Annotated in this window: 51 protein-coding genes and 2 pseudogenes (1 of these 53 only partly in view); 19 read left to right on the top strand and 34 right to left on the bottom strand. The window is 39.5% G+C overall.

The window, feature by feature from the left end:
* Both dndD and dndE read left to right on the top strand, forming a co-directional pair.
* Positions 1-776, top strand: partial view of a DNA sulfur modification protein DndD gene (gene dndD, locus E2I05_RS14595; RefSeq protein ID WP_121851613.1) — the end only. Its footprint begins 1198 nt before the window's first position; the window shows 776 of its 1974 coding nt (coding positions 1199-1974); its start codon lies beyond the left edge, outside the window; its stop codon occupies positions 774-776.
* The gene (dndE, locus tag E2I05_RS14600) at positions 773-1141 is read left to right on the top strand and encodes a DNA sulfur modification protein DndE (protein ID WP_121851612.1); all 369 of its coding nucleotides are present in this window, start codon (positions 773-775) and stop codon (positions 1139-1141) included. The genes dndD and dndE overlap by 4 nt, the downstream gene beginning before the upstream one ends.
* Here dndE and E2I05_RS14605 read toward each other — a convergent pair.
* Genes E2I05_RS14605 through dptF form a run of 5 tightly spaced genes read right to left on the bottom strand, consistent with a single transcriptional unit; the run spans position 1136 to position 11339 of the window.
* On the bottom strand, positions 1136-1591 hold the full coding sequence (locus E2I05_RS14605) for a hypothetical protein (RefSeq protein ID WP_133309715.1): 456 nt from the start codon (positions 1589-1591) through the stop codon (positions 1136-1138). The genes dndE and E2I05_RS14605 overlap by 6 nt on opposite strands.
* Positions 1592-1599: 8 nt before the next feature.
* Positions 1600-3261, bottom strand: coding sequence for an ATP-binding protein (locus E2I05_RS14610; protein ID WP_121851610.1), 1662 nt, complete (start codon positions 3259-3261; stop codon positions 1600-1602).
* A 20-nt stretch (positions 3262-3281) separates the two neighbouring features.
* Positions 3282-8426 (bottom strand): DNA phosphorothioation-dependent restriction protein DptH, encoded by a 5145-nt coding sequence (gene dptH, locus E2I05_RS14615; protein WP_121851609.1) that lies wholly within the window; start codon positions 8424-8426, stop codon positions 3282-3284.
* Positions 8407-9738 carry a DNA phosphorothioation-dependent restriction protein DptG gene (gene dptG / locus E2I05_RS14620; protein WP_121851608.1) on the bottom strand — a complete coding sequence of 444 codons (1332 nt, stop codon included), beginning with the start codon at positions 9736-9738 and terminating at the stop codon, positions 8407-8409. The genes dptH and dptG overlap by 20 nt, the downstream gene beginning before the upstream one ends.
* Positions 9735-11339: a DNA phosphorothioation-dependent restriction protein DptF gene (gene dptF / locus E2I05_RS14625; protein ID WP_121851607.1), complete on the bottom strand. Its 1605-nt coding sequence runs from the start codon at positions 11337-11339 to the stop codon at positions 9735-9737. The genes dptG and dptF overlap by 4 nt, the downstream gene beginning before the upstream one ends.
* Before the next feature lie 328 nt (positions 11340-11667).
* Here dptF and E2I05_RS14630 point away from each other — a divergent pair, with 328 nt between their 5' ends.
* Positions 11668-12540, top strand: a complete 873-nt coding sequence (locus E2I05_RS14630; RefSeq protein WP_121851606.1) for a hypothetical protein — start codon at positions 11668-11670, stop codon at positions 12538-12540.
* Positions 12541-12681: 141 nt separating this feature from the next.
* Here the strand turns inward: E2I05_RS14630 and E2I05_RS14635 are convergent, their stop codons facing one another.
* The 17 genes from E2I05_RS14635 to E2I05_RS14715 all read right to left on the bottom strand — a co-directional run bounded on the left by E2I05_RS14635 (position 12682) and on the right by E2I05_RS14715 (position 29290).
* Entirely contained in the window at positions 12682-14289 is a 1608-nt protein-coding gene (locus E2I05_RS14635) for an IS66 family transposase (protein ID WP_133309619.1), read from the bottom strand.
* 90 nt (positions 14290-14379) lie between these two features.
* Positions 14380-14712 (bottom strand): IS66 family insertion sequence element accessory protein TnpB, encoded by a 333-nt coding sequence (gene tnpB / locus E2I05_RS14640; protein WP_133309535.1) that lies wholly within the window; start codon positions 14710-14712, stop codon positions 14380-14382.
* Complete coding sequence (locus E2I05_RS14645) at positions 14709-15080, bottom strand: hypothetical protein (RefSeq protein ID WP_133309716.1); 372 nt, start codon at positions 15078-15080, stop codon at positions 14709-14711. The genes tnpB (E2I05_RS14640) and E2I05_RS14645 overlap by 4 nt, the downstream gene beginning before the upstream one ends.
* 276 nt (positions 15081-15356) lie before the next feature.
* Positions 15357-16370, bottom strand: a complete 1014-nt coding sequence (locus E2I05_RS14650) for an ArdC family protein (protein WP_121854522.1) — start codon at positions 16368-16370, stop codon at positions 15357-15359.
* Positions 16371-16373: 3 nt separating this feature from the next.
* The gene (locus E2I05_RS14655) at positions 16374-16562 is read right to left on the bottom strand and encodes a conjugal transfer protein TraD (protein WP_121854523.1); all 189 of its coding nucleotides are present in this window, start codon (positions 16560-16562) and stop codon (positions 16374-16376) included.
* Positions 16540-18357: an LPD7 domain-containing protein gene (locus E2I05_RS14660; protein WP_121854524.1), complete on the bottom strand. Its 1818-nt coding sequence runs from the start codon at positions 18355-18357 to the stop codon at positions 16540-16542. The genes E2I05_RS14655 and E2I05_RS14660 overlap by 23 nt, the downstream gene beginning before the upstream one ends.
* Positions 18354-20078 carry a type IV secretory system conjugative DNA transfer family protein gene (locus E2I05_RS14665; protein ID WP_243641124.1) on the bottom strand — a complete coding sequence of 575 codons (1725 nt, stop codon included), beginning with the start codon at positions 20076-20078 and terminating at the stop codon, positions 18354-18356. The genes E2I05_RS14660 and E2I05_RS14665 overlap by 4 nt, the downstream gene beginning before the upstream one ends.
* A gap of 154 nt (positions 20079-20232) precedes the next feature.
* Positions 20233-21261 (bottom strand): P-type DNA transfer ATPase VirB11, encoded by a 1029-nt coding sequence (gene virB11 / locus E2I05_RS14670; RefSeq protein ID WP_121854526.1) that lies wholly within the window; start codon positions 21259-21261, stop codon positions 20233-20235.
* Positions 21239-22384, bottom strand: a complete 1146-nt coding sequence (gene virB10, locus E2I05_RS14675; protein WP_121854527.1) for a type IV secretion system protein VirB10 — start codon at positions 22382-22384, stop codon at positions 21239-21241. The genes virB11 and virB10 overlap by 23 nt, the downstream gene beginning before the upstream one ends.
* Complete coding sequence (gene virB9, locus E2I05_RS14680; protein WP_179952724.1) at positions 22384-23301, bottom strand: P-type conjugative transfer protein VirB9; 918 nt, start codon at positions 23299-23301, stop codon at positions 22384-22386. The genes virB10 and virB9 overlap by 1 nt, the downstream gene beginning before the upstream one ends.
* The gene (locus E2I05_RS14685) at positions 23302-24015 is read right to left on the bottom strand and encodes a VirB8 family type IV secretion system protein (protein WP_121854528.1); all 714 of its coding nucleotides are present in this window, start codon (positions 24013-24015) and stop codon (positions 23302-23304) included.
* Between the two features lie 183 nt (positions 24016-24198).
* The gene (locus tag E2I05_RS14690) at positions 24199-25215 is read right to left on the bottom strand and encodes a TrbL/VirB6 family protein (protein ID WP_121854530.1); all 1017 of its coding nucleotides are present in this window, start codon (positions 25213-25215) and stop codon (positions 24199-24201) included.
* Complete coding sequence (locus tag E2I05_RS14695) at positions 25215-25484, bottom strand: EexN family lipoprotein (RefSeq protein ID WP_121854531.1); 270 nt, start codon at positions 25482-25484, stop codon at positions 25215-25217. The genes E2I05_RS14690 and E2I05_RS14695 overlap by 1 nt, the downstream gene beginning before the upstream one ends.
* Positions 25485-25541: 57 nt before the next feature.
* Positions 25542-26162 carry a type IV secretion system protein gene (locus E2I05_RS14700; RefSeq protein WP_121854532.1) on the bottom strand — a complete coding sequence of 207 codons (621 nt, stop codon included), beginning with the start codon at positions 26160-26162 and terminating at the stop codon, positions 25542-25544.
* Positions 26159-28621, bottom strand: a complete 2463-nt coding sequence (locus E2I05_RS14705; RefSeq protein WP_121854533.1) for a VirB4 family type IV secretion/conjugal transfer ATPase — start codon at positions 28619-28621, stop codon at positions 26159-26161. The genes E2I05_RS14700 and E2I05_RS14705 overlap by 4 nt, the downstream gene beginning before the upstream one ends.
* Positions 28618-28941, bottom strand: a complete 324-nt coding sequence (locus E2I05_RS14710) for a VirB3 family type IV secretion system protein (protein ID WP_121854534.1) — start codon at positions 28939-28941, stop codon at positions 28618-28620. Before E2I05_RS14710 ends, E2I05_RS14705 begins: the two co-directional genes overlap by 4 nt.
* 10 nt (positions 28942-28951) lie before the next feature.
* A complete protein-coding gene (locus E2I05_RS14715; RefSeq protein WP_121854535.1) occupies positions 28952-29290 on the bottom strand; it encodes a TrbC/VirB2 family protein in 339 nt (112 codons plus the stop codon).
* A 280-nt stretch (positions 29291-29570) separates the two neighbouring features.
* Here E2I05_RS14715 and E2I05_RS14720 point away from each other — a divergent pair, with 280 nt between their 5' ends.
* Positions 29571-30209 (top strand): hypothetical protein, encoded by a 639-nt coding sequence (locus E2I05_RS14720; protein WP_121854536.1) that lies wholly within the window; start codon positions 29571-29573, stop codon positions 30207-30209.
* 17 nt (positions 30210-30226) lie between these two features.
* Here E2I05_RS14720 and E2I05_RS14725 read toward each other — a convergent pair whose 3' ends face one another.
* Positions 30227-30499, bottom strand: a complete 273-nt coding sequence (locus tag E2I05_RS14725; RefSeq protein ID WP_121854537.1) for a type II toxin-antitoxin system RelE family toxin — start codon at positions 30497-30499, stop codon at positions 30227-30229.
* A gap of 1 nt (position 30500) precedes the next feature.
* Entirely contained in the window at positions 30501-30713 is a 213-nt protein-coding gene (relB, locus tag E2I05_RS14730) for a type II toxin-antitoxin system RelB family antitoxin (protein WP_121854538.1), read from the bottom strand.
* Between the two features lie 339 nt (positions 30714-31052).
* Between relB and E2I05_RS14735 the strand changes: the two genes are divergently transcribed.
* Positions 31053-32558, top strand: a complete 1506-nt coding sequence (locus E2I05_RS14735; RefSeq protein WP_133309665.1) for a transposase — start codon at positions 31053-31055, stop codon at positions 32556-32558.
* 272 nt (positions 32559-32830) lie between these two features.
* Here the strand turns inward: E2I05_RS14735 and E2I05_RS14740 are convergent, their stop codons facing one another.
* A complete protein-coding gene (locus tag E2I05_RS14740; RefSeq protein ID WP_121855320.1) occupies positions 32831-33466 on the bottom strand; it encodes a DUF6058 family natural product biosynthesis protein in 636 nt (211 codons plus the stop codon).
* A gap of 1442 nt (positions 33467-34908) precedes the next feature.
* On the opposite strand from E2I05_RS14740, the gene E2I05_RS14755 reads away from it, so the two are divergent.
* The 5 genes from E2I05_RS14755 (at position 34909) to E2I05_RS14775 (ending at position 42012) form a co-directional block, all read left to right on the top strand.
* Complete coding sequence (locus E2I05_RS14755; RefSeq protein WP_121855300.1) at positions 34909-35931, top strand: hypothetical protein; 1023 nt, start codon at positions 34909-34911, stop codon at positions 35929-35931.
* Positions 35932-35989: 58 nt separating this feature from the next.
* A complete protein-coding gene (locus tag E2I05_RS14760; protein WP_133309717.1) occupies positions 35990-36361 on the top strand; it encodes a hypothetical protein in 372 nt (123 codons plus the stop codon).
* Complete coding sequence (gene tnpB / locus E2I05_RS14765; RefSeq protein WP_133309503.1) at positions 36358-36690, top strand: IS66 family insertion sequence element accessory protein TnpB; 333 nt, start codon at positions 36358-36360, stop codon at positions 36688-36690. Before E2I05_RS14760 ends, tnpB (E2I05_RS14765) begins: the two co-directional genes overlap by 4 nt.
* 90 nt (positions 36691-36780) lie before the next feature.
* Positions 36781-38388, top strand: a complete 1608-nt coding sequence (locus E2I05_RS14770; protein ID WP_133309718.1) for an IS66 family transposase — start codon at positions 36781-36783, stop codon at positions 38386-38388.
* A gap of 381 nt (positions 38389-38769) precedes the next feature.
* Positions 38770-42012 (top strand): pentatricopeptide repeat-containing protein, encoded by a 3243-nt coding sequence (locus E2I05_RS14775; protein WP_121854952.1) that lies wholly within the window; start codon positions 38770-38772, stop codon positions 42010-42012.
* Between the two features lie 291 nt (positions 42013-42303).
* Here E2I05_RS14775 and E2I05_RS14780 read toward each other — a convergent pair whose 3' ends face one another.
* From E2I05_RS14780 to E2I05_RS14790, 3 genes are all read right to left on the bottom strand, one after another.
* Complete coding sequence (locus tag E2I05_RS14780; protein ID WP_121854951.1) at positions 42304-43104, bottom strand: hypothetical protein; 801 nt, start codon at positions 43102-43104, stop codon at positions 42304-42306.
* Between the two features lie 432 nt (positions 43105-43536).
* On the bottom strand, positions 43537-44310 hold the full coding sequence (locus E2I05_RS14785) for a hypothetical protein (protein ID WP_121854950.1): 774 nt from the start codon (positions 44308-44310) through the stop codon (positions 43537-43539).
* A 594-nt stretch (positions 44311-44904) separates the two neighbouring features.
* Complete coding sequence (locus E2I05_RS14790; protein WP_121854949.1) at positions 44905-45795, bottom strand: protein kinase domain-containing protein; 891 nt, start codon at positions 45793-45795, stop codon at positions 44905-44907.
* Between the two features lie 485 nt (positions 45796-46280).
* Here E2I05_RS14790 and E2I05_RS14795 point away from each other — a divergent pair, with 485 nt between their 5' ends.
* The 6 genes and pseudogenes from E2I05_RS14795 (at position 46281) to E2I05_RS14825 (ending at position 51153) form a co-directional block, all read left to right on the top strand.
* Entirely contained in the window at positions 46281-46721 is a 441-nt protein-coding gene (locus E2I05_RS14795) for a hypothetical protein (protein WP_121854948.1), read from the top strand.
* A gap of 220 nt (positions 46722-46941) precedes the next feature.
* Positions 46942-47363, top strand: a pseudogene (locus tag E2I05_RS14800) (IS1 family transposase); the annotation flags it as partial.
* Positions 47364-47453: 90 nt separating this feature from the next.
* A complete protein-coding gene (locus E2I05_RS14810) occupies positions 47454-48581 on the top strand; it encodes an IS4 family transposase (protein WP_133309719.1) in 1128 nt (375 codons plus the stop codon).
* Between the two features lie 55 nt (positions 48582-48636).
* Positions 48637-48822, top strand: a complete 186-nt coding sequence (locus E2I05_RS14815) for a hypothetical protein (protein ID WP_133309406.1) — start codon at positions 48637-48639, stop codon at positions 48820-48822.
* A 375-nt stretch (positions 48823-49197) separates the two neighbouring features.
* The gene (locus E2I05_RS14820) at positions 49198-49653 is read left to right on the top strand and encodes a hypothetical protein (protein WP_121855213.1); all 456 of its coding nucleotides are present in this window, start codon (positions 49198-49200) and stop codon (positions 49651-49653) included.
* Between the two features lie 237 nt (positions 49654-49890).
* Positions 49891-51153 carry a DNA adenine methylase gene (locus E2I05_RS14825; protein WP_121855212.1) on the top strand — a complete coding sequence of 421 codons (1263 nt, stop codon included), beginning with the start codon at positions 49891-49893 and terminating at the stop codon, positions 51151-51153.
* A gap of 192 nt (positions 51154-51345) precedes the next feature.
* On the opposite strand, the gene E2I05_RS14830 is transcribed toward E2I05_RS14825, so the two are convergent.
* Entirely contained in the window at positions 51346-51666 is a 321-nt protein-coding gene (locus tag E2I05_RS14830; protein WP_121855211.1) for an outer membrane beta-barrel protein, read from the bottom strand.
* Between the two features lie 398 nt (positions 51667-52064).
* The gene (locus E2I05_RS14835; protein ID WP_121855210.1) at positions 52065-52394 is read right to left on the bottom strand and encodes a Rap1a/Tai family immunity protein; all 330 of its coding nucleotides are present in this window, start codon (positions 52392-52394) and stop codon (positions 52065-52067) included.
* A gap of 286 nt (positions 52395-52680) precedes the next feature.
* Here E2I05_RS14835 and E2I05_RS14840 point away from each other — a divergent pair, with 286 nt between their 5' ends.
* From E2I05_RS14840 to E2I05_RS22610, 3 genes and pseudogenes are all read left to right on the top strand, one after another.
* A complete protein-coding gene (locus tag E2I05_RS14840; RefSeq protein WP_133309441.1) occupies positions 52681-53808 on the top strand; it encodes an IS4 family transposase in 1128 nt (375 codons plus the stop codon).
* 55 nt (positions 53809-53863) lie between these two features.
* Positions 53864-54049, top strand: coding sequence for a hypothetical protein (locus tag E2I05_RS14845; RefSeq protein ID WP_133309406.1), 186 nt, complete (start codon positions 53864-53866; stop codon positions 54047-54049).
* 22 nt (positions 54050-54071) lie between these two features.
* Positions 54072-54422 (top strand): annotated as a pseudogene (locus tag E2I05_RS22610) (IS1 family transposase); the annotation flags it as partial.
* Positions 54423-54526: 104 nt separating this feature from the next.
* Here E2I05_RS22610 and E2I05_RS14855 read toward each other — a convergent pair.
* The 4 genes from E2I05_RS14855 to E2I05_RS14875 all read right to left on the bottom strand — a co-directional run bounded on the left by E2I05_RS14855 (position 54527) and on the right by E2I05_RS14875 (position 57497).
* Positions 54527-54949 (bottom strand): YeeE/YedE family protein, encoded by a 423-nt coding sequence (locus E2I05_RS14855; RefSeq protein ID WP_121855230.1) that lies wholly within the window; start codon positions 54947-54949, stop codon positions 54527-54529.
* 15 nt (positions 54950-54964) lie between these two features.
* Positions 54965-55435: a YeeE/YedE family protein gene (locus E2I05_RS14860; protein WP_244935392.1), complete on the bottom strand. Its 471-nt coding sequence runs from the start codon at positions 55433-55435 to the stop codon at positions 54965-54967.
* A gap of 1179 nt (positions 55436-56614) precedes the next feature.
* Positions 56615-56992, bottom strand: a complete 378-nt coding sequence (locus tag E2I05_RS14870; RefSeq protein WP_121855228.1) for a hypothetical protein — start codon at positions 56990-56992, stop codon at positions 56615-56617.
* Positions 56993-57050: 58 nt separating this feature from the next.
* Complete coding sequence (locus E2I05_RS14875; protein WP_121855227.1) at positions 57051-57497, bottom strand: hypothetical protein; 447 nt, start codon at positions 57495-57497, stop codon at positions 57051-57053.
* Positions 57498-57671: the final 174 nt, after the last annotated feature.

Genomic DNA, 57671 nt, shown 5'->3' on the forward strand with positions numbered 1-57671 from the left:
AAAAGCTTAAAGAGCAGCTTGCACTTGCAGATAAAAAATTTGATGCAATCCCTGATGCCGACTCAGTTAAAGAGCACGTTACTGAAAAGCACAAATTGGAGCTCAGAATAGATCAAAAAAGAACACATCTTGAATCTAACATTGAAGAAATTAATCACTGTAAAAAAATGATGAATGATGTAGATGCACGACTAGACGCTACTCTGTTACAGCAAAACATTGAAACATTCGAGCAGGAGCGCAATCAAAGTGTTGCTGAACATTTGTCTGAAATGCAGCAGATTATTGAAAGCTTCAAAGATGATTTAATTAACGAAAATATTCATAAACTTGAAACCAAAATCAAAAGTAAATTTGGCCAACTTGAAAGAAAGAGTAACTTAATATCAAAAGTAGAGATTAACCCGAAAAGCTTCCACCTTACTCTCATTGGTTCCGATGATAAGTTAATCGAGCCTAAGCGTTTATCAGCTGGTGAGAGGCAACTATTATCAGTAGCTATTCTGTGGGCACTAGCTGACGAGTCTGGCAAAGAAATCCCTACCATCATTGATACACCAATGGGTCGCCTTGATGGTGAGCATAGAACGAAGCTTGTAGAAAACTACTTCCCTCAAGCTGCAAATCAAGTGATTTTACTCTCAACTGACGAAGAGATTTCTGGCCAATATTATCAAAACATAAAACCTTATGTGGCCAGCGAATACCATATTCAATACCAAGAAAACCTTAAAACATCCACCATCACGAACGGCTACTTCGGAGAGCGCAAATGAGTATCGAAACCGTTAAGCTTTCTGAAAAAGCAAAAAATCAATTAGTTACCATAAAGCGACACACTAAAATAGAAAATTGGAACGTTTTATGCCGTTGGGCACTTATGCTTTCACTCCAAGAGAAAAGTGTTCCGCCACACGAAGAAGTCCATACAAACAGTAATATAGAAATGACGTGGAAGGTCTTTGGCGGTGAGTTCGCTGATATATACATGGCTATGCTTAAACAGCGTATATATCAAGATGAAGGTCAATTAGATAAAGACAAACTTTCTTATTTCTTTAAGCTCCACCTTCATCGTGGCATTTCATATCTTTTTTATAAAACTAAGAATATTGACGAAATGATAAAGCTGGCTCTATAGAGCCAGCTCTTTTTTCAAACTCGCTAATAAATCTTTAGCTATTATATCTATTTCAGGCCAATGATAAAAATGTCGCGGCGCAGTCTTCGTTGTTTCTGAAATTATTTTTTTATCACTTCCAAAAGGCTTCTCTAATATCATCAGTTCATGAAGCTTATGTTCTAATGCCTGAGTGGGAATCCTAAAACCACAATAATCTGATTGAATTCCTTTTAACTCATTAGCACAAGGAAATGAACAAAACGAAAGCGACTTCATATAGCTATAACAACTAGTTCCGCCTAGAAACTTGTCAAGATTTTTAGAAAAACTACCTGATTTACCAATATGTGAATGCCATCTAGAGAAAGGTAATTTTTGTGTTTCGCCTATATAAATTACATCTTTAGATAGAATTATATAAATATGGGGGCAATGTAAGCTCCCCCCTAAAATTGTCCATTTATTCATATTAAATATTAATCAAAAAGATCTTGATTATGTGCAGTCCAGTTTTGTAAATTCCAAGAAGTCACAGTTTCAAATCGTGATAATGTTTTTTCAATATCATCAAAATCAACTCCTTTCAGATTTTCTTTAGTTTTAATCTCACCTACAGCAACGCAATAAATGAAACACTCGATTGCTTGTCTTTTAGGATCAGCAGCTTTTAAATTTTGTAGAACTAATTGATAAAATTGATGACTCTTATTTATTGAGACAATGGTTCCATAGTCTGGATCAAGCGATGATTGCCATAAATTAGGTGTTTTCAGAGTATCTTGATACCTGATTTTATGGTGAGAGCTCTCTGAAGCACTGTCATCTATAATTTGCTCTGTATCTTGTGAAGATATTATACTTTCTCTTCTTTTAGTTTTTTGTTCTGGATCTGTTGGTTCAATTTGAGTTACAGGATCTTCCTCTACAATATCCAAAACTGATTCACTTGATTGCTCTCCTTCCCTGTCTCCATCATGATCCAACATTAAAGCACATTGCTTGAACGCTTTTTCTGCATCAGATTTAGGAATTCGACATATTAATGACAACTCATCTAAAAATTCATCTGGAAAAACGAGATTTTGTTTTGAAACATCGACATTCAATACTTCATCGTGCTCACTAGTAATGTCAATACGAGCCCTGAAAGTTCGTAAATCTCTTGTAATTATACTTAAGTTATCACCCCAGCATATTAAACGATCATTTCTGAAAATAAAAAAACCAGATGTAGCAGAAGAAACTCCATAAGATTTTATCTTCTCTCTTTCGTCTGACGTAAAGCCAGCAAAAGTACTCATTTTCGCTTGAGGAAAGATAGTTGCATTAATCGTAATAGGAGAGATATTTTCGTCGGCATAACTTAACTTCAATTTTTTATCTGTTATAACTTTACATGGTGTTTTACAATCGTAGTTATACTCATCATATGAAGCTAAGCTTTCTTCTCTACGTAAAATATCCTGAGGAACTACTCTTAACGGTTTTCCGTTCAAAATAATCTCAATTTCTAAATTATTCTCTTTTCTAGTTAAAAATTCATAGTAAATAACACCAAGACGAGAAACTAATTTATTTTTCAAGCTATTAGCCGTATCATGTATAACGATACTAGAAATAGAAACAACAGTTCCCATATCCATATTCGACAGATAGACTCGATGTGAGTCACTTACTTCATCGACTAATACACCATATGCTTTATTCTCTTCAATTGTAGGAACATCTAAACAAAGTAAGTTTGTGAAGCCATGTTCTTGTCTTTTACTAAAAACACTAATATTTTGACCCAAAGATAGTCCAGCACTCTTTAAGCCAAAGCCATATTTAGATAAACTATTTTTATCATAGGAAACCTCTGAACCAATATCTAAAGCCGTTCTTATTGTTCCATTGCTCATCCCTTTACCGTTATCGATAATAACAAGCTTTTCAATATTATTTTTTTCAGTTAACGTACATCCGTCTTTAATATCAATTACAATTGTGACTTTTGTCGCATCTGCAGAAACTGAATTATCAATAATATCTTCAATAGCAGCGTATGGTTTATACCCAATATTAGCTAAACCAAAAATCAATCTAGAGGCATTTACATTTCTTGCTTCGAATTTTGTCTCGAATATTGCTTCGTTCATTTCTATGTTCTCAATTATTTTTAAAAATGGTACTCTTCTAACAACTCCCAAAATGCTTTATCACGCATTTTGACAGTCTGTTTTGCGCCATCAATATATAAGCTGTAATGCTTTTCGAGCTTACTGATGGTTTCCATTAACCGTTCTTGTTCTGCCTTTTCATTAATACTGAAAATGGCTTTGATGTCTTGCGGTTTAATTTTGGCAACTCGATGCACAATCCAAGTAAGCACATAGCTTGAATAATCATTTTCACCTGTTTGGAAGTGAGTAATATCTTGGGTTGACAAGATCACCCCTACCCCGTATTCACGGCCTTCTTTAAGAATTTTGCGTAAACTAGGGAAGTTTTGTGACATGAAGTTATCGGCCTCATCAACCAAAATCATTTTGGTTACTTGCCTAAAATCACCTTGAACTTCTGGCTTGCCTTTCTTTTGCATTTGCGAATAGAAAAGGTCTAGCGTGAGTGCGACCACTAAACTTTGAATTTGCGGTGGGTATTCAGCCAATTTGATAACGGTAATACCATCAATTAACTCGTATAGGCTTTTGCATTGAGTATGTTGATCTTCAAAAACTTCCAGCTCAGCTAGGCTTTCAAGTGCGGCGAATAGTGAATCTTCGTCTGGCTCAGAATCTAAAAATAGTGTCCAAACATCTTCTATGGTTGGTGCGGGTTTAGTCCATGTTGTTGGATCGGATTTTTTAATACCTGCCAATTCATACACTTCACCGACCAGCCTGCGTAATTTAAGCTGCTGCTTTTGCCCTAGCCCAAATGCTTTACCCATGGTTTCAGAGAAGCCTCGTGCCGTATGCACTGGCAGCATTGGCGTATCACCAAACAGGCTTAATGGGTTATAAGGCAATTTATGCAAATGATACTGTTTGCCATTGGTTGCATTTAAGAATTTGTCATCAACATAGTCAGACTTGTAATCAAAAATCAACATTCCAATTGGTGCTGAATTTACATTATCCGCATGATTTTGATAAAGCTGAGTAATAACTGATTTAGTAAATTGAGTTTTACCCGTACCCATAGTGCCAATAATACCGGTATTAGTATTCATGAACTTGGCAGTATTAGTAGGCTCCCAATTCAATGGGGCTTTAGTTACAGCGTTATGGCCAAATAACACATTCAAGTGATGACCTGATGGTGAAAAATATGGCGCTACAGGCGCAGGCTCTGCTACTTTAGTTGATTGTTCTGGTGCTATTGGTATTACGTTGCTTGGGCTGCTGTTAGCCTCATTTGTATTCTCAAGCTGTTCATCATTGATGACATCATCATTCCATGTTGTTTTTTCCGCTTCTAATAACTCGGTTTGTGCGCCTTTTGATAATTTATATTCTTCAGGCACCACACAAATTTTGGCTATCTCAACATCATTCAACACACTTTGAAGTGGTGTTTCTACCAACATTTTTAATAGTGAAATAGGTAGCTCAACTCTGAGTACGCCGTCAATGAGTTTGTAGTCAGGGTCATGACATGAAGCGCTATCAAGATGACTTATCACCAAACCTTCTGGATAATCTGTTAATCTTGCGAGTGAATAATTACCCTGAAGCCACAGCTCTTTTTCATCAAGCAATGATTCAAAATATTCGCAATCAAATACTTTATAAAGCTTATATTTATCAATCTGCATCAACACTTGTCGAATAAACAGACCACGGTAGAGCTTGCTGGTAAGGTTATCTTTTCCGAGTATATTTTCGCTTAGATAACGTAAAAGCTCTTTGGCTTGCTCAACCGCTTTTACATAATTTGGTGTTGCCCCTGTTTTCACTTCAACAGGTAGTAAGTACATTTGTTGATTTTTAAAACCAACAAAGAGTACATCGTCAGAAATTGCACCTTTTTTGTAACCTTGCACGTTACGTGAAAATTCACTGTCTGACATTTTTAAACCAATGTTGCCTGAAACCCGAATCATCTCGGCTACTGACAACGGCACCCAAGTGATATCAGAGTCATTAACTAAACTGGTTACAAACTTATAGGCACCTATTACACCTTTTCGCTCTTTATTTATGGTTTCGTGGGCTGTCATCATTTTAAGCAGCCAATCACCATTAAACGCATTGAATTCGTTGATGTTGCCACCATCGCCTTGCTGCAGAACTTTTTCAAATAAGTCCCGCTGTGCGGTTACAGTAATGGCATCGTAACTTGATGAGCTTGTGTACTGATCTGAATAATGAATTAGCACCACATCTTGGTTCGAGTGAAAGAAATCTAAAGTTACTTTAGGATCAATAATTGTTGTCCAGATTGAACTTTCGTATGAGCGATGCAGAAGCTGTTTAAAGTCTTCACTCACTGCTAATGCCAGAGCATTTGAGCCATTATATTTTGTATTAGGCTTAGATGCAGGCTGTAGCAAGAGGCCGTAATACTTAGCCATTTTGAGGTGTGCAATATCATCATATTCCACATTATGAAGACCAAAACCAGTGAAGTAGGCACCATGATCATGTGTTGATGCCTCACCCGTTAAAAGCCCATCACAAGCTACGCCTGAATCCATATGATCAATGGCGATATCAGCACAATCAACTTTATTGTTATTTCTGAAAAAAGTTAAATGAGCATAGGCTTGACCATCTGTACCAGAGTCTCTGTTGGTAAATTTACTGTAGGTAAGCCGAGTTCGAAGTAAATCGATAATCGTATCGGCATATTCTCGCACTTTGCCTTTATCCAGCTCTAGCCATTGTTTGATTTCAGAATAGCTTGAGGTTTCAGCAAACTTATCGAAAGCATTAAATACAAAGCTTTCATCGTATAAATTGACGTGAATTGATGCTGAGCTGTCTAAGTTGGTTTTCACATAGTCAACTAAACCTAAAAACAGTTCTTCTGATAACTCTTGATTAACGGCATTAATGATAATTGATTTTTTCGATTCATTTGCAAACAGCTTTGCGAACGCAGACTGAAATTCATCAATCTTTTCTTTCACCAATTTACGAACAAAACTTAAGCAGCTTTTTTCCTGCGGTACGCTTTTAAGCCAAAACGCATTTTCAGGAATCTGCTGGGTATAGGCAAAACCATGCTCTGAATGATAAGTGTAAGGTATCAAACCTTTGGGTGTTAACCGCTGAATTGTTATATCGGCTAACTGGTTAAAACTATCGGTATCATCTTGTTTGATGGATTGGCGTAACTGTAGAAAATAGGACAAGATCAACGGGTGAAATGGCGAGTAAAACTCTTCTCCGTCTCGTTTGACTAAACCAATTTTTAAGGCTTGTTTTTGTTTTGGCTTAAGCACATTTCCGGTTTCAATACTCGCTAAATAGCTGAGGTAGCATTCAACTATGTCTTCAACTAAGTCGGTATATTCTTCACCCCAAGAAACTAATGATGGTGTTGTGCGTTTAACGGCAAGGTACTTAAATAGCGATTGATAGCTTTGATGGATATCATCATCAATTGTCTTTAACTGCTCTAATTCAAACGGCTCACCATCGATTAAAGCAACACTTTGTGTGTTGATAAACTCTTCTTCTAATCTAAGTAATTTAAGCCTTAAGCCGGGAACAATAAACTCACTGTTATCTATGCCTACTTTGCCCTTCTTCGAATAAAATTCGCCAAAATATTCATCACTAAACAGTTTGAAGTAGCGACCTTTATTCAGTAGTAATGGTAAGCTTAATGAGTCGGTAGCGATTGCGCCTTCAATGTTTATCGCAAGCTTGTTATCGCCAGACTTAATAAAGAATTCAATTTCATCGGATTCGTTGGCCAGATTTTCAAAATCCGCAACTGAGAATGAACTGTTATCAATGACTTGCTTAGTGTCTGTTAAGTGGAATGTATGACCGTTATTTTCACTCAGCTCCAATTTATTATCTTCAGTATTTAGTGTGATACGCTGCTTTGAATGTTCAATAATGAACATATTCTTTAACGGCTCAAGATAAAACTCCCCTTTGCGCACAACCAAACATCTGAATTTGTGATTTTCAGATGTTACATCTCGCTTAAGCGTTAAATTAAAGAATAAAGGCTCATTCTGATAAGCGCCTTTTAGCGTAGCCGAGGCACTTTTTAAAGAATTACGAGTGATTACGTCAGCCGCTTTTATGGGGGATTGTTTAGGTTGAATACTAAATTGTGATTTATCGAGATTTCCAGCACCTTGAAAGTTAAGTTTTATTTCGAATTCATTTACGTCTTCATCCAACTCGATGATAATTTGTCTGTCTCGTTGTCCTGCTTTCGATTCTGCTCTGTTTCTGGCCGTGATTGTCGTGCCTTCTGTAATTTGTTCTTCAACAAGTACCAGTTGTTGTTTGAGATTTCGTTTTTTCTCTTGTTCATAAACTTCAAAATCAAGGTCTTTCCAAGCATCATCGGTGAAATGCTTGTCTACAAACTTCTCACTGAATGCTTTTAGCTGCTCAGGTAATCGGCCAGCAAAATGTTCAACATTAAAGGAGATTTGGTCGTGTAACTCTCTGTTTGCTTCTAATCGTTTTTTAATTTGCTTTTTATTTCCACTCATCTCGATAATAAGTGGATCGTTAAACATACCTAATTCATTAAAACGGAGATCGCCATCTTGAACGGCTTTGTATAACGACTCAAAACCAAACATGGTAGCACCGTCCTCAAGGATGGTTTCGAATTGATCGGCCAGTAAACATTCGGATACATCTTTAGCTTTATCTGTATGATCAATCAAACCTTTTAGCGCATCATGAATTCGCTTAGGGCTCCAAACTTGATCTTGAATACCTAAATCAGTAGCAGAATTGATAAGCGTATCTAACAAGCTGTTGTGAATGATGAGTAAGGCGCTTCCACTCAAGTAGTCAGATGGAGAGGAAACGACATCTCTTAGATGTGAAATAAAGTTTTCAGTAAAGCCTTCTGACTCAGCTTCTTCATCTTTATGCAAAATCGGGATGATTTTACATTGCACACCGCTTGGGCTACTTACCTCTATGTAGGGAAGCGCAACGCCTTTTGGGGTTAATAAGGTGTCATTAGATTTCTCAACCAGCGCTGCATATAAGCGACGGCTGTTTTCAGCGTCGGGCGATTTAAACTGATAGCGTGAGTTTGGTTTGATATTGTTTGCGGCATCCGCTAAAAACAACTCAACTAAAAATTGCTCAAATTGTTTTACGGACATACACGGCGTCTCCACTGTCACTCATTCTTTCTATGTTGCCAATACGCTCATAGAATTTAATTAATTCTTGTTCTGTTTGTTTATCTACAAAAATCCCACGTTGCTGAAAACCTAAAAGCAATTCATGGAACCTAAGCTTATCTTCATGTGCGATCACTAAATTAGTAAGCAAAATCGTGTAATCTTGATTAAGCACTAACACCTTGCCAGAGCGTCCACGACTTTGGATAAAGCCATAAGCTAGATACTTTTCAATTTCACCTACATATTTTTTATTAATACTTGGTCGATCCGTTTTATCATCTCTAAATTGTGCTTCAGTAAGTTTTACAATATTGCCAAGCCAACCTATTGCCTGCTCACTGTCCTCAAGCTTTGTATCTAAATTTCTTTGCGAACGAAATGCGAGAGCAAAATTACGTAATTTATTCAAACAGTCATATTCAGATAGTTTGATCTTCTCAGCCATTTTCCAAAGTGGAACTTTAGCTTGCCCTTCTTTCTGAAGTTGCTCCAACATAGTTAGGATTGGAAATACTTTAAAAGAGGATTCGCTAAAGAGTTTGTACCCATGCAATTTAACGTGTGTTCGCTCGTTACTGGCTTTTTCATGATCCATGATGAAGTAAAGCGGTTTTGATTTTGGCTCTTCACAAGTTATCCAGTCTGATATGGCTAGACTTAACTGGGCTGCATAAGTGAAACCATAGAAAGACAAAAAGTGTTTAAATTCACTCAACAAATATTTTGGCTTGGACGATAAGAAACGTAAGTCGGCTTTAAAGGCATTGGTTAAATGCGGCAGATACGACTCTTCTTTTATTTTTACTTGTTTATCTTTGAGATGCGCCCTTAATACGCATAAAAACTCTTGCTCGATAAAGTTAAGCTTTTCATCAAATTGACTCACTCTTTCAGCTTGCATTAAATTGATGAATAAGGATGAAATTCGTTGATCGCTGGTATTGAACTCGTTTTTTTGGGCTCGGAACAAAAGTAGTTCAGGACTAATAGAGAATACATCTTTCTCATCGAAATACATTTGCTGCAGAACTTGCCAGAACTCTGACTCGCTTAATTTTTCTTCTAATGACTTTTTGCAGTCATGATTAAAGTCTTCATAACTGTATTTGGATTTCATTTCTTTACGAAGAAGGCTACTTAGCACTAACCCAATAACAGCATCCCATTCGAAATCATTACCCTTAGTTCGTAGCGGAAAATAGCTATTTAAGGCATTTTTATTTGGTACATCTTCTTTCGTTTGTGCAAGGTTTTCATTGAACGGCACAGAATATTGATCATTTATCATACGAGTCCACTTACCTCAAAATAGCTGTCGCCTTCATCTGTAACCTTGTAACGTCTGTCGTCTTTGATGATAGTTAACACATTTTTTCTATTAGCTTGATTGAGAAGCTGATCGATAGCTTCATCAAGAAGTAGCACTGCATTTTTGTCGTGCTTATTTGGTCTATAGCCTTGAGTTATTTTGATTAATAACTCCATCAATTTAATTGAGATAGGCATGGGAATGAGAGGCTGGTCATCTACTTGTATATGAGCTACAAAATAACCAATTCTGGCTGGGTTAGCGCTGTTTGCAGCAATTTCTACGAAGTTAGGTTTAACTTCTAATTCTGCTGCTATCTTAAAACCGTTATATTGTGCAACAAAAAAGGTATCTTTATCTAAAGTTGGCGCGTGTCTATTGCAATACTTATGGATAGAAGCGATAAGCACTTCTTTATAAAATAGATTTAGCTCTTTCTTTTGAGAGCCTGAACCATCAAAGTCCTTGTGTAAAACCCAATTATTAGCAAATCGAGCAACTAAGGTATTTTCAAAATCGCGTCTGAGGTCATTTAGGTATGCATTATCGAACTCAGCTTCATTTTTTACGATATAAGCTAACCGCAGGTATGATTGCGGATTATTGATTTCAAAAACCCCATACTCTCTTGCTTGTTTTTCCAGTAAGAGGAATTCTTCATCTTCAATACCTAAACTGAACTGTAAAATGAATTCATCAACCTTTCTGGTATGGATGTTACTTGGATCAAAACTACGAATATGGCTCAACAGATCATTATCACCACCTAGAAATAGGTTATCAAACAAGTAACTTTTACCCGTTATGATCTGATGAATGAAGTCTAACAATGTTCTAGCCGTTAGAAACTGATCTTTGATTAGACGTGCTTTAAGTAATAAATCAACGACTGTTTTACGGACTGACTCTAATCCTAACAATCCAAAATTAGCAGTTAGTCGGCTATGCCCTGTCTTCTGAATTTGATTTTGGTATAGCGCATAAAAGGGGTTTTCAAGAGATGTATTAGTTAGTTTATGAATCAAGCTATCGGCAAACTCTGAAGTACACTCTTCTTGTGACAACTTAAATTTTGGATAATGCTCGAAATCTAAGTATCTGTGATTTTCGGGGATATTTTGGCTGTTACTATCCAAAAATGCTTTTAAAGATGATTTTATATCGTCATGCGAAGTTGAACCTTCTTCAGCATAATTGCCTAACATGCCGATATTAACGCCTAAAACTAAAGGGCGTTGAGTTTGCTTAGTTTTTAAAAATCTATCATCTAATGCTTCTATGGCTGTTTGATCGGGGCTAAAACTGTGCGTTGCATCAAGATGGAAATCAATACGTGATTTAAACTGCTGGCTGTAACGTGTCAGGATTTCTGATTTACCATCGCCACTACTTCCACAGAGGAACAAAATATCACCTGAGTTCATTGAAGTAAGTGACTGAGCAAAATCTGCTTCAATCTCTGTTTCGATATAAATGTATTTTTTATATACAGCTAGTTTATCTTGTGAATTATCTAGCTCCGTGCTGACAGCATATGGAGAAGATTTTGAAAGGATCCCTAAAGCTTGTTCTAAATTCAATTTTCAATCCCGGAAAAAAGCTAACTCAATCATTTTTACATACTTTTATATAGAACTAAATACGATATTCTTTTTAGGATAATAAAAGTGGTGTAAAAATAGACAGTTAGCTCATAGATGCAATTTCAAGATTCTAATTGTAGAACTCAACCGATAGTTTGAGCTTCATCACATGAATCGAATTTAATGTTTAATGGGATTTAGTTTTTTAACGAGAGTATAAAAATTTAACAATTGCACTAATCAATTGAATATGGCAGATTAATTTACGAGTAGTTGTTTGTTTTTACTCTTAAAACTATCAACCGCGCTATTGAAAGGACTCAATATGAACTCAAAAATCCTCACTTTGTCTTGCCTTGTTTTACTTATTACCGCCTGCGGTCAAAAAGACCGTGCTTACTATGAAGCAAACCTTGATGATGCTAGAGAGAAAGCACAAGAATGCAATAAAGAAATGGTCGCAGCGCTAAAAGCTGAAGATCAATCTAAGCTTCAAAAAATATCTGATGATTCAGAATGTAAATTTGCCGCCGAAGTACATGCTATTCAAGAAAGAAAGATTGCTGATATAAAACGTGAAATTGAACGTAAGAAACGCAAAGAAGAGCACGAAAATCAAATAAAAGAGATGGCTGCCCAGCTCGAAAAGCAAAAAAAAGAGCGCGAGGCTGAGCAAGCTAGACGTCAAAAGGAAGAAGCTGAGCGTAAAAGAGCTTTTGAGGCCGAATATCAAAGAAGCGTGAACAGCCTGACAGCGATGAAATTTTCAGATTTCAGTAAACAGATGAAGGATTGTGGTTACAAAAGAAGCAGCGCTCAATGTAAAGCGGTTCATGAAATCAAAGATTCAAAACGTAAAGCTGAAATAGTGAACTTAATCAAGCTGTACCCTGAAGACAAGTTGAAAGACTTTAAATCAACTAAGTGTAAAGGCCTTGATATTAACCGGGAATATTGCAGCTTGGCAACAAAAGCGATTCGTAAACAAGACCGAGATAAAGTTGAATTTTATGTCTCAAATAAAGACAGTTTTAAAAAGGATTTTAATGAGTGTCATAAGGTATATATAGGATTGACTAAAGCAAAATATGGTCAAGAAAAACCATTCAGAGATAGACTTCAAACTTTTCAATGTCGTGTCGTGCGAGATGCGGCTATGAAATACAATATTTGGAATTTTAAGAAGCCAGTGGCTTAATTTATAAATTGAAAAATCTGCCTTGGTTTAACGACAAGGCAGAACATTTGTGAGCTTACGGCAGCATAGCGTGAAAAACTAAATTATTTCAGGTACAGCTAGACCTAGGCGATTAGCCCAAGTCCATTTTTTACAGCTATATTATTTTTCAATGACGACTGTTTCTCGATAATTCCACGGTAGGTATTCTTCAGGATTGGTTTTCACTTTATCCTTCTCTCTCTGTAAAAATGTGAAATACTCAAACACATTGATGCCAGCTTCACTTGCTGTTGCAATCATTGACGTGATGACATCACCAATCGTAGCGCCAAGTAACGTCTTATGGAACATCGCATTTTTTCGGTCACGAACGATGATTTTTAACATGGCTTCGATACGGTTATTATCGATGTATACACCTTCGTAGTGGCAAAAATAGCTCAAGCCAACATAATGTTTGACAAAATATCGCATCGCCTTACCTAAACCACTATTCTCTTCAACTGTTTCATCGTTAAGGTGTGTTGTACACCACTGCTTGATGGTTTTCATTACAGGCAACGAATGTTGCTGATGGTAACTCAGCCTTTCTGTTGCCGTAAACTTTTGCTCTTTAGTGTGCTGCTCGTAAGCCCAAATTTCACCATAACGTGTCAGTACGTGCTCGACTTCATCGGGGAAATGGTTAATGACATCAACAAATTGTCGTCTGGCATGACTGTTACACAATGACAGCAGACATTCTCTTACCGTAGGGCGATTACTGACCAGAGCGTCACTCATCATTATCGGCCTAGATTGATGAGTACCGCGTTTGTGCAACAGGCTATCGATGAATTCGCCAGCATGACCAATATTAGTTTCAAACAACACGATACTATCATTGGCTTGAGTGGTCGCAATAACACCTGATGTGTACACGCCGCTGCGCATTTGTGTCTTGTCACTGTTACGCACCGGTTTTTCTATTGGCGTAGCATCCAAAATTCGGTGAGTCGTGTCATCGAGATAATAATGCTTCGCATCGGCCGCGAGGTTAACCAACATTTGATAAACAGGGTAAATATCATTGGCCACATATTCAACTTGGTCAAACACAGTAGACGCAGTGATTTTGACACCAAGCAGCTTTTGAATGCTCCCTTGGCGATAAAACGGCAACCCGGCAAAATACTTGTGTATGGCCATTAATGACCGAGCTGAGTAGCCGTATTTTTGTTGCTCGCTCCCGTCGGCTAACACTTCAACTGGCAAAGCGGCGGTAGCGTAAGCACCACAAGCATTACAGCGAAAGCGCTCCATGACATGCTGCTCTGGCTTAAACGGACTTTGCCCTGTGATACGCAGTAAACTGCCTGGGTCGGTTTTGTACATTTTACCCATGTGGCACTCTAGGCAGTTATCACCCTTTTTCACATCTGTACTCTGATGCACTATCACAACTGGCTTAGCGGGAGTGAAATCTTCACCGCTCTCTTTGGGTTTACGATTTTTACCCGCAGTGTGTTTACCGCTTCCTTTATTGCTTTTACTGACACGAGACAAGGCTTCTGAAGACTTTTCAATGCCAAGTAACTTACGCAATTTGTGCACGGTGACATCGTGATTGGTTAATCGTTGCTGCATCGTCGATAACGTCACTAAGGCATCAAGTAACAACTGACAATCTTCTGGAGACAGTGCTAATTCATGCTCTTTGGCTTCAGTAACACGAACTATCAGTGCTTCCAGCGCGTTGTGGTCGATATCAGTAAACGGTTTACTCATTAAAGGACAGTCCAGCTTAGGCGAATAGGAAAAATGAATTCGGCGGGCAGTATGATCCGATAAATAAAATAATCAACCGGTAAGTGCGATTTATTTCAAGCGACTTGAAGATAAATAAGGTTCACCACTCAGTAATTGCCGTAATTGTGCCGCAGCCATCGGTTGCATAACGCCATGATGACGTGGCCATCCATGAAATTTTCCTTTTGATAACCGTTTGGTCATCAGCCAAAAGCCATTATGCTCATAAGTGAGGGCTCGTATCATGGTTTTGTTGCGATTAATGAAGACGAATATCGAGCCTGAACGCGGATTACTCGACAAGCGCTGTTGGCACACGGCCGCCAGTCCATCGATACTACAGCGAAAATCAGCAGGCTGAGTCGCAATGAAGATACGACTGTTGGAAGTTAAATAGATCATGATTTCATTGCCCCGATAAGGGCGCAAATAAAGTGAACATCCACCACACCTTGTATATGAATATTGTCGCCATTAGATAGATTCAACTCAAATTTTACTGGGGAATTGGGCTTGATGACCTCAGGTAAGTTGGGTAATTCAATGAAGTCTGTAATGGACTCTGCCGAGTTTGATACCTGGCACCATTGTTTAAATTGAGAGCCACTGATACGTAAAGCGGTGCAAATTTGTGATGATGAGTAATGCTCTAGCAATGAAATGGCTTGCTCGCGGAGAGTGTTTGGTATTTTAGTTCCGCGACTCGGCTTATTTATGCGCCAATGGGCGAAGACTGTGGCGACGCGAGTTAATGGCTCTATATTTGGCATGATGGGCTCCGATAATTAATCTGCCATCATTACATCAAATTATTGGGTTAAAGTTGCACTATGCTGCCGTAAACTCACGAACATTTTGTTTTACCTATCCTTTAACAAAGTATAAATGCTACTAAGACGTGAGAGAATAGCAAAAAGTAATACAGCTATCGTAACTAATAGGAAGGTAATAAGAGTGACCTGGTCCATCATACTTTTCTCCTTTTTTGACAAGATACGGTGACACTTTTTACGTTAGTTGGCAAGAGCCTATATGAACAAGGAGTTTTATCCTGATTCAAATTCAATATCGGTGCTTTTGCTCCGTGAAGATGAAATTGTGGTCGCGCAAGCTGGTTGTTTTGAATTATTGAGCTTTGAGGGTTCCTTACTTAACACTTTTTGAGCTTCATTCTCCAACCCCAGCACATATTCCTGTATTTTCTCTGCATCCCTTGAAGCCCGTAAAATTTCTTTAGGATCGTCTTGCAGCACTTTAACCCAATGGTCGACGTAAGCCGCATGCTGGCCAAATTCGTGGCCGATTTGGAGTTCATCGCCGAGCATCAGTGAGCCAATTTCAGCTCTGAGTTCTTCTTTGGCGTAGGATTCGTCACCAAAGCGGCCTGTCATATCTCGATTTAAGCGGCTTTGGTGGCCAGTGCTATGACCAAGTTCATGTAAGGCTGTGGCATAGAAGTTATCTGCTGATTGAAACTTGCTTCTTGCGGGTAAATGGATACTGTCGGTTGCAGGAGAGTAATAGGCGTTATCACTCTGATCATGGTGAATGGTTACACCTGAGTTTTGTATGATCTTTTCTGCTCGCGCATGGCGTTGCCATTCGGGTAGTTGTTTAACTTCTAACTCAGGTAAGCTATCAATTTGTTCAGCGTTAAACACAACCGCACTGAATACTCTTGGCTTGTCGAGTTTGACATTGACCTTTATCGGTTTACCGTCAGCGCCTAGTATTTTGTTGCCGTTGCTGTCAGTCTTATCGACTTTATCAAAGATCTTCCAGTATTGAACAATCGTGCCATGTTGTCCTTTCTGTACCTGTGCATCAATGGAATTAGCCTGTTTATAGGTCATCCACCTTGGATCATTTCGACATTGCATCGCCAGCCAAAGTGCATTGGAGCCTCGATAGCGTGTTCCACTGATTGGGTTGTGTGGTAATTGTGGTATTCCCGCCTGCCATGGCTTTTGCCAAGGTGCTGTTCCCGCTTTTAATTGCTCAATCAGTTTATTGGCGATTTGTTCATGATAAGGCACTTTAGCCGTTTTCTTTACAGGCATGGCTTACTCCTCATCATTAATAATTTCATCTGAGGCTTCCAATGCTTCATCTTCAGTAAGGGCATTTTCTTCAAATGCGCCGAGCTCTTGCGCTTCTGCTACTGTGACTTCAATCACTTTGCCGGGAATGTTTAAGGCAAAGAGTTTGTCATCAAAATTTACTTTATCGTCAGCGTTCAAATTGGTGTTCATGTTCTACCTCCTTTGATGAGTGGCCTTTATGTTGTTCTGTGATGGTGGTGTTTTTGCCAAATATGACTTTTAGTTTTTGTTGAACTTTTGCCATAAACTGTTGCTGTGAAGCAGGTTGCATAACCTGACTAAAAGTTCTTGCTGATTCGAGTGCGGTCTGTTGGTTAGCATTTTGATTTGGACTTTGATTTAGATTAATGGTTGAGTTCACAACAACTCTCTGTTGTGGCTGAGCTTGTTGTAAACGGATTTTGTCTTTATCATCAGCTCGATAACCTTTAACGTCAAAACCTTGAAGCTTTGCCTGATACCAGACCTCTCGTTTAAAGGCTTTGCAACCGCTAAGCTTGATTTGTTGCCAACCTCTATCGTTAGCAAGCGTTAGTAAATCAGTAATGACTTTGCTGTTCACCAAACGGCTTTGTAATTTATTGCCTTTATCTATAAAGGCCAGTTGTTTGGGTGGTCGATTAAAGTAGTAGCGGTTTTCAACTTGATGATAGTGTTCAAGCACAGGCTTGATGTTATTTGGAGTAACTGTTTTTTCGGATCTGAATTTATCGGGCTCGGCTGGTGCGATGCTGTTTAGCTCTGGCAATAATTGTTCGGGTCGTTTTTGAATTAAATACGGCCAGCACTTTTTGATATGATCTTCAATTTGCATTTCAACGGTACTTTTTCCACTACTCATAAAAAGATCGTTAAAATCTGTCATCCCATGTTCAATTTGATCCCGAATAAACCGAGGCATTAACCAAAAACCCTGAGTGAGATTGGCGGCTTGTTTCGCCTTTTCAACACCTTTATTGACTGCATTTTTATAGTCGTCATCCGCCAGAAATAAATGGCCACTTTGCGGATAAGTTGCTTTAAGCTTGGCAGCGACCTTCGGCATATTACCCGCATCTACGGTCATTACCACACTTCGACCTGTGGCTTCGACAATGCTCGCAGCGGTAGCGTAGCCTTCGGCGTATAAAATCGGTTCGCCATTAGTCAGTGGCTTGTAACCCACCACAAAGAAGTGCCCTGTTTTTGCAGCTCCTTTCTTAAGTGATTTAAAACCATTGGCATAAATGCGTTGCAAGCTATGAACACGGTGGTTTTCATCCATCAGTGGGATCACCAATCTTCCTTGTTTGTCTTGGCACACATCAGGAAACACTTTAGCTAGCTTACGCTTTAAGTAGGGATGGTCGGCATTGGCTATCGGCAGTAACTGAAATACCTGACTGCAGCGTTTGGCGTGATGTTGATGCTTTTTAGATTGCGCTTGTTGGCGCTGATATTCTCGGTTTGCCAACTGCGCTTTGATTTGTAATTTAGCAAAGGGATCAGACTGTTTAAAACTGGCAATCCATTTTTTCGGCTCACTGTGATTACGATGGTCTTGATACCAACCAGCAGGATGGCCATCGTTATAACCCGCATACGCTCCGCTTTTTTGACTGCCTTTATCATCTTGTGTTTTGACTCGATGTACTTTGCCATCCATCAAGGGGAGTTCATTTAACAGTAAGCCTGCACTTTGCATTTGCATAGCAAATTCATTGACAGGATCTGTGCTCGTTAGGTTATCGAACTTTTCAGGCTTGGGTAACCAGTCTTGTAGACGAGTTAAGTTAGCACCTTGCTTGGCAAACCACAGGTTTCTGTCACTATCAAAGCCGATAGCAGATTTACCATTTTGCAAAATGCCTGCGACTTTTTTAGCTTGTTCTCGTTCAGCATAGGGAACCGCTAAATAAAAGCGTTCAGTTTCGAGCTGGTAGCTCTGATTTTTTTGTGTTGTCATGATTCATCACCTCCGGCAAACTGCTCACAGAATTGATCGACCAAGCCATCCAGTTGCGATTGCGATTTGGCAATATTTTTGAGCTGATTTGGCTTTACTTGATGTACGTTAGGCAATGGCCATTTTTGTAGCTCTGGGGAGTTACCTCGCTGTTTTAATGAGCCATATTGATACCAGCAGATCTTGCGGCATTTAATCGGCGCACAATTTTCTAACAGCAGTAATTCGTTATCTTGTCCTAGCTGAATGATCTCCTGTGGTAGTAGCAAGGCTCGTTGATGATCACTAATACTTTCGCTTCGGCCACCTTTACCTGATAATTGTTTACTACGACTGAGGTTGTTGATAGTGGTGTTACCCAAGGTTTCGGAAATTTCCCTCGCCACTTTGGGGTTCTTGGGCGCAAACACAATTTGCATGGCGTGGTTTTCGATTAAAGTTTCTGCACCGTCATGGCCGTAGATTTCTCGCAGTTGTGCAGGAGATTGAATGATGGTGAGTAAACGCAATCCGTAACCTGCTACATAACTAATGCCACGACTTAGAATGCTGATTTTGCCGATGGCTGCAAACTCATCCAGTAGTAATAGAACTTGATGTTTTAAGTTTGGATTTTGTTCGGGTAACTCTCTGGTGTTAAGGTCAATCAATTGCTGAAAGAAAAGATTAATTAGTGGTGCTAAGCGGGTTAAATCGTCAGGTGTCACGCCCACATAAATGGAGATTTTTTGTTTACGCAACTCTCGTAAATCAAAGTCATTATCTGAGGTCACCGAATCAATTACAGGGTTGTAAAATAGCTCTAATGCTGAGGTAAAACTTTTACGAATCGAGCCACGGGTTCGGTCTGGTGTATCAAGATACTCTTTAAGGGATAAAAAGCATTGATTGGATAATGGAGTGCTTGAAGTCAAACGCTGTTCAATCAGAATTGCCAGCGGTTCATCACCTTGAGTCAATAAGCGCAGTGCTTCGCCCATAGTTACTGGCAAAGGCGGTGTTTCTATTAGATATAATACCAATCCTAACCACAGTGAGCGTGACGAAGCTTGCCAAACAGGTGACTCACTGTCGATATTCGGGAACAGCATTTGGCCAATTTTCTGAATATCGTTGATTCGAAAACTTGGATCAGATGAAATGTAATGCAGTGGATTCCAGCGATGGCTTCGATAGTCTCGTGGCGCAAGATTGAGAAGGAAACATTGCTGACCATGCGCTTGCCGAAATCCTGAGGTGATTTGCCAATTCTCTTGTTTAATATCCAGCACCACTAATGAATCTTGCCAAGTCAGTAGGTTGGGAATGACCACGCCAACACCTTTACCACTGCGAGTCGGTGCCGACATTAATACGTGCTGCTGTCCGCCAAATTGTAAGTAGCTTTGTTTGAACAGTTGTTGTTGCTTGCCTACTACAATGCCTTTACCTTGCAGTAATCCCGCTTGTTTGATTTCTCTTTGGCTGGCAAATCGGGCTTCACCGTATAGTGGCTTTTTTCTGGGTTTAAATCTCGCCGCCATAATCAATGAAAATGGCGAAAAACCAAATACGACCGAAAGAGTTAACCAGAACTTGGTTTTGTTATCGTGTCCGTAGTAATAGCCATATCGAAACACGGTAAAAGGTGTCGCTTGATAAACATTAAGGTGAGCAAAGTACAAGTAAATGGCACTGCTAAGCCAAAGGCTGAGTAACAAGCCTAAGCTTATTAAAGCCATGTAATGCCATTTATTCATTATCCGTTTGTTCAACATTCATTTCTCAAAGTTTTGTTGTCGTCATACCTGTGAAAACAGGTATCCAGTGGTTTTATGCTTTTTAAAGAAAAAGTCGCTAGACTCCTGCCTCCGCAGGAGTGACGAGTACTTGACCTCAATTCTCGTAATACACCTCACTCACAAACCGTTGGCCGTTGATGTTCTGTAGCTGCACAATCACATCAACGCATAAATGCAGGAGCTGCTTAATGTCTTTTCTGGAAAGTGAACTACCTGCTTGCGACTCTTTTAGCATCAAGACCAGTTGTTCCAGTGCCAATTGTGGACTGCCTGCGTGCATGGTGGTGATACTGCCCGGATGACCTGAATTGATGTTACGAAGAAAGTAAAAGGCTTCATCACCACGAATAAGCTCAGCAACAAATATGCGGTCAGGCTTCATACGCAGGCTTGCTTCTAACAACTGCTTTTGAGTGACAGCTGAAACCCCTTGTTGTCCAGCGGAATAAAACAAGCTGACGCTGTTGCTGTGAGTACGATACAACTGCAGTTCATCGACATTTTCAATGGAGATTAAGCGCTCATTATCTGGCACTAAACTCAGTAATGAACGAAAAAAAGTGGTTTTTCCCGAACCTGTCGCACCGGAAACAATGATATTTTTTCGTTGTGCGATAGCCAATTTCAAAAAACCAACCATATCGCCTTGTTGCTTCAGCTTACTGAGCTCATCAACTTGGCATTCTTCGTTGCATAGGCACTGTTTGAAGTAACCTTGTCGTTCATAGTCATGCAAGGTAAAAATATCTTTGGATGGCTTGCGGATAGTAAAGCTAATGCAACCTGCTTTGGTTACGGGCGGTATGGCAATTTGTACTCGTTCACCGTTTGGTAAAGTGGCAGATAATATTGGATGCGATGCATCGAGTTTTTGCCCTGAATAGGTTGCAATCAGTTTGGCAAGGCGCTGACAATATTCAAAGGTTATAGCTTTAACACTCAAGTTTTCAACATCATGATGTTGCCAGCCTTGGTTAGATTCAGTAATGAGTTGCTGTGACCGATTTATTACGACTTCAGTAACCGATGAGTTCGCTAAAAACTCAGTCAACACTTTTAAGTGAGCACTTAACGCCAAGCTTCGATTATCAATATTGATTTCAGTCGCTAAGTCGCAAGTCATAGACACTCCTGAAATCTAAATCGCGGGCAACGAACACATTGATATGCTCGCCTTGATTTTTGAGTAAAGTCGGTTTAATGCCGATGGAATCTTGCAGTGCGATTGACGCTAAATCCTTACTCGCCCCAATGCTGCCACCAAACTGAATTTGATTTTTGTCCCCGCTATTGGCTCGGTTCTGAGCATACTGACTGACATCACCAATCAGACTTAACAACATGGCACTGCCAAAACGCTGTTTAAAATGACCATCAATAAAGCCGCTGTGACCGCTTCTGCCCAAGGTGTCAGTTCCCGCAGAATCTAAATCGATAATCACGCCATTAGGTGTTTCAATGCGATTCCATAACACGAAGATTCGAGCCACACCTTGCTGCAAGCCACTTTGATACTGACCGACAATGTGACTGCCTTTTTCCAGCAACAGCACTTTGCCGTTGGTGGAGTAGATATCTCGACTTAACTGGCAGCGAGTCATGCCAGGCACATCACTGCTGATGGCCGTTTCTAAAATACAGTCCAGAAACGCGCCTTTGGTGATAAACAAATTCGGGTCAACGATACGACTGGCCAAACTGCCTGCAAGTTTAGTCGGTTGCAATTTTTGTTGTAATGGCGATTGTGTAGATTGAACCGTTTGCGATTCTTGGTAGTTAATTTGCTGATGATGCTCTCTACTTGTCGCAGCTTGATTCGATTGACTGTACGCCAGCAAATTATCCGACAGCTTACGTTGTTGCGGTGTTAGTGATTTCTCACTGTGGCCATTCAATAACGTATATTGTGGCGCAGTATCGAACTCGCCTGTATGCAGTATTTGCGCTGGAGTTCTGTCACTGTTTTTTAATGTAAACTGCTTCGTCTTTTTGGGTAATTCTGGCGGTGCACCTAAATGGTCAGCAATGGTGTAATGATGGTTGGTTTGCTTCTCAGTCGAGCCATGATTCAAGCCTCCATTCACTACAAACAATAACCCTATAATTCCAACACCGAAAACAATCAACCACTTTTTATCGAGCGACGACTTATGAGATAAGCTTGAACCCAACTGCGGTAAATCTTCTAACACTTCAGGTTCAGTTGTTCTATTTGAAGGGCTTTCGAGAGTTGAACTGGCGTCCATTACTGACCTCCTTTTAGCTGTCGTTCGACGTTGGGAATGTTACTGGTTGTGTAATTAGCCGCGTGTTCGAATTGATAAGATTGATTGAACAGGCACAGCACTTTATTACCTTGACGCAGTACCAATTGTTTAGCGATACGCTGAATGATGATGGTGTAAGGGAATGCGGCATTAACATTAGAATTGACCAAACTTTCTTGGTCGTCACTGCCGACGATATACACTGCCGGAAAATCTTGTTTACCGTTAAAAGTAATGTAGGTGAAGCGACCATCATCAAATACTGAAACAGGTAACAGTTTGGTATTACCTTTATAGAAATAGTTTTGGTTTCGTACTTTTGGCGTTTGAACAGAATTCAATCTTGCTTTGAGCTGTTGTTGCTTCTGTTTGGCTTTATCTCTAGCTGCAACTTGCTGCGGATAGATGAAACGTACCTGAAACATCATATCGTTCGGTATTGGGTGTGCGCCTCGTTGTGACCAATGGGCGCTTAACTCAAAGTTGTAAGCATGATTTCCTGAACTCGTTTTAGTCAGTACCGTCATATTAGTCACGGCTTGCAGGGCTTTAGGTTTGATAAAGATATGGTTCGCTACGGGTGTCACTGACCATGCATCCACATCGCCCATAGCAATTTGTTGTACCGACTCACCAACGGCAAACTCAATATCCGTAGAAAAACCATAATGGCCGACCAGTTTCACCACTTGCTGCGGATTGTAATTGATGTGTTTTACTCGTCTGTCGAAGTGGCCGCTGTAAGGAGTTTCAAGGGCTTTGGCGTTTGAGCATATAAGTAATAGCGTCATGCTCATGAAAATGAGCATCCAGTGCCTTTTCTTTTTTGACGACTTGAAAGGCTCTAGGCTACCGTTTTCACGGCAGCGACGAACAAGAGGAAACAGAAAACTCATCTAATCACCTCCCGTTGCTTGATCATTCCGATAACTCAAAACCTGAAAGCCAAGTGGATTCAATTGTCTGTCTTGCAATGACATCGGCGCATTTCGATACACAAAGGTGATGGTCGCTACCCAGTGAGTTAATGGGTGGTTTTCACCAACTCGCTTTAGCTTTTTGGAATAGCGCACTAAGGTCGTGATTCGTTGCTCACTATTGACCTTATCTTTAGCGATAAAACTAATTGCATTGATTTTCGTGTTCACTTGAGCTTGCTGATCATAAATAACTATCGGTGCTTGAGGATTGGTTTTGGGATCGGTTTGAGCGGCAAATTCCTGCTGAACGTCATCGGCTGACATTAACCCAACCAGCTTACGGTTATAACTGCGGGTTTCCCATTGGTAGCCTTCACGATGTCGTACATATTGCGCTAACCAATATTTATCTAATACTTCTTGAGCTTGCTGCTTTACTTGACCATGGCTACTTAAGGTTGACACAACATCCACTAAACCAGAGTTGTTATCCACTCGAATGACAAAGGGTTCTATGCTTTTTAATGGTAAGAGGCACACTAAACCAATACCTTGTAAAACGGCGATGAGCGTGAATAGCAAGCAACATAGCCATGCTCGCTGCTCGGATTTTTTAATCCGAACGCTAATTTCAGCATCCCAACCTCTGGCTTCCTTGAAATACTGCTTTTGCAGTGCTTTATCATTCATGGTGTTGCTTTATTGGTTTCAGTGCTGTCGGTTTGAGCCGCACAGGTTTTAGAGAAATTGCAGCATGATTAACAGGCTTCAAGCCCTTACCATCATCATGGCAGTGCGGTGGTTTGGATGCGCTGGAGCAATGTGTGAGTAGTAAAACCAGTAATAAACAGCTCATTTTCATTACGCTTGTGTTCATGGATTCGCTCTCCCTGAAATGCTGTTACCGCCAAAGCGTTTTTGATAAGCGTGATAGCCGACGCCCAAAGGTTTAATCGGAGTCGCTAATGCCTGACCTGTGTAATTCATATCACGGCGTAACATACGATATTGGTTTCTGAGGGTAGTCGGTCTTAACGAATGCAGACTGTTGGCAATGGCACCATTCGCAGCAATCGCAACGCCACCGCCTAATGCTGATGCCATGGCGGGAATTTGTTTCATCACTAAAATGCACAAGCCAAGCACAATGCACAGCATGGAGCTGTCGCTAAGCGTGGTCATCGTTGAATGATTTGAGGCTATTTTATGCAGGTAACTGTTCGCCACCGACACCATCAATTGCCCAGATGTCACTCCAAGCAACAATACAAAACCAAAGTTCAATACCATACCTAACCAGCTTTCAAAAAATCGTTGTGTCGCTTGAAACAGCAATAGAACAAAAAAGGCCGGGCCGATGGCCAATAAGATACTGACCATGACTTTGCTGAGTAGAATAAAGAACGCGACTAACAATGTTAGACAACTACCAATCAGCAACACAGCGACAGCAATAAAGTACATCCCAAAATTGCCGTTCATTACACCACCTTGTTTCCAAGCATTATCGGCCAGCTGAAATACCTGACTAAAAAGTTGATCCAACAAGTGTGCTGCATCCATGGAGTGACCACCTGAAACGATGGAAGCAATGGTTTGTGGTGCATCACTCAAAAAAGTCACTACAGTTTGGTTATAGCGGCCAACGGTTAAGCCAAGAGCCAGAATAAATCCGATGCGTAGAATCCGATAAAAGCCTTCTTGTAGAGGCGCTTCACTGCGACCTGTCATCAAGGCATAGCCCCAAATCGCCAGCCAGATGATCATCAAGCTGGAGAATAACGGCACCAAAAAATGGATAAGTCGTTCAGAACCTTGCTGCACATAGTTATGCAGCGCCTTATCGACTAAATCAAAAATGCCCTGATACAGATTGCTTTTGGCAGCCATTAACCTTTGCCCCAGTCAATAGGATGCAATTCACCAGCCGAACGCTGGTTGGCGGCATGGAGTGCATTAATGCAATCCGGCTCTTTGTTGTACTTGGCGGGATCGTCGCTACAGAGCTTTAAAGTTTGATCTAAAACCTCATTGTGTTTGAGAAACCAAGAGACCGTATGTCCTTGGTCAACTTTTTGTTCTGACTCTTTTCCAAACTTGGAACAAGCGCTTAAGCCAATTACAACCAATGAAAGTAAAACCAGTGTTGATGTTTTCATGCAGATATCTCTTAAATTTAATCAGTGTTATCTGCCATCCGTGGGCGTTTTGCTCCGTTAATTCCAATCGATAGGGCGTAACTCACCAGCGGATTCAATCGCCATCTGAGTAATTTTTTGCTGTGTCAGCGCTTCGCTGGCTTGTGCCTGTGCATTCAATAATTGCAGTTTGGCTTGTTCGTTTTGCAGCATCACGCCTTCAGCATTGATGCGAGTTTGTAAGTCTTCAATGTCTTTTTGCTGCGGTGCTTGATTGATTTTCTGTATCAATCGCATTAGCTGTTGGTATCTTGCTTGAGTTTGCTGCAGTGATGCTTGAGTTTGGCCGAACCAACGACCTCGATAGCGATTCACATCATCGTATAAACCTGCCACATCACCGCCTAGTTGCAGCCATTGACTGTCACGTAAACCTTGCTGTTTTAATGTGAGATTAGGGTCAACTTTAACCGTAACGTCATAAACCGAATCAATGACATTGCTCATACCTCGAATTCCGTTAATACTATTCAGTTGGCTTTTTGCTGTTTTTACCTGCTGTTTTAAGGTATTAATTTCTTCCAGCATGTGTTTCACCTGCAAGATATTTTGTTGCAGATTTGCGGCATCAATGACTGGAAAGGCTTGTGCATAAGCAGAGAGCAAGAGGAGAAATGATGAAATGGCTATGTACTTCATTGTTTACCTCGCTTGTCGACCAACTGCTGATAATAAAGGGGTAACCAGTCATTAGGCTCGGTGCCGACTTGCTCAATCAATTGTTCAAGTAGTTTTACTTTATCGGTTGTACCAGATATCACTGCGAGTTCTTCATCAAAGTCATTTAAGTCCAATTCATTGACTGAACTTAGATGGCCTTGCTTAACAATAAACTGGCGTGAGTTGGGTTGAAGCTCGGTTTTAATCATTGCAAATTCACGCTCTGTCAGGTGCAAGCCATCAATGTAATCTTCTCGTCTAGCCTTTGGGTTTGGCATTAAAATGAGCGTAGCGCATTGCTCAATCAGAGAGTGAGCAATTGGAGAGCTAAGCACATCACGTGCAGACTGAGTGCCATAAACCATAATGCCATTCTGCTTACGAATGGTTTTCTGTTTGTTATTGGCTAAATCCTCAAAGTATTCATCAGCCAATAACTTCCAAAACTCATCCATAATGATTTGCAGCCTGCGACCATCAATCAAACTTTCAATACGGTGGAATAAGTACATGACTATTGGCGTTCTTATTTCAGGGATTTCTAAAAACTCAGTCACATCAAAAGCCATTAGTGTTTGATGTTCTAATGACAGCTCATCAACTTCATTATCCAGCACCCAAGCGAGTTCACCGCCCTGACACCACTTTTGAAGTTTGCTGTAACAACCATGGCTATCAACCGGATCGAGAAATTCTAAACAACGACTTAAACGACGCATAGGTTTATCAAGACTCATTACGCCTTTCACTGCATCAGCCACTTCTTGTTGCTGATTATGATTGAGGTTATCACCACACAATTTGCTAATAAGACGAGTCAGAAATAACTGATTGCTAAGAGTGCTCTCTAATTGAAACGGATTAAATCCAGTAGGCTTACCCATTTGTAATGGCAAATACAGACCAGAACAGGCTCGCACATAGATCTCAAGCCCACGGTCTTTATCAAAAATGATTTGAGTCGGTGTAAGTTTCTTGCTTTGTGACACTAAAAAGCCCTGCAAAACCGTTTTACCACTTCCAGATGCACCAATGATTAAGGTATTTCCTAAAGCATGATGCTCATCCTTGAGCGGACTTCCTTTTTTGTTGATACATTCAGAATGCTCTTGGTTCCTCCTTTTTTTCTTCGCTTGCGTTTCATGAAAGTTAAAGTAATACGGTGCGCCAGACACAGTTTTGAAAAGTGTTACCGCATCTCCCCATTGATTACCTGTCATCTGTCCTGATGGATAGTTATGAAAGCTGCAAAATCCAGCAAAGTTCTTTGATGAGATAGGTGCAGGACGCGGACGATATTTGCTATTAGCTGGTAATTGCGACCAAAAAGCTGCAGCGATAGCGGTACTTTCTCTCACTGGCATAATCGCCATATCCGCTAACTCGGATTTGAGCTGTGATAGATGTTTTTCTAGCGGATCCTGTGAATCGGTTAAGACTGTCAACACCAAGTGATGCTCACCATAAACCATGCGATTAGAGGTAATGTCATCCAGCCCTAAATCTATCGCTTCAATTTGTGAGTGGGCAAAATCTCCCGTGGTATGTAATCGTTTTTGTTGACGCTGCAGTAATTCAGTAGCAACGGGTTTAGACAAAAATTGAAAGCTTTGGGTCAGTACCAATTCAAGAGGTGCCGATAAAAGCGCATTAAGCAAACCCGCTTCCGTCTGTTCAGGGTACTCCGATATCCCCAAACAAGATCCAAAACGGGTTTGCGTAATGTCTTTCAAGGCAAAGGTGTCACCACCGAATAATGGCCTAACTCGCATCAATGAAGTAGCGATATCAGCTTTAGGCAAGGCTCTTGGTTGCCACTCACCATTGACCAGATAATCCAGAACAGTTAACGGCTCAGAATAGAAAATGCCGTTGCTTAAATAGGTAGCAAGCCGCTGAGGTTGATAAGCTTCCATTGAAGCGATTACGGTACTGACTACGTCATTGAGTTTATTGATGGCTTGTTGTTGCTCTGCAATGAGTGCCTGCTGATTCAATTTTCTAGGGCTTGCAAACCACGCAGATATATTAGAGCTTATACCACGAGAATGACCACGATAAATCACACTTAAATACAACTCGTTGATCATCAGCTGGCTTTGACAAACCTTAGCCGCGTACTTGTCATTGAGCTTTCTGTCGAACTCACATTCAAACTCACCTTGTGGAAATACTTTATGCTCACGCCTGATTAAATGCGTCCAAATACAGATATCAGGACTGGCAATATTTCGCAGCATTAAATTGAGTTGTTCTTTCCAAAGTAATACCTGCTCAGGTGCCACTGATTCATGAGCCACACCTTGTAAACGAATGATCTGCAGGTAATCACCGCTATGAGTTTTGATGGTGTGCTCGTTAACATGAGTCTGATACGGAATAAACTCAGCCGCTTCGTTTTCTCTTTTCCAAATATGCTGAGGAATTTTAGAATTCATAAGATGTTCCTCAACATTGAATTGCGACTACGAGTATTACTATAAGGACTCGCGGTAGCTGCTCCAAATTGTCGCCAAGCAATCGATTTCGCTTTGGTGTTCAGCCACAACAACATCAACCTAAACAACCTTGGATCACGCAAACAAAAGACATACATCAAGCCATGAACAGGCAAATACAGCAGCAAAGTGAGTGGGTTTTTAGTGGCAATCATCAAAACTGCGACTAAAGCGCCAGTGATAATAATGCCATCTAAGGTCACGCCCCATTTCATCGCAGGGCGAGTTACGGCAACAAATAAAAGATCATGTTCATTCATAATCAGCCCTCTACTTCACTGCTGAAATGATCATATCGACAATGGTGGTGCCGCCGAAAACGAGCACAATCCCTGCAATGTACTTACCGCAAGTTTCGCCAGTAATACGACCAAACCATGCGAGATAGCCAAGAATAGCAATGCCAATCACTGCCGCACTGCGAGCAATACCATTGGTAAGCAAATCCATCACCCAATCGACACCTTCAGTGATTGGATTGGCGAATGCGATGTCAGGAATTAGAGCAAGGAATAGAACAAAAGCTATGATGGGAAGTACATTTTTTAAATTGAAACACCTACTGGGAGGAGCAGCAAAGGACTTAGAAAATATTGTACTTACTCTCATCGAACTTCTCCTACAGAGAACGAAAGAAAATGAGCATCCTTAATTCAAAATAATTTCCTATTAATTACTAAAATATGACTATTTGAACTCTTGATGTAAATAAACTCTTACTTATAAGAAATATTCAAAGAGCATTAAACTTATTTTGAACTTAGTGTTCTTAAGGACTGTCCTAGATTCGTAAGCTGTCAATTCACTTGCACATATCTTCCTTGTGAACGAATTTGATAGTATTTATGTAATAATTACCCCATAAATGCCATTAATTTAGAAGTAACGGATGCCGACAACAGATACCAAAGTGCAATTCAGTCAACGTCTAAACCAGCTGTTAGACAGACATAATTTCCCTCCTAAGAACATGGGAAGGATCACTTTATTATCCGATCTGTTTGAGATTACCCATAAGGGTGCAGGGAATTGGCTAAACGGAAAAGCGATACCATCAAGAAAAATGCTTAAAATGATTGGCGAGCATTTTGGTGTTTCGGTTGACTGGCTTATCTTTGGTCACCAGCCTGACGAGACTTTACCATCAGGAAACATTGATATTCCTGTTATTACCAAGGTGCAAATATTACCTTTCTTAAATAATGAGCTGTCAGACTTCAACCAATACATTTCAGTGCAAGATCGCATCGGTGCAAAAGCTTTTGTTATTGATGCTAAAGACAATGGTTTTGAGTTGGACTTCTTACTATCAAATAGTGCCAAGTTAGTTTTTGATCCTGATCTACCTCCGCAAGATAAACGCTTCGCCTTAATTCAGGTTGATGGTGTTCTTTTGATCAAGCAATTACTTGAATATGATAAAGGTAACTTTGCTGTGAAGTCGGTAAATAAAAATGGACAGTCAGAATTGAAAATGCTCGACAAAGGCAATTCAATTCTGGCTGTATTGATTGAGATTCGCTTTTAAGTGCGGCTCACTTCTGTTTACAACTGATATACATCTTTACGATGGCTAGTTCGTAGCACCAACACCACTAAAGTGTCGTCTTCGATATTGCAAATAATGCGATAGTTTTTGACTCTATAACGCCACAATCCGGCTTTATTACCTAACAGGGCTTTACCAAAACGTCGTGGCGATTCCTCGGTGGAGATACGGGTTTTAAGGTAGTGAATGATATCTTTTTGCACTTGTTTATCGAGCTTTTTCAGCTCCTTCAGGGCACGGCTGTCCCATTCGATTTGCCACTGCGCCATTTTAATCGTCTAAGCCCAATTCTTTTTCCACATCGGCCATTGAAACCCGGGGAGCTGGATTTTCAAGACGGCTAATGGCGATGTACTTGTCTTCCATCTCATCAAGGTATTTTGCAATAGCTTCTTTGGCATAAAAAGATTTGGTGCGGCCAGTAGTTTCCGCCAACTGGTTTAAACGCTGCTCGATGCTGTCAGATAATCTGAGTGATAACATGACGACCTCCAAAGTGTATTACGTGTCATACAAGTAAAGCATAACAGGTTTCACGTCGACTTACACCTTTAAAGCAATCAAATAACCGTAGTTCTGGTTGATTTGCTGGATATTCTTCCCATCCTTACCACAAGTAGATCAAGCGATTACTTGAAAAATAAAGGTAACATTGTAATGAAATCGGTTAATAAATAGGACTATCAGAATTGAAAATGCTCGACAAAGGCAATTCAATTTTGGGAACCCATCAGATACGGGTAACAAATAAATGAGAAAATCTGAGGAGAAAAACGTTATTTATTGAGATAATAAGCCGACTAAAACTATTCTCAAAATAAAATGCCGATACTCGACCGAACACCGCTTAACTCCTCAGACAAATTCGATCTTCTCTTAAAAACTATCGCTTGCCAAGTGCATGGTGCAGTTTCTTCTCTTTCTGATGAATTTAATGTTTCTCGTAAAGCCGTTTACTCCGCTAAATATGCGGCTCAATCGGCACTAAAGTGCCTTGTTACTACCAACGACGAATCTGATGTCATTACATCTGTAAATGTTGACGTACCACATCTTCGCCGTTCTATTGTGGCTTTATCAATCACAGCACCTAACTCTATTCGAGCAATTGAAGAACAAATCCCACTCATTTATCCAGGCTGTAAAGTCAGTTACGGTTACATTCAAGGCGTTATCGTTGAAGCTCAAGAGCAGGCTAAGTTATTTAACGAAAAAGTGTCGCTATCAGCCATAAAGAGTGTGGCCATCGATGAGATGTTCAGCCAAGGTGACCCCGTACTTGCTGGGATAGATCTCGAAAGTGGTTATTTATTTTCACTCTCTCACGAACAAAAGCGTGACGGTGAAACTTGGGCACGAGTTTTAGGTGAAGCTAAATCACAAGGATTATCACCTCAGCACGTCGTTAAAGATGGAGCAAAAGGAATAGCGAAAGGCGTTAGCATGAGCTTTGAACATGCAGAGCAACGTGATGATGCTTTCCATGCGTTGTATATCGTAGGTAAGGCGCTGAGAAAGGTTGAACGTCGGGCGTACTACTACATTGATAAAGAGGCTAGTTTGGAAAAAAGATTGCATAAAGATGTATTCGATACAGAGAAAAAGCAGCAGGCAATGGTTGATTTATTAGGCGTGCAAGCGAAATGTGAGCAAGCGATTGAGCAATATGAAAGTGGAACGAAAAGCAGAAATCATCTCCACCAAGCTTTGACCAGTATTTCCATGAAAACGGGTAGCCTCATGACGAAAAAACAGGCTGAAGCCTTGCTAACGAAGGCTGTTGATGGCTTAAAAAATACTGAGCATAAAGATGGCATCACCGCTGCTAGATACATAAAAAATCGTTTGAAAGGACTGACATTAGCAACTCAAGCACTTCACGAAAAGTTACTGAAACTTGGCGAACTTTATCCTCAAGAATGCGTTGAAGTGGCTTGTCGCTTCTCTGAACGAAAGCGCCAATTACGAAAAGCTAAACCTTGGAAAATAGCGCGGTATCAGAAAGAATTAGTTGGCAGTTATCAGTGGTTGCGACTCCGTTTAGGCAAGAGTGCCAGCGAACTTATGCTGCAAGTGGAAGCGTTGCATCAAACTCGCCACAGAGCATCAAGTGCCATTGAAGGATTTAATGCCACTCTACGGTCTTACCTTTATGTCCGTAAAGGAGTCAATCAAGGTTTCCTCGAGTTATTTAAAGCTTGGTACAACCTTCGCTCAAGACGCTGGGGGAAACATAAAGGAACTTCATCGTATCAGAATATCACAGGGAAAAAAGTTGATGACTGGCTAACAATGCTGAATTTTCCACCTTCGGATTTACACCACTAAGCACTCACAAACTTTGTGTGATTTACGGTAGCGGTTCAACTGAGGTTGAGCTGGCGATCTCTCTTTGATTTGTTACCTTTAAGACCTATGTTTTGATCAGTCCTCAATTTTAGCAGTGTTGATCTAGATTCGATTTTAAAACTGACTCATTTCTGGACATAACCTAGCTAGAATTGCAGCTTGTAATAAATCTTTATCGATAAAAAAAGATACGTTCATATTTTATTTTCATAACGCAGTAAGGCATAAATTAATCTACGCCTTAGTGTTTTTTAGCTCTTTAATTTGTAGTTACGACGAACTTCATCAACTAAACGATAACGGGAGCTTTTTAAACGTTCATGAGGTGCAAATAGAGAACTAGCACTGTCTAATAAATCCACTGCTCTTGTGAGCTGATCAATCTGATTTTCTGATAATTCACTTTCAGCTAAGAGCTCATTTATTTCTAGTATTGAAAGCTCCTTTGCAGCAATGTCTTCAGGTAAACCAGACTTGGTACATAAGCCATAGATTCCATTTATAAAATGCCCCCACTCTTCTTTTACATGTTCATCAAACTGAGTAGTTAACTTAGAGCTGCCAGAAGAGTGCCCTTGTAAATAAAGGCTTTCAACAGCTTTTTTATAGCGGTCAGTAAACACTGAATAAACACTGTCAGTAGACTTTTCAGATTGAATAACGGCTAACCAAGAAGAATAACCTTTTGCATAAAACTCAACCTGCTGCTCTTCTTTATGTAACCCAAAAAATGAATCACTTTGTAAGCTTAATTCTAATTTGTATGAACATTTAGGCATTAATTCTGCGTCTTGATAGCTTTGAAATTCGCTATCTGTAACTTTCGATATTTCCAGCAGTTCTTGTTTCGTAAAAAAATGGTTTTGTAGGTAATTTAATAACTCCACTAACTTTGTCCCTCTATAAATTTAATCAGTAAATAATCCTTTTAAATATTGGGTATATTATAACTAAATGGACATTTGTTGAAATACCAATTTTTGTTTACGTTTCAGCTTGTTTTTCAACCAGCTTTGGTCGGATAAGCGACACCTGTTGCCAAGTGCCGCTCTCCTCAGAACCCAGCGTGCAACTTTCACTGCACTGGGCTCAAGCCTCCACTAAGGCATACTATGTAACCCGGTAACTACAAATAGTTACCTTTGCAATACACACTTGAAGCTTTAATATCTGCAACATTATGGATTCCATATTATTACAGTAAGGAGAGGCACTAACCTCATATGAAGTCATCATTTGCGTTTCTCCATTAACAAAGTTCTTCAAATTTTCTTGCAACGGGAGACCAGCTGGAAGTGGGCTCACTTTCGCGACCAGATATAAATCTGTATCTGCATCATTACAACGCAGCATTTGCTTTCTCCAGCCTCCTTTACCTGCATAACTATCGGCCACCCTCACAGATGGCTTTCCCAGAAGGAACTATACAGGCTTACCGTGTTCCGTATGTTGTGCAATATCAGGGTAGATGCCCACTCTAGTGCGGAGAGCTCTGTTGATCACGAAAGAGTACTGCCCAACCTCTTTCCAACTCTCGTTGCCTTTTGGCCACAGCGTAACAACCACTTCCGCTGCTTCACGTATAACGCACCTTTCATGGGTTCACATATGTTCATCATACTGATTCCCTAGCGCTTACCCGACTTGTGGTTATCAGGAGGAACGTCCTCTCACGATTCGTTTCCCGTCTAATAAATAGACTTTGCTACATTGTCAGGCTCGCTACTTTATTCAGAGCCTTAGGGTCATCTGGTGATACAGACGGTTCACGCTATAGTGGTGAACAGCACTTCATACGACTTCACGTCGCACGGGCATAACCGTGTTTCATCCCGTAAACTCACTTCTGGACATAAGCTGGTTAGGTTAATACTCTAAAGCTAAGTGTTCGAATTAGGTATTTGTATTCAAATATTTCACTACGGTTTCAAATTTGAAACACCCTTTAAAGTGTTTCCACTAACTTGAGTGTTTTAATTACTATTTTTAAACGGCGTTTGCTAGATGGCTTGCAGCTCAAGATTAATTCTGTGAGCCTGATGTCCGATGAAGATCACCGCACTATACAGTCGTGATTGATGGGATGATTATAAATCACACAGCAAATCAGTTAAACCGATCGGAATAAAGCAGAAAATTATTATGGTGTCTTGTTTATTTCTTGCGCAGAGATGAGTTTATTAAAGTTGAACAAACACTGACGAAAAATGCAATGCACCAGAAGCTCATCTTTAAATCTACACAGCATAAGCGTAACGTTCTCTCAAAAGCCTAATCATCAAGAGATAGAGTGAATTTAAGATCTTGAATAAGTCACCGTGGAGGATTTATGTTCGAGTATAACCCTGTATCACAGCTTGTATCGGTATCACAGGCCGCTTTCGAACATGATAGTAGCCTAACAACCAACAAAACAGTTCAAAATTGTGAAAATGTTCTATACATTCCAGGTGTGGGTCTTAGCAACGAAGATTACCAAGAGATACTCCTTGAGCAAAGTTGGAATCTATTAAACAAAAAAGAACCTTTTCAAGTCGTATTTAAACATGACGAAGAATTAAGCCGCTTTCATCAGTATACCACTATGTTGACCAGCTCATCAGAACCCGAGCATTGTGCTCAATTAACTGAGTATGACCTGACAAAAAGCAAGGAGTGCGAAGCGGCTGCAGGTTTGCTGGAAAAGCACGCAGCCTCAAAAACAGTGAGTCATAATTCGCAAGATAGTGGACTTGATGTCAAAACTGGAAATATATGGGTTCACGGTGAAGGTCAAGTTGCCTGTGGCGAATTAGTGTCCGGTAAAACAACCTTTACCATGAACGATATCTTTTATGATTTTTTTATAAATATGCACTTGAATAAGGATAGAGAAGGTTTTTTTGTAAAAAATTTCTACTTTGATGGTTCACATACGGCCGACAGGAAAGCCACCGGAAGTTTTGACGCTCAGGAGCTTAAGAACAGCCGAAAAGAACCCGCTTATTGTACTGGATGGGTAAATTGGCTAGTCGAAGGTGATAAGCGTAGTTTTGTCCAGCATGTCAGGGATGAGTTCTATGATCACACTGCGTTTCGCCCAGAATATAAAGAAATTACTTTTCATGGGTTTCATGGCGCTAAAGTCCATCTTACACCAAAAAATTTCCAACAATTCCACCAACGTACACTAAAGACAGAAATAGCGGCTGAGAAACAAGCCAAGCAAGAGAGTGAGGATACACCAATTTTTGCTTCATATGAGCAAGCACATACTCAAGAGAAAGTCACTCGTAATTGGTATATTTGGCAAGGGCTACTCCCAATTCCTAGTTTAGGATTAAAAATTGTTTGTGAGTTTACGGCAGCATAGTGCAACTTTAACCCAATAATTTGATGTAATGATGGCAGATTAATTATCGGAGCCCATCATGCCAAATATAGAGCCATTAACTCGCGTCGCCACAGTCTTCGCCCATTGGCGCATAAATAAGCCGAGTCGCGGAACTAAAATACCAAACACTCTCCGCGAGCAAGCCATTTCATTGCTAGGGCATTACTCATCATCACAAATTTGCACCGCTTTACGTATCAGTAGCTCTCAATTTAAACAATGGTGCCAGGTATCAAACTCGGCAGAGTCCATTACAGACTTCATTGAATTACCCAACTTACCTGAGGTCATCAAGCCCAATTCCCCAGTAAAACTTGAGTTGAATCTATCTAATGGCGACAATATTCATATACAAGGTGTGGTGGATGTTCACTTTATTTGCGCCCTTATCTGGGCAATGAAATCATGATCTATTTAACTTCCAACAGTCGTATCTTCATTGCGACTCAGCCTGCTGATTTTCGCTGTGGTATCGATGGACTGGCGGCCGTGTGCCAACAGCGCTTGTCGAGTAATCCGCGTTCAGGCTCGATATTCGTCTTCATTAATCGCAACAAAACCATGATACGAGCCCTCACTTATGAGCATAATGGCTTTTGGCTGATGACCAAACGGTTATCAAAAGGAAAATTTCATGGATGGCCACGTCATCATGGCGTTATGCAACCGATGGCTGCGGCACAATTACGGCAATTACTGAGTGGTGAACCTTATTTATCTTCAAGTCGCTTGAAATAAATCGCACTTACCGGTTGATTATTTTATTTATCGGATCATACTGCCCGCCGAATTCATTTTTCCTATTCGCCTAAGCTGGACTGTCCTTTAATGAGTAAACCGTTTACTGATATCGACCACAACGCGCTGGAAGCACTGATAGTTCGTGTTACTGAAGCCAAAGAGCATGAATTAGCACTGTCTCCAGAAGATTGTCAGTTGTTACTTGATGCCTTAGTGACGTTATCGACGATGCAGCAACGATTAACCAATCACGATGTCACCGTGCACAAATTGCGTAAGTTACTTGGCATTGAAAAGTCTTCAGAAGCCTTGTCTCGTGTCAGTAAAAGCAATAAAGGAAGCGGTAAACACACTGCGGGTAAAAATCGTAAACCCAAAGAGAGCGGTGAAGATTTCACTCCCGCTAAGCCAGTTGTGATAGTGCATCAGAGTACAGATGTGAAAAAAGGTGATAACTGCCTAGAGTGCCACATGGGTAAAATGTACAAAACCGACCCAGGCAGTTTACTGCGTATCACAGGGCAAAGTCCGTTTAAGCCAGAGCAGCATGTCATGGAGCGCTTTCGCTGTAATGCTTGTGGCGCTTACGCTACCGCCGCTTTGCCAGTTGAAGTGTTAGCCGACGGGAGCGAGCAACAAAAATACGGCTACTCAGCTCGGTCATTAATGGCCATACACAAGTATTTTGCCGGGTTGCCGTTTTATCGCCAAGGGAGCATTCAAAAGCTGCTTGGTGTCAAAATCACTGCGTCTACTGTGTTTGACCAAGTTGAATATGTGGCCAATGATATTTACCCTGTTTATCAAATGTTGGTTAACCTCGCGGCCGATGCGAAGCATTATTATCTCGATGACACGACTCACCGAATTTTGGATGCTACGCCAATAGAAAAACCGGTGCGTAACAGTGACAAGACACAAATGCGCAGCGGCGTGTACACATCAGGTGTTATTGCGACCACTCAAGCCAATGATAGTATCGTGTTGTTTGAAACTAATATTGGTCATGCTGGCGAATTCATCGATAGCCTGTTGCACAAACGCGGTACTCATCAATCTAGGCCGATAATGATGAGTGACGCTCTGGTCAGTAATCGCCCTACGGTAAGAGAATGTCTGCTGTCATTGTGTAACAGTCATGCCAGACGACAATTTGTTGATGTCATTAACCATTTCCCCGATGAAGTCGAGCACGTACTGACACGTTATGGTGAAATTTGGGCTTACGAGCAGCACACTAAAGAGCAAAAGTTTACGGCAACAGAAAGGCTGAGTTACCATCAGCAACATTCGTTGCCTGTAATGAAAACCATCAAGCAGTGGTGTACAACACACCTTAACGATGAAACAGTTGAAGAAAATAGTGGTTTAGGTAAGGCGATGCGATATTTTGTCAAACATTATGTTGGCTTGAGCTATTTTTGCCACTACGAAGGTGTATACATCGATAATAACCGTATCGAAGCCATGTTAAAAATCATCGTTCGTGACCGAAAAAATGCGATGTTCCATAAGACGTTACTTGGCGCTACGATTGGTGATGTCATCACGTCAATGATTGCAACAGCAAGTGAAGCTGGCATCAATGTGTTTGAGTATTTCACATTTTTACAGAGAGAGAAGGATAAAGTGAAAACCAACCCTGAAGAATACCTACCGTGGAATTATCGAGAAACAGTCGTCACTGAAAAATAATACAGCTGTAAGAAATGGACTTGGGCTAATCGCCTAGGTCTAGCTGTACCTGAAATAATTTAGTTTTTCACGCTATGCTGCCGTAAGCTCACAATTGTTTAGGGACTAAGTACCTGATGAAAAGTTTTGCCTCTATCTTGTTTTTGGACAGAAATGCGCCAGCCGACCAAGTTGGCAAAGGAGGGACAAAACCAATTTACGCTCAATTTCATTATTTTTTGAGTCTGAAGTGCAACTATGAGCTACCAAACGGCTTCTCTGTGCAGTAGATAATTTTCTGTTATACATTTATAGAATGCCTTAAAGCTGAATAATTTTGTATTTAGCTTTTCAATGCGTTATTTCTTAGCCTCTTAATTCACTCGCTTATTGAGTAATGTGATGGCGACAGTGCGCACTTCTGCTGAGCAACAATCAATATATAGATTCATGCTCAAAAGTCTCCAAGAATACCCAAGCGAAGCCGTATTATATCTCAACTTTGAGGTTTCAAGGTTTGATGGTGATGAAAACTTACAACAGTGTTATCAAAGATTAAGCAAAATAGATAGGCAAAAGCTGTATGATTTTTTCAACAATAAATCATCGTCGACTCGCTTTAACTCTCGTACACTAGAGGCTCATTATCGTAAGAAGCCAAGTAATGCTTGCCGGCGTTTTGTAACTGAGCCCTGCTCCATTACTCCAAAATCGAGCACTCAATATACCAAGCAAATACAGCAACCACCTTCCTCCCCTGAGCCCTTTTTTACTCAGACCAGTGCGCTTATTCATTCTTGGAAACTTAAACAGAAAACCAAAAAGCAACTGGATATTGAGTTAAATGTATTAATTGGTGGTTGCACTAAACTTTCGCAGCTTATTGAAATCATTCACACCCTAAAAAACGAAAAACAGGCCATGGAAACATCATGGGACATAAGGTTTATCCATAAAATGTTACACAAAGCGGCTGAGTTTTCTGACAGCTATTCATATAATTTCGACGGCATTTTTAGTGACATAATACGATTTAAATCGTCCTATGAAGCGAAAACTTGCATACTATTACTGAAATTAATTAAGTTAAATTTAAATTTTTCAGATGGCAAAGTATTGGTGCTAGGCAATTCAGCCGAAGCCAGCATAATGCTACAATGGGGCATCAAGCCTAATGTTGCCATTTACAATGCCTTTATCACCGTATGCGCTAAAACTGGCCACTTTGATAGTGCTTGGCAACTGGTGTGTGGTAATAAGCCCGTGATGGCACCTCATCTACCACTAAAGGCAGATTCAATCACCTGCATAAATTTGCTGACGGCCTGCGCTGAAACTGGGCGTTATGCAGAAGCCAAATCATTGGTGTTGAGCGATACAGTTACAGCTAGCTTAATGCAGCAATGGGGCATCAAGCCTAATGTCGCCATTTACAATGCCTTTATCACGGTATGTGCTAAAACTGGCCAGTTTGATAGTGCTTGGCAACTGGTGTGTGGTGATAAACCCATGATGGCTCCTCATTTGCCATTAATAGCCAATCAAATCACCTGCACGAATTTGCTGACGGCCTGCGCTGAAAGGGGACGTTATGCAGAAGCCAAATCATTGGTGTTGGCCGATAAAGGTACAACAAGCTTAATACAACAATGGGGCATCAAGCCTAACGTTACCATTTACAATGCTTTTATCACGGTATGCGTTAAAACAGGCCAGTTTGATAGTGCTTGGCAACTGGTGTGTGGTAATAAACCCTTGATGGCACCTCATTTGCCATTAAAAGCTAATCAAATCACCTGCCTGAATTTGCTGACGGCCTGCGCTGAAACGGGGCGTTATGCAGAAGCCAAATCATTGGTGTTGGGCGATACAGGCACAGCCAGCTTAATGCAGCAATGGGGCATTAAGTCTAATGTTGCCATTTACAATGCTTTTATCACGGTGTGCGCTAAAACTGGCCAGTTTGATAGTGCTTGGCAACTGGTGTGTGGTGATAAGCCTGTGATGGCACCTCATTTGCCATTAAAAGCCAATCAAATCACCTGCACGAATTTGCTGACAGCCTGCGCTGAAATGGAGCGTTATACAGAAGCCAAATCATTGGTGTTGGGCGATGGCGATACAGCTAGCTTAATGCAACTGTGGGGCATCAAGCCTAACGTTGCCATTTACAGCGCCTTTATTACGGTATGCGCTAAAACTGGCCAATTTGATAGTGCTTGGCAACTGGTCTGTGGTGATAAGCCAGTGATGGCAACTTATTTGCCATTAAAAGCCAATCAAATCACCTGCCTGAATTTGCTGACGGCCTGCGCTGAAATGGAGCGTTATGCAGAAGCCAAATCATTGGTATTGGGTGATACAACTACAGTTACAGCCAGCTTAATACGACAATGGGGCATCAAGCCTAACGTTGCCATTTACAATGCCTTTATCACGGTGTGCGCTAAAACTGGTCAGTTTGATAGTGCTTGGCAACTGGTGTGTGGTGATAAGCCTGTGATGGCACCTCATCTACCACTAAAGGCAGATTCAATCACCTGCGTGAATTTGCTGTCTGCCTGCGCTGAAAGGGGACGTTATGCAGAAGCCAAATCATTGGTGTTGGCCGATAAAGGTACAACAAGCTTAATACAACAATGGGGCATCAAGCCTGATGTCGCCATTTACAATGCTTTTATCACGGTATGTGCTAAAACGGGCCAGTTTGATAGTGCTTGGCAATTGGTGTGTGGTGATAAGCCCATGATGGCACCTCATCTACCACTAAAGGCAGATTCAATCACCTGCCTGAATTTGCTGACGGCCTGCGCTGAAACGGGGCGTTATACAGAAGCCAAAACATTGGTGTTGGGCGATACAGGCACAGCCAGCTTAATGCAGCAATGGGGCATTAAGTCTAATGTTGCCATTTACAATGCTTTTATCACGGTGTGCGCTAAAACTGGCCAGTTTGATAGTGCTTGGCAACTGGTATGTGGTGATAAGCCCGTGATGGCACCTCATTTGTCATTAAAGGCCAGTCTAATCACCTGCATAAATTTGCTGACGGCCTGCGCTGAAATGGTGCGTTTTACAGAAGCCAAATCATTGGTTTTGGGCGATAGCGATGCAGCTACAACCAGCTTAATACAACAATGGGGCATCAAGCCTGATGTTGCCATTTACAATGCCTTTATTAAAGTATGCATTAAGGCTAAGGATTTTGACACTGGAATGTGGTATTTAGAAAAAATTATGAACAAATGTGACATGAGTACTTTTTCACAAATACATGCTCAATTTGCGCCGCTTGAAAAAGATAATTTCGCAAGCATGATTGATAAAGGGATAGCACAAGGAATATATAAAAAAAATGTTGGCTTAATGAATCATTGTATCGATTTGCATATGGATAAAATCTTCGAAGGACATTCAGGTGATGGTACACATATTCAAGGTGTTCCATTAGCTTTCGCAAAACTATTATTTTGTTACCACAAACAAAACAATGAACCCAAGATAACATCGATCATAACTGGATACCATGGCAATAATACGTTAAAAAATGGAATGATAAGTTTTCTCAAAGATGAATTTGGACTTGAGTTTATCGAGGATGAATTCAACTCAGGAATGATAGTATTGAGCGAGTCTACCCATTAACTGTAGTTGCTTGCATTTATAAATCGGTTTGCTCGCATTAATTGCTTTTATCAAATTAGTTGCTCAGATTAAGTGATTTTATAAAGCTATGTTGCTCACTTTAAATGATTCTATAAATGAACCAATTTAAATGAGCTACAAATTAAATAATATCAGATGGTTGACTCGTTTTTGGACATTTCAGTGTTTCGTCCAGTAAGACAATTTTGGACAACAATAAACCATAATTTTTATTTTCAAACGGAACATATTTTACTTAAATAATAAGATATCCATAAATACTCAAAGGCACTACATATCTGTTGATGATACCTCCCCCTGCGGTTCAGCCCCCCCTGTATTACTATACGTTTTAAGATCTATATTTTTAACAGCAGAGTTTTTTTCTTGCTTACAAGTTTTATAAATCAGCCGAAATAAAAGTACATCAGTAATTACACTTTCAATAATTATAACTGGAAGCAACCCAAGACCCATTTTAGCGTGAGTTCCTAATGGTTTACTCTCTTCCGTTTTGCCAGCGGTGTCGTTTGATCTACTTTGTCTTGTCAATATCGAATTTATGTCTTTTTCCATCAGAGTTGGAATGAAAAATTTTAAAGTTCCTTCTGTTATCTTAAGTCCAATCCAACAACCAGCAGCTGAAGTCAACAACCTCAATGGAACTCTAATTTTTGAGTCTTTATCAACATTAAAGTACGTGAGGGATCTATCCAGCCCATGAGAAAAAGCGTATCCAAATGCAGAACTTAATAAAGTTGTCGTAGCTTGACTAAGAAAACTGTCTGACATACGTAATTCACCATAAAAACCAACTGTAGAACCGAAAATTAAAACACCCACAGACTTAATGGCATACCTACCTATCAGATTATTTTTTCCTTCATCCAGATATTTATCTGATACTTTATTAGCTAAATATTCAGCACCTCTAATAAATGTTGCGAAACTCGCACCTATTGCTGCACCAGCAGGTCCTGAAGTGAATGCTCCAGCTAAAACAGGTACAGCATATGTTTCTAAAACTTCTTTAGAATAAAAGTTGAACGTTTCAAACGATGTGCTAGTTGATGATAAAGCTTGAGGAACCATGATAGAACAACCTCGCATGTGCTATGGAATCATTCATTTTGCACGTTCAAAACTATTAGTACTTAATTATTTGATTAAAGAATATTAATGTTCTAATCGACTATTTATTTTATCGTTGTTAGAAAATTAAAAAACTCATTCAAGGCAAGCTCCCAAGATTTCTTTTTTTAGTTTAACAACCAACCTCAACTCATTTTGGGGCAAAAACTGGTTAGAAAGAGGAAGTTTGCCAGCCTAAAAAAGTTTCGAACTTTATTGTCTTAGTTTTAATCATTATTGTCGAGTTTGGGTTCAATGCATGACAACACTAGCTTGTGCAATGATTTGGCTGCCAATGTGAAAGATCAACAGCCACTAGTTATTTTAAATAATAAAACGCAATTCTCACTTCAATATTCTTATATTAAAGTGAGGTCACATTAAAAAATGTATTTATCGAGAAAACTCAGCGCGATAAATTGTTGGCTGAATATATCTTGTTGTAACTCTATCAACATCAACATTTTCATTCGATATACTGCCAAGCTCTAAAATCACTTGCACGGTTCGAGTCCCCGTTCGTGATCGACCCGCTTGAGAACTGCCGCGACCACTGTCTGATTTTAATACTAAATTATCGCCATCCACTTCCCAACGACGATTTTGAGTTGTACCCAAGCTATTTAAGTCCGTATCGAAGCTGCCATCTTCATTTAACTGAACATAGCCCTGACTGGAATAAGGAAAACGATAATTCCGTAGGCTCACATTCCAGTTGCCAATCAGTTTAGATTCTACGGTATCCGCAACTTCAGCAACATCGGTAGAAATTAACTGAATATCCCACTGAGCTCCTGTTCTCCCCGCAGTCGAGAATAATCCAAGACCTTCAAATCCTAGAAATTCAGCCAAATCTTCGGGGTACTGTGCAAAGCCGAGCTCGTCTTCTGAATCGCTAAAGTGAAACATGCCATTTTCTTCGACTACTTCACCATTTGCTAGCCCATTACGAATTAAAAAAGGCGAGTTAGAAGTAAAACGTCCGTCACCTGTCACGACTATTTCAACTTCTGTTGAACCTGTGGCTCTCGATACATTAGTTCTAAAGTCCGTAACGGTTGAGACTTCTACTCCCTGATAAACACCCGGTTCTAACGCAAAGGATGATGCAGACGCAAATAAAGAAGCTGCAATAGCAGTAGATTTAAAAACCATATTTTTAGTCATTTTAATTTCCTTAACCTGAATTTTTCTATTCTAATTAATTTGCAATATGAACATACGCAGATTAACGAGGTATATTTATTGACCATGGAACTGAGGTTTTAATTTCAAATTAAAATAAGAAATAAACTGAGAGTCAAAACATATTAATAAGTCATTTTATTAACGCTAATGACATCGATTGTCGATAATGAGGCAGAGCAAGATCACGAACATAACTTGAGCAATCAACATAAATCATCATCTCGAATCTGACACTGCACAAGATCTGAGATCTTATATTCCTCTTCGGAAGTTACTCATGCTTTTCAATTTATTCCGCTGAAGATGAATTACAATTTAACTCATTATTAACAACATTAGAAAATACTCTTCGAGAAAATGATCATTTATTAGATGACGTTGATGAAAAAATAGTGGGTCAATATAGATTGAATTGCATTCTTACCATTAGAAATAGTATTGCAATGAAAGTTCGTTTCTGGCAAGGAATGGGGCATTTTCGTGCCAACAGCGATCAGCTCGACTTTGGACGTGCGACGTTTTAGGATGAAAACAATCACATCTAGGATTTTGAACACAAAAGCTTGTTATTTTTTATGTGTATAGCTTTTCTATTTCGATTATTTCTTTTCTACTTTCTACAATTTCTCTTGCTTCATTTAAATCTTGAGTTCCCATTTTTGAAACAAGCTTTTTTAGAGTGGAACTAAACTCTGAACTCCAACCAGAAAAAGCATCTGCAGATATAACTGGGTTTATACCATTTGCTCTATTTGGATTAAGGAATGCTTCTTGAAAAGCAACACAACATTTGTGTAATTCTTGAGGTTCAATGGCTTCGTTTTCACCTAAAAGCTCTAAGCTCAACTCAGCGAGATACCAACCAAATCCGTTCAGTGTATTAAGACTTTTGTTACCATCAGCACCGAAGATACAAAGTTCAAAATCTATTAGTTTCAACTTGTCAGAGCTTTTAACATAAACATAATTTTTGGGGTTGTCAGGCTTTGCTTGAATTTTATGAGTATCTAAATACTCATAAACATTTAGTATTTGCCTAACTAAGTTGTTGATTTTTCCAATAGTTAATGGTGAGTTACTCTTTGATAACAAGGTGGTTAAATCTAGGTCAGCTTTTTCAAATATGAACTGAAATTCAACAGAAGTTCTAACAATGCCAAAAAATGTAATTATATTATCATTTGGTCTTTCTCCAACATAAATTAATACTTTGAGTTCTTCTTCGTTATTTATATAACCATCCAATTGACGTACTTTTACTGCTAATTTAAAATCACATCGTTTACATTTCCCCTCATAAACAGTACTAAACATGCCCCATCTAATAATATGAAAACGATTAACGTCAATACTTTCTTTAACAGCTTTTATTTTAAAATCAATAAACCCATGATTACAAAAAACTTCTTTGGCTGTTTGAGGTTGAACAGCTAAAGAATTTGGAGATAATCGTTGTATTGCCAATGTCTGTGACCTTAATAAAAATGTATATTTAGTATGCTGTTATAATCTTAATAATTTACTCTACAGTAAAGTTAATTATTTTTTATTTTAAAGCCAATTTAGGTCACATTAGTTTAATGTTTATAACACGGAAAGGGGCAAAAACGATTTATAAAACATCATGATGACTGGCTAGTCAGAGTGATCTTCAGTTTCTTATAACAAAAATTCGTCCTCATCCAATTCTTTTCGTATCTTCTGCAGTGCATTTAAATGAAATTTCATCAGCTTTATATCATGCTCTACATCAGTGAATGACTAAAAGTCAAAAGTGGGATGGTGATGAAACGGATTTTGAGTAAGTTTATTTATCTTCAATAATATTGATCATTAATGGTTTGTATGACGAAATACGGAAAACAAGTTTAAAAGCCCCTTTTGGTTCAATGTTCCTTAAGTAAGGGAATAGTAAACTAGCTAGACTTTTATTTTACCGATTAATTCCTATGGCTGCTCAATCTACTTTAAATTCTATGACTACAGTTAACTACAGTATTGAAATTTTAGACGATGCTTATAAGTTCAATTTTGATGAAAGTGATGTAGAAACAGTAAGATCAAAGCTTGAGAGTAATAAAGTGACTGAAGTTTCTTTTAACTGGAAAAACTCAAAAAGTTTCGGCTATAAAATCAACTGGACTTGGTGTAAAGTAACAAAGGTCAAGTTAGACCATGAATTAACTGAGTTTTTGACTTTTAGTGAGCCGAGTGATGATTGCTTAAGAAAAGGATTACAACTTCGTTCACCTAGACAAAATGCATTTGAAAAAAAGTTAAATAGAGAAGAGGCATATATCCCTAAATCTCAAGTTAAAAAGTTTGATGTCGACCATTGTGAGATGAAACCAAAGTTAAAAGACTTAGTCGAAACAGGATGGTTTAATTAGTTTTTATGTTTGTTAACTTAGTATTGATTCAGAGTATCTTTCTTTAAGCTAATCAGCATGCTTTCTACACAAATATAGTTAGTATGTAAATAATTTATGTCCAGATTCATGCCAGCTATTAAGCTGACTTTGTTTTGTCCAAAAAAAAGTCGGTAGTGGGCTGAAGCAGTGAATTGATCTATCATGGTTGCCTCTAGTTTCATTTATTTTAGAGAATATCATGCGTCACTCTGTAGATGTTCAATGCCCTCACTGTCAAAGTACTTCAATATCAAAAGCAGGAAAAAGCCCAAAGGGACAGCAAAGATATTTATGTACCAACTCTGAGTGCCCGAAAAAAACATTCCTACTTCATTATGTTAAGCGTGCTTGGGAAGATGGAGTAAAAGAAACAGCCATTGACATGGTACTTAATGGTAGCGGAATAAGGGATACAGGTAGAGTGTTAAATATACACAAGAATACAGTGATAAACGCCATTAAAAAAAAGAAAAGAGCATTGTCCACGTAAATCCTAATTACACTCAAAGAGATAGCAACTCAAACATTGAAATCGATATAGAGTTGGTCTGCGAAGAAGCAGAGATCGATGAGCAATGGTCATTTGTAGGTAAAAAGGTTAACCAGAGGTGGCTATGGCACAATGGCACTAACTTAAGATTTAGCTGAAGGTTTACTAATTGAACAATAGAGAGTAAATCATACAGATTAAGGTTTTTCTAGTGTCACGCCATGAATACTACAACTCGCCAATTCTTCAATGATGCCCCAGAATTGTTACGTCGCTTTGCTCAAACGGAAGAAGATGAACTTTCTTCAATTCTCACTCTGCAAGATTTAGAAGATTTTCAAAAAGATAATACTCAAAGAGTACGCAAGTATCCCGCTTGCCACACACTTTCGCTTTTCATGAAGCAAGTTGCCAGTGAAAACAAGTCTTGTCGTTGCACACTAATCAGTGACGCTAGAGATCAAATTGCTATAGGTCGAGAGAAAAACAGCACAATTACAGGTCCCTACTGCAAAGCAAGAAAACGGTTATCTCCAGAGTCAATTAAATCGCTATTGAAGAAATCAGGAAAAAACTTAGATGAAGCGATTCAAGGGAAATACTTATGGCATGGCCGTAGAGTGCTATTAACTGACGGCTCAACACTATCTATGCCTGATACGCACGAGAACCAAGCCCAATTCCCTCAACCTAAGTCACAAAAAGAAGGATTGGGCTTTCCTCAGCTGCGGATTTTAGTGTTAATTTCTTTGGGTAGCGGTGCAGTCATTGACTCGGCTGTTTCACCTTGTAAAGGGAAAGGTACTGGCGAGCAGGCACTATTAAGAAGTATGCAGTCAGACTTGAAACAAGGTGACATTGTGCTGGGAGATGCTAATTTCGAAAACTACTTTGTTCTTGTAGGACTAATGGGGTTAGGCGTTGATGCTGTTTTCGAAAAAAACGGAGCCAGAAATGTCGATTTCAGAACCTGTGAAGAAAAGCTGGGTAAGCGAGATGGTTTATTTAAGCTAATTCGTCCATCCTGTCCAGAATGGATGACCCCAGAGGATTACGCTCAAGTGCCAGAAAAGCTTATCGTCAGAATGGTAGGAACAAAGAAACGTATCATTGTTACCACGCTCACGGATAAAGAAGTCTATCCGAAGCAAGATATTATTGATTTATACGTTTCACGATGGCATATCGAGTTGGATTTTAGGTCAATCAAGACCATGATGAAAATGGATATTTTAAGGTGTGGTAGTCCAGATATGGTGCGTAAGGAAATTGATGTTCATTTGTTAGTTTACAACATGATAAAGGCACTTATGTGCCGAGCGGCAGAAAAAAAAAGGAATATCGCCTAGAGAGGCAAGTTTTAAAGCCGCACATGACGCATTACAAGATTTTCAGATATTACTTTTGCAAGCCACCGAAGGGATCATTGACACTTTATTGGATGTGATAGCAGATATTATCGGCGAGCATATCGTTGGCAATCGCCCGGGGAGAAAAGAACCGAGAGCAAAGAAAAGGCGACCGAAACCGACACCAAGGTTACAACATTCAAGAAAACAAGCACGTAGGCTTAAGGTATATCAGAAGTAATTCTTAAGTTAGTGCCATTGAGATATAGGGCTTAATTGTGGCGTCTTGATTTCATAATTGGCTTGTCTTGATTTTATCCGTGAATTTTGTCCCAAATTAAATGACGCTATAAAATTTTTCTGTCCCACATTAATTGACGCTATAAATTTTCTGTCCCAAATTAAGTGACCCTATAAAATTTTTGTCTCACATTATTTGACTTTATAATTATTTTTACTCCATTGCATTGTAACATTATGAAATTATGAACTTTACACAAACTCCGCCCCCCCCTCAGACATTAACCCAAAGCTATCGGAACAACCGAGTAGTGATACTGTCAGAAGTGAAAGCTTCAGAGCTGATCAAGCACCTTTGGCATCATCAAGAATAACAATGGCCTCAAATCAAACAGGTAGAATAGATCGGATTTCCGTACAAGAAGCCCGAGAAGCAGCTAAGAACGCTGCTAAAGCTGGAATCTCATTCAGAATCGCTAATTTAGTTTTGATGATTCAAGTCTATAAGTCATTATTCGTTGATGCTCCACTTCTTTTTCAGTTTCAAGCCGTCGGCTCGCTCGCCTTTGCGATCCTTGATGTTATAAGTGGGATAAAGCACTTAGAAAAAACAGTTACGAATGGAGAGGGCTTACCAATGGGAGGAGATACTGTCGCAAATATCTGTTATGAAAGATTTAGTGCAATGGGTATGTGTCAGGAACACGCTAAAAGGAACAGTCAACTAATGTCATTATTTATTAGAGGGTGCTTAGCTCCATTTTCAGTTCTAAATTGGCAGCCGATTTCTAGCGTTGTAGAGCGTATTATGACTCAGCGTTTCTTTGGCTAGGTTCTAGTGAGTCTTTCCCAAGTAAAGTATAAGATTGAGATGAACATTAAAAACGATCGTTTTTCATTAACTATTTTTTAATTGAAATGGTACGAGATTTGTGACTAATATCAGTAACTGAAAATCGTGTTTTTCAGGTTTTCTTATCCATTGACGATGAGCGCACTCCGATGGACGCTTCTACTCACCAGACAGTTGGTTATATAAGAGTATCGACTATTTATAAGGGCTAGTGCAATGATACCAGCACACCTTAGGCCAGTTCAGACACCTAATCTGTATGAGTTACGGAATCAAGATAATGAGTTACAAGAATTACCTGACAATGATTCCGATGAAGATTCGTTTTCAGATACGGTTGTAAGCATTCCACTCCGACACTTACCAACTTGTATACGAGATATACGGGCACAAAGTGGTGAGGTAATATTGAATTTATCAACTAAACCACAACAGCCGCTAATGCCTTCTTTAGATTGTAGGTTAGAAGAAGAGCAACCAACAACTCAGAGTGTAACCTTTCCCATTGAACCACTATTTAGAACTAGAAAACAAATGCTCCATTACTGTTTTAGGCAATTAAACTCAAAAGAAAAAGAAACCTATACAAAACTTTTAGAAGGTAATGAGGTAATATTATCCGCTGTCAAATTGGCAACTTGCTCATTAGAAAACAAATGCTTGATTAAACCATATTGTTTGTTCTTAATGGAAACTAAAGTAAATTACAATTTTTCCCAAGCTGCAAGAGCTATAAATGATGTTGGTATAAATAATCACCTTCGTCAAGACAGACCGTTTTCTTCAGAATTTTTACAAAACCTTTTCTTCACAGGCGCCATTTCCGAAATTCACTCTTTAACCTATGTGTATGAACGTTTTTTAGGCAAGCTGGCTGAGTATTGCCAGACAAAGGAGGGGGAAACTGAAGTTGCAAGACGTCATTTAGTAAGTTATTTACTCGACACAAAACACCCAAATGATGCTGTAAGAGCTATAAATCGACTAAAAACAATAAATAACCCTTATACAAAGGAACAAGTATGGAGAATTTACCATATGGAACACTTATTAGGGTTGCTAGACATTGAGGAACTAATATATCAGCTAAGAGCAACTGGTCATAAAGACTCAAATTCAACAGAAAAGGTTTTCTTTCTAGCGAACCAAGGTGATAAAGTTGCTTTAGAAAGATATATCCTATTCTATAGAGAAGAAAAACATCTGCACAATGGTAAAATAGCCTCAAAATTAAGTGGCAATGTAAACATCCCAAAACTCAAACGAAACCGAAATTGGAAAGCTCATATGGTTGAGCAATTCTTACTACATAAATCAGTTACAATTGAAGAGCCAGAATGGTATAAGGAACTTGTATTATCAGCCAAACTGACTCATTTAGAGGAAGCACCCACCTTAGTTAAAAGAAAAAGAAACATAAAAAAGCTGCCCAGTGCAGTAAACCCCAAAAAGGCTAAATTGGCTCTACACAAAGTTTAATACCTCACACAAATAAGTCAGCCGCTTATTTTTTAGCGTTTTTATACACTCAATCACAAAATTACCTTCTCTTAGATAAAGTCAAATAATGTGAGACAAAAATTTTATAGGGTCACTTAATTTGGGACAGAAAATTTTTATAGCGTCATTTAATTTGGGACAAAATTCACGGATGAAATCAAGACAAGTGAATTATGAAATCAAGACGCAACACTTAATACTGTCAGAAATTGGATATCCAGCTTTTGTATAAAAACCAAGATAGCCTTGATGCTCAATTGTAGCTCTTAACCCTGAAGATTCTACTTCATCTTTATTTAAGCCAAAGCCAAATCTGCTTTCAAACGCCAAATAGTCATTATATTGATAACCCAATTGACCAGTAATTAGATTAATTTTGACCTTTTCAGGCAAATCAAAATGCTTATGGTTTGTCGAAGCAACATTACCGCCATAATAAAATTCACCAGCATAGGTTGATGGTGCAATACAAATAGAAGCGGCTAAAAAAATTCAAAATAACTTCATAATTCCCTTTTATTACTTTTGAAAAAAACTTGAACCTACAACTAAATGATTCTTAATATTAAACTAGGCTATTATAAACAAGTTCTTTTTAACAAATACACTCTTTTAGCTCTACCCTAGACAGGTTTGGGGCAGAAGAGAGTCAGCTACAGAAGAATCTAAGGCAATTCAGTATGATTATTTATAAAGTGCTCTACAACAGTATTCAGCTCTGAATGTAAACTTCTTCTTGTAACGTCAGCCGATCGACGCCGAGCGCTGCGTAGCAGCGTCCCTAAATATTGTAACTGTGTAGACATATTCGCCTCACTGACAATTAAGACTTCTAGCATCACTATTCAAATGTTGTGTGAAAAAGTCCACTGTAGGGCTGAGCGGGCGAGTTACTTGTATGGCTTATCGCAAGGAAAAGCTTCGGCTACGGCTTCCTCTACAAGTTTCGATGCGGGGCTTTGCAATTGCTCAGGGTTGGCATCAAGGTACTTACGTACGACCAAGTAGAGCTGCCCAGTATAGATGTTGGAGGGGGGGCAGTATTTACTTCCGACTGTATCATAAACACCCACGATAAAACCCGCTGCGAGTCCCTTGCTGAAAGAAGTGTTTGCATCCCCGCCATTTAAGCGGTGCACTAGTTCGTTTCCATCGAAAAAATCCGCTGATGTTGTACTACTCGCCACCGCTAAAGTCGCTACTAGCGCCTTTTTCCACATGATACTTCTCCGTTCTTCTGTGTTGCGCTGCAAGCTACAAGAAACGCCGTCCCGTATCAAGATGTCACGCCCCCTCTGGTAATAAAAAATAAAAATTTGAAAAATGAACAGTGAACTTGGTCACGGGTTCTTGGTAACTGGTCAGCATGAGCGCCAAGGAGTTCGACAACACAGAACAAAATACCTCCTATATCCCAATGGCACTAACTTAAGATTTAGCTGAAGGTTTACTAATTGAACAATAGAGAGTAAATCATACAGATTAAGGTTTTTCTAGTGTCACGCCATGAATACTACAACTCGCCAATTCTTCAATGATGCCCCAGAATTGTTACGTCGCTTTGCTCAAACGGAAGAAGATGAACTTTCTTCAATTCTCACTCTGCAAGATTTAGAAGATTTTCAAAAAGATAATACTCAAAGAGTACGCAAGTATCCCGCCTGCCACACACTTTCGCTTTTCATGAAGCAAGTTGCCAGTGAAAACAAATCTTGTCGTTGCACACTAATCAGTGACGCTAGAGATCAAATTGCTATAGGTCGAGAGAAAAACAGCACAATTACAGGTCCCTACTGCAAAGCAAGAAAACGGTTATCTCCAGAGTCAATTAAATCGCTATTGAAGAAATCAGGAAAAAACTTAGATGAAGCGATTCAAGGGAAATACTTATGGCATGGCCGTAGAGTGCTATTAACTGACGGCTCAACACTATCTATGCCTGATACGGACGAGAACCAAGCCCAATTCCCTCAACCTAAATCACAAAAAGAAGGGCTGGGCTTTCCTCAGCTGCGGATTTTAGTGTTAATTTCTTTGGGTAGCGGTGCAGTCATTGACTCGGCTGTTTCACCTTGTAAAGGGAAAGGTACTGGCGAGCAGGCACTATTAAGAAGTATGCAGTCAGACTTGAAACAAGGTGACATTGTGCTGGGAGATGCTAATTTCGAAAACTACTTTGTTCTTGTAGGACTAATGGGGTTAGGCGTTGATGCTGTTTTCGAAAAAAACGGAGCCAGAAATGTCGATTTCAGAACCTGTGAAGAAAAGCTGGGTAAGCGAGATGGTTTATTTAAGCTAATTCGTCCATCCTGTCCAGAATGGATGACCCCAGAGGATTACGCTCAAGTGCCAGAAGAGCTTATCGTCAGAATGGTAGGAACAAAGAAACGTATCATTGTTACCACCCTCACGGTTAAAGAAGTCTATCCGAAGCAAGATATTATTGATTTATACGTTTCACGATGGCATATCGAGTTGGATTTTAGGTCAATCAAGACCATGATGAAAATGGATATTTTAAGGTGTGGTAGTCCAGATATGGTGCGTAAGGAAATTGATGTTCATTTGTTAGTTTACAACATGATAAGGGCACTTATGTGCCGAGCGGCAGAAAAAAAAAGGAATATCGCCTAGAGAGGCAAGTTTTAAAGCCGCACATGACGCATTACAAGATTTTCAGATATTACTTTTGCAAGCCACCGAAGGGATCATTGACACTTTATTGGATGTGATAGCAGATATTATCGGCGAGCATATCGTTGGCAATCGCCCGGGGAGAAAAGAACCGAGAGCAAAGAAAAGGCGACCGAAACCGACACCAAGGTTACAACATTCAAGAAAGCAAGCACGTAGGCTTAAGGTATATCAGAAGTAATTCTTAAGTTAGTGCCATTGGGCTATGGCATGCCATAGACCATAGTACGAATACAGTTGTAGCTTATGTCTTGGGGAAAAGAACAGACGAGGCTTTCAAAGAGTTACAGACATTGCTCGAGCCACTAGGCATAAAGAAATATTATACCGATGACTGGGGTGCGTATAAGCGAAATTTGCCACCAGAACAGCATGAAGTAGGAAAAACTAATACCCAAAAGATTGAGAGGAAAAACCTCAATTTTAGAACTTGGATTAAAAGGTTAGCACGAAGAACGATTTGTTTTTCAAAGTTAGAAAGTATGCACGATACGGTAATAGGTTTGTTAATCAATCGAGTAGAATTTGGGATTGATATTCATGCCTACCACTAAATTAGCCCACTACCCCTAAATGAACCCATTATTTATAAATCAAATACTACAAGATGGACACAACATCCAATCGCTGGTCATATTGGGGTTAAGCTTTTATTTAACTAGTGATCTCGTGATAATCTCTTCGGACTGGCGACACTCATTCCTAGAAGCATAAATATTACAAACAGCAAAGCATCAAAGTTTAATCCGGCCAAAGCAGTCAATGCAGGTCCAGGGCAAATACCCGCTAGTCCCCAGCCTAAACCAAAGATAGATGCGCCTATCACTAGAGGTTTATCAACCTGACAATATTGGTTTATATTGAAATTTGGGGATAAAATTGGAGTGGACATGGGTTTTATCTTAAGGTGGTATATGGGCATAAAAACCATCAGCGCACCTCCCATAACAAAGATGAGGCTAGGATTCCACTCTCCAGTAATATCCAGAAAGCCAATGACATTATTAGGGTTTATCATGCCAGATAAAGTCATGCCAATGCCGAATAATACGCCAGATATAACAGTAACTAAGTTTTTCATAAGTAAGTTAACTCATCAAAGAAGGTGTAAGCGAACGAAAACAGTTATGCCAGCCGTTAGCATGAATGTTACGGTGGCAATGATGGAGCGAGGAGAAAAACGACCAATCCCGCAAATACCGTGACCACTAGTACATCCGCTGCCAATGCGAGTACCTATTCCCACCAACAAACCCGCAATGGCAAGAGTGACAGGTGAACTACCAAAGTTTTGTGGCATTTCACCGAATGGTGCGGCTATGGCGCCACCAATAAGTATTCCTACAATAAACAGTCCACGCCAAATCCAGTCACTACTTGGAGCAGAAATACACCCACCAAGAATACCGCTGATACCTGCGATCCGTCCATTGAACATCAATAATAAAATAGCCGAGCAACCGAGTAATATTCCACCTACAAGGGCTTTGGTAAATAACAATAAGTCCATATTGATCTCCTTTAAGGTTGCTGACAAAATAATTTGTGCAATGTCACTACTAGGCATTTAACCTTTGGTTCAGACAAGGATTAAAACACTTGCTGAGATGACTTACGGGCTTTGATCAACTTGTGTTTCTTTAATACGGCTAAATGGGGTCTCATGACGAAAAGAACATTTTTTATCGCAACCTCTTGAAAGCCTTGCTATGACTGGGGTAGAAAGAAAAAATCGATTTTTATACCGTCTTACCGATTAATTGCAGTCTATTGAAATTAATTAAGTTTAACATTATTGTATTTTTCATGATTTATTTTCACAACAATTTAATTTAATTTAAATCATCAGGTAAACTTTGAAAGAAAATTAGGTTTTAGTTATGTAGCTATAAAGGGTTTGTCGCTCTTTTATTAGCTCTCTTTTGAATTCCGGGTTTTGCGCACATTTCCTCGGTAAGTTCATTTTGATGCTATTTGCAATCGATTTACCATATTGAAACAGCTAAAAATCGAATATTGATAGGTTCCTGAGTAAAGAAACTCATAAGAATATTATGATTCTTAAGGGGGTGTGTGGAAGAACCCCCAAATATGCCGTTTTTGATGTAATGGATTAAATTTACTTATAATTTTTGTAAACAAACACCTTTGTTTCTGTGATTTTTTAACAAACTGTAAAAATATCTGTTCATTCGTGCTAATTCAGCAGTAACTAATCTTTAGGGATGTCGCAGTTCAAATAATACCAATTTAAATTTCAACGCTTAATTTGTCATACCTGCGACTTGTGCCCAAATTAACCAAAGACTCTGGACTCCTGCGTTCGCAGGAGTGACGATAAAATTGGTATACATTCTTCCGCCACGTCCCTTATAACTAAAATTCGTTCAATTTACTCATGAATGAGCAATAAACTGAACGTAGATAAAGTAGACCAGTTTAGTTGACCACAAATGGCTGATTTTTGGCTTCCAGTATGTTTGCAGCTTTAGTTAAAAATAACGACCGTTAAATTGAACCATGTAAGAAACTAAAAATATCATTGCCCTAGCTCATTTCTGGACAAAAACGTGTTTCAGTTCCAGTTCATAATCAATAGATTGCATTAGAAAAAGTATTTATAAAAATAAATGATGCAGATGAATTTAAGTCTGCTCTGGCTGTTAAGGTGCTTAAGTTTCAAACAACATCTAAATAACAGGCAGGAATAGTTGATTAATGTGTGTTTTCTAATAAAAATCATTTGTTATGACCATGTTCTGCAACTTAATGGGTTGCCCCCCTTATCAAACCCCCATGACTTTATAATGAAAGTCGTTGGATTAACGACATAATAAGTTAAACATTTACCAATCCATTCTTTTTTATGGAAGTGCGGTAAAATCTCTTGATCGCTAAAATGATAAATTAAATTTCCATCCGTATCTTTATCGATATGAGTTAAACCTTGCCCTGTTATTGCAAAATCCCCTCTTCTTAATTCCCCTGAATTTTTAAACTTAAATGGCATTTTATATATCATCACTGTGCCTATATCATTGTCACGGTAATTGACGAAGTCATTATGTCCGACAGCACAGCCAGAAATACTTAAAATTGATAATAAAAATAATACGTTACGCATCGATGTTATGCTTACACATATTGGGCGTATAACCACTTTAGTCCTTATATATTTTTTGTTAGCAGTTTATGGACTGAAGTAAATGCTCAGTAGTTTTTTTGAATTGTATTTCAGAAACTGGCACTTTATCTCCATTGATAATGGGGGTAGGAGGGGTAATGTTGATTTGTTTCTGATTTGTCACTTTTTCTGAGTCAACCCATAGATAATAGAAATCGTATTTTTTGCAATTAAATACTCCCAAGCCACTACAATAAGTTTTAACTTTGGTGTCTTTAATTAAAGCGTCGATGTTGAAAGTTCCATTAAATGATGGTGTACTTAAAGTCATCGTCGTGTCTAGCCAGTTAATGCTACTTCCTTGAGGTACGCTTAAAGAAAAATACAGAGAATTATTCGTTAACATAACCTTATAATCGGCTTTAGTGTAGGAGTGTTTAAAAACTAAAGGAATTTGACCGCAACCGTCAGTTACAGCGATGCCATCTTCTCCTTTCGGCTTCATAAAAGTGTAATTACTTACTGTACACCCAGATAGGAAAATCAATATACAGATAGGGAGTAACTTATGCATCTGGCCACCTTTAAGTGTTAACGTTTAACCTGATATTTAACTAAGGCTTCTCTTCGCAGACATATATTATAATGCGTTTTGCATGCATTTCTGATAGTAACTTCA

It is taken from the genome of Parashewanella spongiae, assembly GCF_004358345.1.
In the GTDB taxonomy this organism is placed as follows: domain Bacteria; phylum Pseudomonadota; class Gammaproteobacteria; order Enterobacterales; family Shewanellaceae; genus Parashewanella; species Parashewanella spongiae.

Bases quoted from the DNA above. Each gene is read 5' to 3' on its own strand.
- dndE (WP_121851612.1), top strand. From the start codon at position 773: ATGAGTATCGAAACCGTTAAGCTTTCTGAAAAAGCAAAAAATCAATTA.
- E2I05_RS14605 (WP_133309715.1), bottom strand. From the start codon at position 1,591: ATGAATAAATGGACAATTTTAGGGGGGAGCTTACATTGCCCCCATATT.
- E2I05_RS14610 (WP_121851610.1), bottom strand. From the start codon at position 3,261: ATGAACGAAGCAATATTCGAGACAAAATTCGAAGCAAGAAATGTAAAT.
- dptH (WP_121851609.1), bottom strand. From the start codon at position 8,426: ATGTCCGTAAAACAATTTGAGCAATTTTTAGTTGAGTTGTTTTTAGCG.
- dptG (WP_121851608.1), bottom strand. From the start codon at position 9,738: ATGATAAATGATCAATATTCTGTGCCGTTCAATGAAAACCTTGCACAA.
- E2I05_RS14630 (WP_121851606.1), top strand. From the start codon at position 11,668: ATGAACTCAAAAATCCTCACTTTGTCTTGCCTTGTTTTACTTATTACC.
- E2I05_RS14635 (WP_133309619.1), bottom strand. From the start codon at position 14,289: ATGAGTAAACCGTTTACTGATATCGACCACAACGCGCTGGAAGCACTG.
- tnpB (WP_133309535.1), bottom strand. From the start codon at position 14,712: ATGATCTATTTAACTTCCAACAGTCGTATCTTCATTGCGACTCAGCCT.
- E2I05_RS14645 (WP_133309716.1), bottom strand. From the start codon at position 15,080: ATGCCAAATATAGAGCCATTAACTCGCGTCGCCACAGTCTTCGCCCAT.
- E2I05_RS14650 (WP_121854522.1), bottom strand. From the start codon at position 16,370: ATGCCTGTAAAGAAAACGGCTAAAGTGCCTTATCATGAACAAATCGCC.
- E2I05_RS14655 (WP_121854523.1), bottom strand. From the start codon at position 16,562: ATGAACACCAATTTGAACGCTGACGATAAAGTAAATTTTGATGACAAA.
- E2I05_RS14660 (WP_121854524.1), bottom strand. From the start codon at position 18,357: ATGACAACACAAAAAAATCAGAGCTACCAGCTCGAAACTGAACGCTTT.
- E2I05_RS14665 (WP_243641124.1), bottom strand. From the start codon at position 20,078: ATGGCTTTAATAAGCTTAGGCTTGTTACTCAGCCTTTGGCTTAGCAGT.
- virB11 (WP_121854526.1), bottom strand. From the start codon at position 21,261: ATGACTTGCGACTTAGCGACTGAAATCAATATTGATAATCGAAGCTTG.
- virB10 (WP_121854527.1), bottom strand. From the start codon at position 22,384: ATGGACGCCAGTTCAACTCTCGAAAGCCCTTCAAATAGAACAACTGAA.
- virB9 (WP_179952724.1), bottom strand. From the start codon at position 23,301: ATGAGTTTTCTGTTTCCTCTTGTTCGTCGCTGCCGTGAAAACGGTAGC.
- E2I05_RS14685 (WP_121854528.1), bottom strand. From the start codon at position 24,015: ATGAATGATAAAGCACTGCAAAAGCAGTATTTCAAGGAAGCCAGAGGT.
- E2I05_RS14690 (WP_121854530.1), bottom strand. From the start codon at position 25,215: ATGGCTGCCAAAAGCAATCTGTATCAGGGCATTTTTGATTTAGTCGAT.
- E2I05_RS14695 (WP_121854531.1), bottom strand. From the start codon at position 25,484: ATGAAAACATCAACACTGGTTTTACTTTCATTGGTTGTAATTGGCTTA.
- E2I05_RS14700 (WP_121854532.1), bottom strand. From the start codon at position 26,162: ATGAAGTACATAGCCATTTCATCATTTCTCCTCTTGCTCTCTGCTTAT.
- E2I05_RS14705 (WP_121854533.1), bottom strand. From the start codon at position 28,621: ATGAATTCTAAAATTCCTCAGCATATTTGGAAAAGAGAAAACGAAGCG.
- E2I05_RS14710 (WP_121854534.1), bottom strand. From the start codon at position 28,941: ATGAATGAACATGATCTTTTATTTGTTGCCGTAACTCGCCCTGCGATG.
- E2I05_RS14715 (WP_121854535.1), bottom strand. From the start codon at position 29,290: ATGAGAGTAAGTACAATATTTTCTAAGTCCTTTGCTGCTCCTCCCAGT.
- E2I05_RS14720 (WP_121854536.1), top strand. From the start codon at position 29,571: ATGCCGACAACAGATACCAAAGTGCAATTCAGTCAACGTCTAAACCAG.
- E2I05_RS14725 (WP_121854537.1), bottom strand. From the start codon at position 30,499: ATGGCGCAGTGGCAAATCGAATGGGACAGCCGTGCCCTGAAGGAGCTG.
- relB (WP_121854538.1), bottom strand. From the start codon at position 30,713: ATGTTATCACTCAGATTATCTGACAGCATCGAGCAGCGTTTAAACCAG.
- E2I05_RS14735 (WP_133309665.1), top strand. From the start codon at position 31,053: ATGCCGATACTCGACCGAACACCGCTTAACTCCTCAGACAAATTCGAT.
- E2I05_RS14755 (WP_121855300.1), top strand. From the start codon at position 34,909: ATGTTCGAGTATAACCCTGTATCACAGCTTGTATCGGTATCACAGGCC.
- E2I05_RS14760 (WP_133309717.1), top strand. From the start codon at position 35,990: ATGCCAAATATAGAGCCATTAACTCGCGTCGCCACAGTCTTCGCCCAT.
- tnpB (WP_133309503.1), top strand. From the start codon at position 36,358: ATGATCTATTTAACTTCCAACAGTCGTATCTTCATTGCGACTCAGCCT.
- E2I05_RS14770 (WP_133309718.1), top strand. From the start codon at position 36,781: ATGAGTAAACCGTTTACTGATATCGACCACAACGCGCTGGAAGCACTG.
- E2I05_RS14775 (WP_121854952.1), top strand. From the start codon at position 38,770: ATGGCGACAGTGCGCACTTCTGCTGAGCAACAATCAATATATAGATTC.
- E2I05_RS14780 (WP_121854951.1), bottom strand. From the start codon at position 43,104: ATGGTTCCTCAAGCTTTATCATCAACTAGCACATCGTTTGAAACGTTC.
- E2I05_RS14785 (WP_121854950.1), bottom strand. From the start codon at position 44,310: ATGACTAAAAATATGGTTTTTAAATCTACTGCTATTGCAGCTTCTTTA.
- E2I05_RS14795 (WP_121854948.1), top strand. From the start codon at position 46,281: ATGGCTGCTCAATCTACTTTAAATTCTATGACTACAGTTAACTACAGT.
- E2I05_RS14810 (WP_133309719.1), top strand. From the start codon at position 47,454: ATGAATACTACAACTCGCCAATTCTTCAATGATGCCCCAGAATTGTTA.
- E2I05_RS14820 (WP_121855213.1), top strand. From the start codon at position 49,198: ATGGCCTCAAATCAAACAGGTAGAATAGATCGGATTTCCGTACAAGAA.
- E2I05_RS14825 (WP_121855212.1), top strand. From the start codon at position 49,891: ATGATACCAGCACACCTTAGGCCAGTTCAGACACCTAATCTGTATGAG.
- E2I05_RS14835 (WP_121855210.1), bottom strand. From the start codon at position 52,394: ATGTGGAAAAAGGCGCTAGTAGCGACTTTAGCGGTGGCGAGTAGTACA.
- E2I05_RS14840 (WP_133309441.1), top strand. From the start codon at position 52,681: ATGAATACTACAACTCGCCAATTCTTCAATGATGCCCCAGAATTGTTA.
- E2I05_RS14855 (WP_121855230.1), bottom strand. From the start codon at position 54,949: ATGAAAAACTTAGTTACTGTTATATCTGGCGTATTATTCGGCATTGGC.
- E2I05_RS14860 (WP_244935392.1), bottom strand. From the start codon at position 55,435: ATGCCTAGTAGTGACATTGCACAAATTATTTTGTCAGCAACCTTAAAG.
- E2I05_RS14870 (WP_121855228.1), bottom strand. From the start codon at position 56,992: ATGCGTAACGTATTATTTTTATTATCAATTTTAAGTATTTCTGGCTGT.
- E2I05_RS14875 (WP_121855227.1), bottom strand. From the start codon at position 57,497: ATGAAGCCGAAAGGAGAAGATGGCATCGCTGTAACTGACGGTTGCGGT.